This window comes from Rhodococcus sp. WB9 (assembly GCF_007558985.1).
GTDB lineage: Bacteria > Actinomycetota > Actinomycetes > Mycobacteriales > Mycobacteriaceae > Rhodococcus_F > Rhodococcus_F opacus.
Window position 1 is genome coordinate 5,725,687 of record NZ_CP041769.1, and the last position, 55,737, is coordinate 5,781,423.

Annotated in this window: 59 protein-coding genes and 1 pseudogene (2 of these 60 cut by a window edge); 30 read left to right on the top strand and 30 right to left on the bottom strand. The window is 66.6% G+C overall.

Features of this window, described 5'->3' with window-relative positions:
* From FND50_RS26715 to FND50_RS26730, 4 genes are all read right to left on the bottom strand, one after another.
* Positions 1-178, bottom strand: the start of a protein-coding gene (locus tag FND50_RS26715; protein ID WP_144287694.1) for a tubulin-like doman-containing protein. It extends 3,398 nt beyond the left edge of the window; 178 of the gene's 3,576 nt are visible here — the first part of the coding sequence; the start codon lies at positions 176-178; its stop codon lies off the left edge, out of view.
* Between the two features lie 48 nt (positions 179-226).
* Positions 227-2,908: a vWA domain-containing protein gene (locus FND50_RS26720; RefSeq protein ID WP_144287695.1), complete on the bottom strand. Its 2,682-nt coding sequence runs from the start codon at positions 2,906-2,908 to the stop codon at positions 227-229.
* A complete protein-coding gene (locus FND50_RS26725; protein WP_260850729.1) occupies positions 2,905-3,408 on the bottom strand; it encodes a hypothetical protein in 504 nt (167 codons plus the stop codon). Before FND50_RS26725 ends, FND50_RS26720 begins: the two co-directional genes overlap by 4 nt.
* 532 nt (positions 3,409-3,940) lie before the next feature.
* On the bottom strand, positions 3,941-4,144 hold the full coding sequence (locus tag FND50_RS26730) for a calcium-binding protein (protein WP_144287697.1): 204 nt from the start codon (positions 4,142-4,144) through the stop codon (positions 3,941-3,943).
* On the opposite strand from FND50_RS26730, the gene FND50_RS26735 reads away from it, so the two are divergent.
* Positions 4,143-4,466, top strand: coding sequence for a hypothetical protein (locus tag FND50_RS26735; protein ID WP_144287698.1), 324 nt, complete (start codon positions 4,143-4,145; stop codon positions 4,464-4,466). The genes FND50_RS26730 and FND50_RS26735 overlap by 2 nt on opposite strands.
* A gap of 322 nt (positions 4,467-4,788) precedes the next feature.
* On the top strand, positions 4,789-5,607 hold the full coding sequence (locus FND50_RS37145; RefSeq protein WP_260850730.1) for a hypothetical protein: 819 nt from the start codon (positions 4,789-4,791) through the stop codon (positions 5,605-5,607).
* A gap of 10 nt (positions 5,608-5,617) precedes the next feature.
* On the opposite strand, the gene FND50_RS26745 is transcribed toward FND50_RS37145, so the two are convergent.
* A complete protein-coding gene (locus FND50_RS26745) occupies positions 5,618-7,267 on the bottom strand; it encodes an NERD domain-containing protein/DEAD/DEAH box helicase (RefSeq protein ID WP_144287699.1) in 1,650 nt (549 codons plus the stop codon).
* Between the two features lie 79 nt (positions 7,268-7,346).
* On the opposite strand from FND50_RS26745, the gene FND50_RS26750 reads away from it, so the two are divergent.
* From FND50_RS26750 to FND50_RS26780, 7 genes are all read left to right on the top strand, one after another.
* Positions 7,347-7,766: a CoA-binding protein gene (locus FND50_RS26750; protein ID WP_144287700.1), complete on the top strand. Its 420-nt coding sequence runs from the start codon at positions 7,347-7,349 to the stop codon at positions 7,764-7,766.
* 113 nt (positions 7,767-7,879) lie between these two features.
* Complete coding sequence (locus FND50_RS26755) at positions 7,880-8,569, top strand: tellurium resistance protein (protein WP_144287701.1); 690 nt, start codon at positions 7,880-7,882, stop codon at positions 8,567-8,569.
* 190 nt (positions 8,570-8,759) lie between these two features.
* Positions 8,760-9,053 carry a hypothetical protein gene (locus FND50_RS26760; RefSeq protein WP_260850731.1) on the top strand — a complete coding sequence of 98 codons (294 nt, stop codon included), beginning with the start codon at positions 8,760-8,762 and terminating at the stop codon, positions 9,051-9,053.
* A complete protein-coding gene (locus tag FND50_RS26765; protein WP_144287702.1) occupies positions 9,053-10,417 on the top strand; it encodes a hypothetical protein in 1,365 nt (454 codons plus the stop codon). The genes FND50_RS26760 and FND50_RS26765 overlap by 1 nt, the downstream gene beginning before the upstream one ends.
* Before the next feature lie 127 nt (positions 10,418-10,544).
* Positions 10,545-10,784 (top strand): hypothetical protein, encoded by a 240-nt coding sequence (locus FND50_RS26770; protein ID WP_144287703.1) that lies wholly within the window; start codon positions 10,545-10,547, stop codon positions 10,782-10,784.
* Positions 10,781-11,077 (top strand): hypothetical protein, encoded by a 297-nt coding sequence (locus FND50_RS26775; RefSeq protein ID WP_144287704.1) that lies wholly within the window; start codon positions 10,781-10,783, stop codon positions 11,075-11,077. The genes FND50_RS26770 and FND50_RS26775 overlap by 4 nt, the downstream gene beginning before the upstream one ends.
* A 95-nt stretch (positions 11,078-11,172) precedes the next feature.
* Positions 11,173-11,583 carry a secondary thiamine-phosphate synthase enzyme YjbQ gene (locus tag FND50_RS26780; RefSeq protein ID WP_144287705.1) on the top strand — a complete coding sequence of 137 codons (411 nt, stop codon included), beginning with the start codon at positions 11,173-11,175 and terminating at the stop codon, positions 11,581-11,583.
* Between the two features lie 25 nt (positions 11,584-11,608).
* Here FND50_RS26780 and FND50_RS26785 read toward each other — a convergent pair whose 3' ends face one another.
* Entirely contained in the window at positions 11,609-12,244 is a 636-nt protein-coding gene (locus FND50_RS26785; protein WP_144287706.1) for a TetR family transcriptional regulator, read from the bottom strand.
* Positions 12,245-12,353: 109 nt separating this feature from the next.
* Between FND50_RS26785 and FND50_RS26790 the strand changes: the two genes are divergently transcribed.
* Complete coding sequence (locus tag FND50_RS26790; protein WP_144287707.1) at positions 12,354-12,869, top strand: CarD family transcriptional regulator; 516 nt, start codon at positions 12,354-12,356, stop codon at positions 12,867-12,869.
* A gap of 69 nt (positions 12,870-12,938) precedes the next feature.
* On the opposite strand, the gene FND50_RS26795 is transcribed toward FND50_RS26790, so the two are convergent.
* Positions 12,939-13,769: a glycine-rich protein gene (locus FND50_RS26795; RefSeq protein WP_313905328.1), complete on the bottom strand. Its 831-nt coding sequence runs from the start codon at positions 13,767-13,769 to the stop codon at positions 12,939-12,941.
* Between the two features lie 278 nt (positions 13,770-14,047).
* Between FND50_RS26795 and FND50_RS26800 the strand changes: the two genes are divergently transcribed.
* On the top strand, positions 14,048-15,046 hold the full coding sequence (locus FND50_RS26800; protein ID WP_144287708.1) for an MBL fold metallo-hydrolase: 999 nt from the start codon (positions 14,048-14,050) through the stop codon (positions 15,044-15,046).
* A gap of 57 nt (positions 15,047-15,103) precedes the next feature.
* Here the strand turns inward: FND50_RS26800 and FND50_RS37150 are convergent, their stop codons facing one another.
* The gene (locus tag FND50_RS37150) at positions 15,104-15,748 is read right to left on the bottom strand and encodes a hypothetical protein (RefSeq protein WP_260850733.1); all 645 of its coding nucleotides are present in this window, start codon (positions 15,746-15,748) and stop codon (positions 15,104-15,106) included.
* Here FND50_RS37150 and FND50_RS26810 point away from each other — a divergent pair.
* From FND50_RS26810 to FND50_RS26820, 4 genes are all read left to right on the top strand, one after another.
* A complete protein-coding gene (locus FND50_RS26810) occupies positions 15,747-16,064 on the top strand; it encodes a type VII secretion target (RefSeq protein WP_144287709.1) in 318 nt (105 codons plus the stop codon). The genes FND50_RS37150 and FND50_RS26810 overlap by 2 nt on opposite strands.
* Positions 16,064-16,195: a hypothetical protein gene (locus FND50_RS37155; RefSeq protein WP_260850734.1), complete on the top strand. Its 132-nt coding sequence runs from the start codon at positions 16,064-16,066 to the stop codon at positions 16,193-16,195. The genes FND50_RS26810 and FND50_RS37155 overlap by 1 nt, the downstream gene beginning before the upstream one ends.
* On the top strand, positions 16,192-16,785 hold the full coding sequence (locus FND50_RS26815) for a hypothetical protein (protein ID WP_260850735.1): 594 nt from the start codon (positions 16,192-16,194) through the stop codon (positions 16,783-16,785). Before FND50_RS37155 ends, FND50_RS26815 begins: the two co-directional genes overlap by 4 nt.
* Before the next feature lie 70 nt (positions 16,786-16,855).
* A complete protein-coding gene (locus FND50_RS26820; protein ID WP_260850736.1) occupies positions 16,856-17,185 on the top strand; it encodes a hypothetical protein in 330 nt (109 codons plus the stop codon).
* 42 nt (positions 17,186-17,227) lie between these two features.
* On the opposite strand, the gene FND50_RS26825 is transcribed toward FND50_RS26820, so the two are convergent.
* The 3 genes from FND50_RS26825 to FND50_RS26835 all read right to left on the bottom strand — a co-directional run bounded on the left by FND50_RS26825 (position 17,228) and on the right by FND50_RS26835 (position 20,411).
* On the bottom strand, positions 17,228-18,271 hold the full coding sequence (locus FND50_RS26825) for a DNA polymerase IV (RefSeq protein WP_144287710.1): 1,044 nt from the start codon (positions 18,269-18,271) through the stop codon (positions 17,228-17,230).
* Between the two features lie 65 nt (positions 18,272-18,336).
* Entirely contained in the window at positions 18,337-18,789 is a 453-nt protein-coding gene (locus FND50_RS26830; RefSeq protein ID WP_144287711.1) for a hypothetical protein, read from the bottom strand.
* A 224-nt stretch (positions 18,790-19,013) separates the two neighbouring features.
* Positions 19,014-20,411, bottom strand: coding sequence for a plasmid pRiA4b ORF-3 family protein (locus FND50_RS26835; protein WP_144287712.1), 1,398 nt, complete (start codon positions 20,409-20,411; stop codon positions 19,014-19,016).
* A gap of 61 nt (positions 20,412-20,472) precedes the next feature.
* On the opposite strand from FND50_RS26835, the gene FND50_RS26840 reads away from it, so the two are divergent.
* The gene (locus FND50_RS26840) at positions 20,473-21,663 is read left to right on the top strand and encodes a serine/threonine-protein kinase (RefSeq protein ID WP_144287713.1); all 1,191 of its coding nucleotides are present in this window, start codon (positions 20,473-20,475) and stop codon (positions 21,661-21,663) included.
* A gap of 16 nt (positions 21,664-21,679) precedes the next feature.
* Here the strand turns inward: FND50_RS26840 and FND50_RS26845 are convergent, their stop codons facing one another.
* Positions 21,680-22,588 carry an LLM class flavin-dependent oxidoreductase gene (locus tag FND50_RS26845; RefSeq protein WP_144287714.1) on the bottom strand — a complete coding sequence of 303 codons (909 nt, stop codon included), beginning with the start codon at positions 22,586-22,588 and terminating at the stop codon, positions 21,680-21,682.
* A gap of 110 nt (positions 22,589-22,698) precedes the next feature.
* Here FND50_RS26845 and FND50_RS26850 point away from each other — a divergent pair, with 110 nt between their 5' ends.
* Positions 22,699-23,046, top strand: a complete 348-nt coding sequence (locus FND50_RS26850) for a GNAT family N-acetyltransferase (RefSeq protein WP_144287715.1) — start codon at positions 22,699-22,701, stop codon at positions 23,044-23,046.
* On the opposite strand, the gene nhaA is transcribed toward FND50_RS26850, so the two are convergent.
* The 4 genes from nhaA to FND50_RS26875 form a co-directional block, all read right to left on the bottom strand.
* Positions 23,047-24,915: a Na+/H+ antiporter NhaA gene (nhaA, locus tag FND50_RS26855; protein WP_144287716.1), complete on the bottom strand. Its 1,869-nt coding sequence runs from the start codon at positions 24,913-24,915 to the stop codon at positions 23,047-23,049.
* 10 nt (positions 24,916-24,925) lie between these two features.
* Positions 24,926-25,366, bottom strand: a complete 441-nt coding sequence (locus FND50_RS26860; RefSeq protein WP_005254055.1) for an SRPBCC family protein — start codon at positions 25,364-25,366, stop codon at positions 24,926-24,928.
* Between the two features lie 33 nt (positions 25,367-25,399).
* Positions 25,400-26,101 (bottom strand): alpha/beta fold hydrolase, encoded by a 702-nt coding sequence (locus FND50_RS26865; protein WP_144287717.1) that lies wholly within the window; start codon positions 26,099-26,101, stop codon positions 25,400-25,402.
* 466 nt (positions 26,102-26,567) lie between these two features.
* A complete protein-coding gene (locus tag FND50_RS26875) occupies positions 26,568-27,536 on the bottom strand; it encodes an arabinofuranosidase (protein ID WP_260851065.1) in 969 nt (322 codons plus the stop codon).
* 224 nt (positions 27,537-27,760) lie between these two features.
* On the opposite strand from FND50_RS26875, the gene FND50_RS26880 reads away from it, so the two are divergent.
* Positions 27,761-28,123: a VOC family protein gene (locus FND50_RS26880; protein ID WP_144287719.1), complete on the top strand. Its 363-nt coding sequence runs from the start codon at positions 27,761-27,763 to the stop codon at positions 28,121-28,123.
* Positions 28,124-28,178: 55 nt separating this feature from the next.
* On the opposite strand, the gene FND50_RS26885 is transcribed toward FND50_RS26880, so the two are convergent.
* The 6 genes from FND50_RS26885 to FND50_RS26910 form a co-directional block, all read right to left on the bottom strand.
* Positions 28,179-28,511, bottom strand: a complete 333-nt coding sequence (locus tag FND50_RS26885) for a hypothetical protein (RefSeq protein ID WP_144287720.1) — start codon at positions 28,509-28,511, stop codon at positions 28,179-28,181.
* A 167-nt stretch (positions 28,512-28,678) separates the two neighbouring features.
* Positions 28,679-29,002 (bottom strand): hypothetical protein, encoded by a 324-nt coding sequence (locus tag FND50_RS26890; protein WP_037203105.1) that lies wholly within the window; start codon positions 29,000-29,002, stop codon positions 28,679-28,681.
* Between the two features lie 96 nt (positions 29,003-29,098).
* Positions 29,099-29,578, bottom strand: coding sequence for a MaoC/PaaZ C-terminal domain-containing protein (locus tag FND50_RS26895; protein WP_144287721.1), 480 nt, complete (start codon positions 29,576-29,578; stop codon positions 29,099-29,101).
* 99 nt (positions 29,579-29,677) lie between these two features.
* Positions 29,678-30,424, bottom strand: coding sequence for a hypothetical protein (locus FND50_RS26900; protein ID WP_313905289.1), 747 nt, complete (start codon positions 30,422-30,424; stop codon positions 29,678-29,680).
* A gap of 8 nt (positions 30,425-30,432) precedes the next feature.
* A complete protein-coding gene (locus FND50_RS26905) occupies positions 30,433-32,781 on the bottom strand; it encodes a WXG100 family type VII secretion target (protein ID WP_144287723.1) in 2,349 nt (782 codons plus the stop codon).
* Complete coding sequence (locus FND50_RS26910; RefSeq protein WP_144289171.1) at positions 32,778-33,182, bottom strand: hypothetical protein; 405 nt, start codon at positions 33,180-33,182, stop codon at positions 32,778-32,780. Before FND50_RS26910 ends, FND50_RS26905 begins: the two co-directional genes overlap by 4 nt.
* Before the next feature lie 195 nt (positions 33,183-33,377).
* On the opposite strand from FND50_RS26910, the gene FND50_RS26915 reads away from it, so the two are divergent.
* The gene (locus FND50_RS26915; RefSeq protein ID WP_005252532.1) at positions 33,378-34,598 is read left to right on the top strand and encodes a fatty acid desaturase; all 1,221 of its coding nucleotides are present in this window, start codon (positions 33,378-33,380) and stop codon (positions 34,596-34,598) included.
* Here FND50_RS26915 and FND50_RS26920 read toward each other — a convergent pair whose 3' ends face one another.
* From FND50_RS26920 to FND50_RS26930, 3 genes are all read right to left on the bottom strand, one after another.
* Positions 34,599-35,900, bottom strand: a complete 1,302-nt coding sequence (locus tag FND50_RS26920) for a glutamine synthetase family protein (protein ID WP_144287724.1) — start codon at positions 35,898-35,900, stop codon at positions 34,599-34,601.
* On the bottom strand, positions 35,900-37,843 hold the full coding sequence (locus FND50_RS26925) for an acyl-CoA thioesterase/bile acid-CoA:amino acid N-acyltransferase family protein (protein WP_144287725.1): 1,944 nt from the start codon (positions 37,841-37,843) through the stop codon (positions 35,900-35,902). Before FND50_RS26925 ends, FND50_RS26920 begins: the two co-directional genes overlap by 1 nt.
* A 115-nt stretch (positions 37,844-37,958) precedes the next feature.
* Entirely contained in the window at positions 37,959-39,140 is a 1,182-nt protein-coding gene (locus tag FND50_RS26930; RefSeq protein WP_144287726.1) for a CdaR family transcriptional regulator, read from the bottom strand.
* Between the two features lie 196 nt (positions 39,141-39,336).
* Between FND50_RS26930 and FND50_RS26935 the strand changes: the two genes are divergently transcribed.
* The 3 genes from FND50_RS26935 (at position 39,337) to FND50_RS26945 (ending at position 43,983) form a co-directional block, all read left to right on the top strand.
* On the top strand, positions 39,337-41,082 hold the full coding sequence (locus FND50_RS26935; RefSeq protein WP_144287727.1) for an aldehyde dehydrogenase family protein: 1,746 nt from the start codon (positions 39,337-39,339) through the stop codon (positions 41,080-41,082).
* Positions 41,083-41,130: 48 nt separating this feature from the next.
* The gene (locus tag FND50_RS26940) at positions 41,131-42,720 is read left to right on the top strand and encodes a GMC family oxidoreductase (protein ID WP_144287728.1); all 1,590 of its coding nucleotides are present in this window, start codon (positions 41,131-41,133) and stop codon (positions 42,718-42,720) included.
* Between the two features lie 93 nt (positions 42,721-42,813).
* The gene (locus tag FND50_RS26945; RefSeq protein ID WP_222105586.1) at positions 42,814-43,983 is read left to right on the top strand and encodes an IS30 family transposase; all 1,170 of its coding nucleotides are present in this window, start codon (positions 42,814-42,816) and stop codon (positions 43,981-43,983) included.
* 38 nt (positions 43,984-44,021) lie between these two features.
* Here the strand turns inward: FND50_RS26945 and FND50_RS26950 are convergent, their stop codons facing one another.
* Entirely contained in the window at positions 44,022-44,606 is a 585-nt protein-coding gene (locus tag FND50_RS26950; protein WP_144287729.1) for a C40 family peptidase, read from the bottom strand.
* Positions 44,607-44,851: 245 nt separating this feature from the next.
* Between FND50_RS26950 and FND50_RS26955 the strand changes: the two genes are divergently transcribed.
* Both FND50_RS26955 and FND50_RS26960 read left to right on the top strand, forming a co-directional pair.
* Positions 44,852-45,679: an alpha/beta fold hydrolase gene (locus tag FND50_RS26955; protein ID WP_186301159.1), complete on the top strand. Its 828-nt coding sequence runs from the start codon at positions 44,852-44,854 to the stop codon at positions 45,677-45,679.
* A 160-nt stretch (positions 45,680-45,839) separates the two neighbouring features.
* Complete coding sequence (locus FND50_RS26960) at positions 45,840-46,400, top strand: AAA family ATPase (protein ID WP_144287731.1); 561 nt, start codon at positions 45,840-45,842, stop codon at positions 46,398-46,400.
* 10 nt (positions 46,401-46,410) lie between these two features.
* On the opposite strand, the gene FND50_RS26965 is transcribed toward FND50_RS26960, so the two are convergent.
* Both FND50_RS26965 and FND50_RS26970 read right to left on the bottom strand, forming a co-directional pair.
* Complete coding sequence (locus FND50_RS26965) at positions 46,411-46,911, bottom strand: flavin reductase family protein (protein WP_144287732.1); 501 nt, start codon at positions 46,909-46,911, stop codon at positions 46,411-46,413.
* A complete protein-coding gene (locus FND50_RS26970; protein WP_144287733.1) occupies positions 46,908-47,417 on the bottom strand; it encodes an NADPH-dependent FMN reductase in 510 nt (169 codons plus the stop codon). The genes FND50_RS26965 and FND50_RS26970 overlap by 4 nt, the downstream gene beginning before the upstream one ends.
* A gap of 198 nt (positions 47,418-47,615) precedes the next feature.
* Between FND50_RS26970 and FND50_RS26975 the strand changes: the two genes are divergently transcribed.
* The 4 genes from FND50_RS26975 to FND50_RS26990 all read left to right on the top strand — a co-directional run bounded on the left by FND50_RS26975 (position 47,616) and on the right by FND50_RS26990 (position 51,764).
* Entirely contained in the window at positions 47,616-48,488 is an 873-nt protein-coding gene (locus FND50_RS26975) for a MetQ/NlpA family ABC transporter substrate-binding protein (RefSeq protein ID WP_144287734.1), read from the top strand.
* Entirely contained in the window at positions 48,489-49,511 is a 1,023-nt protein-coding gene (locus FND50_RS26980; RefSeq protein ID WP_144287735.1) for a methionine ABC transporter ATP-binding protein, read from the top strand.
* Positions 49,508-50,170: a methionine ABC transporter permease gene (locus FND50_RS26985; protein ID WP_144287736.1), complete on the top strand. Its 663-nt coding sequence runs from the start codon at positions 49,508-49,510 to the stop codon at positions 50,168-50,170. Before FND50_RS26980 ends, FND50_RS26985 begins: the two co-directional genes overlap by 4 nt.
* 211 nt (positions 50,171-50,381) lie before the next feature.
* The gene (locus FND50_RS26990; RefSeq protein WP_144287737.1) at positions 50,382-51,764 is read left to right on the top strand and encodes an FAD-dependent oxidoreductase; all 1,383 of its coding nucleotides are present in this window, start codon (positions 50,382-50,384) and stop codon (positions 51,762-51,764) included.
* On the opposite strand, the gene FND50_RS26995 is transcribed toward FND50_RS26990, so the two are convergent.
* Together FND50_RS26995 and FND50_RS27000 are read right to left on the bottom strand one after the other, a co-directional pair.
* Entirely contained in the window at positions 51,758-52,555 is a 798-nt protein-coding gene (locus tag FND50_RS26995; protein ID WP_144287738.1) for an SDR family NAD(P)-dependent oxidoreductase, read from the bottom strand. The genes FND50_RS26990 and FND50_RS26995 overlap by 7 nt on opposite strands.
* A 105-nt stretch (positions 52,556-52,660) precedes the next feature.
* Positions 52,661-53,790: pseudogene (locus FND50_RS27000) on the bottom strand (aldehyde dehydrogenase family protein); the annotation flags it as partial.
* A gap of 128 nt (positions 53,791-53,918) precedes the next feature.
* On the opposite strand from FND50_RS27000, the gene FND50_RS27005 reads away from it, so the two are divergent.
* Together FND50_RS27005 and FND50_RS27010 are read left to right on the top strand one after the other, a co-directional pair.
* Positions 53,919-54,497, top strand: coding sequence for a DUF4232 domain-containing protein (locus tag FND50_RS27005; RefSeq protein ID WP_144287739.1), 579 nt, complete (start codon positions 53,919-53,921; stop codon positions 54,495-54,497).
* Positions 54,498-54,818: 321 nt separating this feature from the next.
* Positions 54,819-55,737, top strand: partial view of an arabinosyltransferase domain-containing protein gene (locus tag FND50_RS27010; RefSeq protein ID WP_144289173.1) — the start only. The gene runs 2,354 nt beyond the window's last position; only the first 919 of its 3,273 coding nucleotides appear in the window; its start codon is at positions 54,819-54,821; the stop codon falls past the right edge of the window.

The window sequence follows — 55,737 nt, forward strand, 5'->3', positions numbered from 1 at the left end:
TGTCGAGGCCGTCCGGTCCCGCCTCGGGCGCCGTCGGCACGTCGATACTGATGAACTGCCACCCACCGGGGATCCGGTCGATGCCCGCCGCAGCGAGATCCGAGCGAAGCTGATCCATCATGTACGCGAGGGTGACAGCGCCGGAACCACCGCAACCGACTACGAGAAACCGCCTCATTACGGTCCTTTCACAGAAGAAGAAGCTTGAAGTCGAGGACGATCCATGTCAGGAGCCGGGTGGCCGGAACGGATCGAAGGGGTCGCCGGCGGACGAGCGGGCCGGGGTCGCATCCCAGGAAGGTGCGGCACCGAACGTCGGGGCCGGCGGGGCACCGAAGGGATCGGACGACTGTGGCGTGCTCGGCGTCGTCGCGGTCGGAGTCGGGGTCGAGCCGGGGTGATCGGCCCTCAGCTCGGCAATCCGGCCCGGCACCTTGCGCACCAGGTCGGCGACCAGACGGCGGTTGCTCTCCTCGGTGGCGTCCCCGCCGACGAGCAGCAGCACGGTCGCCAGGTTCGCCGGACCATCCGGATCGTGCAGCACCACCCAGTTGTTGTGGATGGCGAGGGGAAGCCGCGCGCCGCCCGTGCGCCGGTCGACGCACGGTTCGGCTCCGGACGCCGCGACGAGGCCGGGCTGTTGCGCGACCACGTGCCCCGGCCCGAACGGCGACAGACCGATTCGCGTCCGCAACTCCACACCCTCGACATCCAGGCCGCGAGCGGGTTTGTTGAGCCCCCGCACGAGCTGACTCAGGTCGCTCTCCCGGATCCCGAATTCGACACCGTCCCGCAGAACCTGCCCGCCCTCGATGGTGACGCCGACGCGCATTGCCTTGAGCGTCTTCGCCGGAATTCGGGCGGTCCACCACTTGATGCCGTAGAGCACGAGCGGCGGCACTGCGATGCTGACCAGGAGCACCAGCACGAACACGAGCCAGAACCGCCCGCTGTTGAGCGGCTTCTGCAGCTCGGCGGTGAACGCGACGGTGATCGGCAGCGCGCGGTCGGGCTCACCGGGAGGCGACATCATCAGCGAAATCGAACCGTTGAGCGAGCCGTTGCCCGCTGCCGGAACAGACAGGTCGACGGGGAGGTTCGCCTGCTGGCCCTCACCGATCTCGAGGCAGTCTGCGGCGGACGGCGCGGTGCCGGCGGAGACACCGACGTCACCGACTCCGTCGGGTACGGCGTCGAGCGCGACCGATGCAGCCTGGTCGAACCACACGCAACCGGGCCCGGCGATCGGGATGCTTGCGGCGAACTGGCCGGCGCCTTCGACGGTGCCGAAATCGACCTTCGACGGCACGGTGGGGTAGCCGATCGGCGGAGACACCGTGAGCGGGACATCGACGAACTGCGGTGTCAACGCCGTGCCCGGGGCGATGACGTCACCGGACGCGGATCGGGCGTCGGCCGTCGTCACATCGAGCGTGAGCCGAAGCGTCGCCCCACCCGGCGGGACCTCGGTGAAATCGAGTTCGACGGGATCGCCGATGCGTTCCTTGGCAATCCGATCGACCAACGGGTGATCGACGTTCCCCGCATCGGTCAGCGACACCGACAGGGCGGCGCTACCCAGCAGATCCGAGGGGTCGATCTCGTTCCGGTCAGAGTCGACGATTCCCAGGCGGATGGCGGACGTCTTCTCGCCGCTGTGCACGGCCGTCGTATCCATGCCGAGCCATGCCGGGAACAGATTGCCCGAGATGTGGATGTTCGTCTTGGAGCGGGCCAGCGGGCTGGAGCCGTCGGGATCGACGAACACGAGTGCCCACATGCCCTGCCACTGGGCGGAATCGGTGGACTTGGTCATCGTGAAGCTGACCGAGCGAGGCGACATCCACCGGTACGCAACCTGGGCGCCGTCCAGGGTCGCGGTCCTGGGTGCGCCTTCGCGGTCGAGTGCGAGTTGCGCCCCGCTCGGAGCGACGAGGGTCGGGATCAGCCCCTCCGCGTCGGCCGAGCCGAGCACAGTGACCGAGCTGATCGAGTCGTCGAGCACGAAGCGGTGCTGCGCCTCCTCGCACACACTCACGACGCAGACACCCGTCTCACCCTCGATCGGGGCCTGACCGGGTGTGCTGAACGCGTCGAACGCGAACAAGAGGTCGTCGATGTTCTGCGCGAGGTAGAAGTCACCGGGTGACGGTGACGTGGTCTTTCCGCACGCCCCGTCGCCGCCGGTGGCGATCGACCGCATCAGGTCGAAGTCGCTGGGCTGCGCGGCCCCCGCGGCCAGGCCCACCGCGAACGTGACGATCCCCGACGAGCGCAGCTGATCGGCGATGCCGGCGGGACGACAGATCGATTCCCGGGCGGCCGCCACCACCTGTTGGACGCCCTGATCGCTACCCAGGGAAACTCCCTGCGCGTAGGGCTTCTCGGCGTCACGGACGGTGAAGTCGAGCTTTCCGTCGGAGAACCACGCCACCGCCTGGCAGCGGTTGGTCTCCGATTGGCCGTCGCGCTCCGCAAGCGTGCGGCGGGCACCGTCGAGCGCGTTCCAGTAGTCGGTGTCGATGCCGTCCGTGCGAGTACGGAACCTCTCGACCTCATCCTGCAGGGCGGGCAGCGAACCGTTGTCGAGTCGGGTCCACGGTGCGTGGACAATGAAATTTTCGGAGAATCCCGCGATCGCGACGTTGAGCTCCACACCCGCGGACCCGCCGAACGTGTTGAGCTGCTCGAGCAGGTAGTTGGCTGCAGACACGCGTGCCGCGTCGGGGTCGGAACCCTGGAGGCTGCCGGATTGATCGACCATGAGCAGCAAGTCGCCCTGTTGCTGCGCGGCGAGGCAACCACCGAAATCTCCGACCGCTGCGGTCGTCGGGGCTGCCGACGCGGACGGGATCGCCAGCATCAGGGGCACGAGCATCATTGCCGCGAGCGCGGCTACCTTCTTCACAGTCGACCCGCCCATTCCGCAATGTGCCACGCGCTCGCCACGATTCCCGCTCCCGCGAGGGCGACGACGACCCAATAGCCCCGCTGGGCGACCTTCGATCGCGCGTACACGGGCTTCGCCCGCTGCGCCGTGTCGAGCACGGTATAGCGGGCCAGGAGCACGAATGCGACCCAGCCCGCCAGCACCCATGCGAGGAAGGCGAAGGCCGTGAACGAACCAGCGGTGATCGCAAGGATCAGCCCCGCCGTGGCCGCCATTGCGGCCACGGCGAGCCAGAGGACAGGGGGTTCACCCTGCGCGATCGTGCCGCCGGGTCGCGGGCTCTGTGCTGCAGCGAAGGGCTCCGCGACGGCAGGCGACGCGAACGTGGAGGGCTGAGATGCGAAGGGGTCGGCGGGCGCCGAGCCGGAGTGGCCTGCGGCCGGCCACGACGAGGTCGAGTCGGTGGACCCGCGATCACGCGAGGTGTCGTAATCGCTGAAGTCGAAGGGATTGGTCATCGAGGCACGGATTTCTCTCGCGGTAGGGCGCAGACGCACAGGGAACCAGGTGTGGTGATCGAACATTCCATCGCGACATTGCGACGAGCGTTACACGAGTGATGATGAAACAATAAGCGGCACAGCGAGTTGCAGATACCACTACCGAACGCGTCGCCCAGCAGGCGGCACGTCGGCCACATCCGAATCGGCGGCGTCGATCACGCGCGCCCGTCCCCCTCATTTCCTTGAACGTCGAACTATGCTGCTGAAATTACACCCCGCCCCCGACACGTTTCTCGACCAACGCGGGTTAGGCGACGAGATTCATTCAGACGAATGACAACACCACGCGCTTTTCGGCTGACCGTCCACCCCGAGCGCGTTAGTTGAAACTAATACCAGACAAACCCGACGTAACACATAACCGTGCCTGCGCTGGTGACCTAGCTAATAAACTGCGCCCCAACGAATCCGGGTCAATACACCGTTCAACCGACACCGCCGGGGACAATTAGGGACTTTCGGCCCTAGCGGTGTCGCCGTCAGCGCTTCAGCAATTGTTGGGCTCACCGATCTTCACAACCGACAGCACCGCGTCGCCCTCGCCGACCAAGGCACCGGGCGACGGCTGCTGACCCACGACGATCCAGTTCGAGTCGAGCACCTGCATCCGTCCTGCACCGGTCGCATCGGCGCTGCGCGAGAAGAAGACCCCCGCCGCCTGGATCATGTTCTGCGCCGTCTGCAGGTTCATGCAAACCACGGCCGGCATCGGCACCAGAACGGGGGCACTCGAGGTCGGCGCCACAGGCGCAGCCTGCACCGGAGCCACGGGCGCAACCGCGACCGGTGTGGTCACGGGCACCGTCGTCGTCGGCCGCGTGGTCGTGGTTGTCGTCGTGGAAGCGACCGCGGTGGTGGTCGCCGGTGCCGTCGACGAGGACTCACCCGAACCGCAGCCGGCAAGACTGGCGGCCGCCAGGACGACGCCCACGCATCCGACGATCGAGGAGAACAACGGCCGTCGCGCGTTACGCGCCCGGCTCACTGATTGCGAGTTGGCAGCGGCGGGCTGAATATCGATCGACACGGCAGTGCCCTTTCAGAAATGCGGGCGACCTGCCCGGAAACTTGCTGATTCTCGCCTGGGTAGTCGCAGACGAAACTGTGTAAGCGCTCGCGCGTCCGATTTCCTATCCACGCAGCGACAGCACGATGGTTGAAACTAATACCAGACTGCCCGGACTTTCACACAATTCAGCAACGGGTCGCCAACCAATGCATGGACGTTACGCAATCACCTGCGCGTCAACGTATCCGAGTCAATACACTGTTCGATCGACATCCCCGAATAGGCACCTCGGCTGATTTGTCGGTCCCCCACGACAAGATGTCGCCGTGACCGAGCACACCGTCGTTCAGCGAACCTTCATCGTCGAAGGACGCCCCTGGAAAGACGCTGTGATCGCGCACCTCGAACCGAGGTCGCCGTACCGGCCCTGGTTTATCCGCGAACCTATTCGCAGCGGCGACGTGCTCATCACCGTGCTCGACACCGAACCGCGCACGGTCCTGTGCATGGAGCTCGCGGGTCCGTCATCGCCCGACACCATCGGCGTCACGCAGTCGTGGACGCTCCCCGAACTTCCGTCCGTTGCTGCCGTCGAAGCCGGCGCGGGCGTCGTCCTTCCCACCATCGCCGGTCGGGTCGACAACGAGGTCGGCGGCCGACTACTGACTCCGCTCCTCGAACATCCTGCGAACTTCGACGACCCGTTCGCCCGACGAGACGAGGCGTCGCACACCACGGCGGCCGCGGCGCGTGTGCTGCTGAAGTCCGCCGGCAAGTGCACAGCCTGCGGAGAGACGATCGACTTGCGTGGCAGTGCCGCGCGGGAGCGCGTACACATCCACACGGCCGAGAACGGCGTCGACCACTGGAACTATTACGGGCCGGCGCATGACTGGCCGGCTGCCTTGTGCGGCAGGTGCCAGACTGCGATGACCGAGGGCGGATTCTCCACCTTCCTCGACTACCGCTTCTCCTTCCACCCGAGCTGCCCGCGATGCGCCGCATCGCAAACCCGGTCCGCAGTGATCGGCATGCCGATCCCGCGCGAGCCGGTGCCGCCGTGGACTGTTCCGTTGGGCTGCATCGTCACTGACCCACGGCCGGACTGGATCTGCGGCGCATGCGGGCACCGCTGGGCTAACTAACGGGGCGACATCAGATCCCCATGCGTTTGGCCAACTCCGCTCCTCCGACCTCGCGGATGAAGTCCGGATCGCCGCACACCACCAGCTGATCCCGGGCACGCGACAAGCCGACATACAGCCGCTCCCGCGAACGCTCCTGCACCACTTTCTCATTGAGCGCCAGCACGACGGCCCGGCGTTCCAGACCCTTGAAGCCCAGGACGTGCCCGTAGAACACCTGCTCGGTGTCCCAGAAGCTGTCCCAGTAGGCCACGTTGCCCTCCGCCTGCCGGCCGACCTGCTCGGGATGACGGCTGCCCGTGGCAAGCAACGCCAGATCCTCGGGACGCCACCCCTCGTCCATCAACGAGTCGATCTGATCGTCGGCCACTGTCAGCGCATCCTCCGCCGCGCAGGGCACGAAGAGTACCTCCGGGCCTTCCCCACCGAGCAGACGCATCCGCTGGCCGACCAACGGCGTGAACGAGTCCGCGATCTGACGGGTATTGCGCAGATTGTGGTCGAGCACCAACGGGACCAATTGAATCGGCGGAACACCCTGCCGGTCGAACACCCGCTGCCCCTCGTCGCTGAACACATAGATGCCGCCGGCTTCTTCGTCACGCAGCGCCGCCAGCAACGGCCCCCACCAGTCATCGGCGAAGTCCTGCGCCTCGTCCACGACCACCGCGTCGAACCGCTCCCGCAAGGGCAACTCCGACGCCAATTCCGCCATGTGCCGCGGAAGGTCGTGTTCCCAGAACTGCACGGTGTCGGTGGTGCGGATGCTTTCGTCCGGCCCCTCCGGCGCTCCCCACCGCTGACCGAGCGCATGAAACTCCCCCACATATGCGGGCCGCTCCTTGTAGGACCAGGTGGCGGTCAAGCGCTCGAGATACGACGCCAGCCCGTGCGAGTAGCAGATGAGTGCCACCCGCTGCCCCTGCTTCGCCAGCCGCCGCGCCTTCTCGACGGCGAGGAAAGTCTTGCCACTTCCGGCGCCGCCCCGCACCTCGACACGGTGCAACAACCGGATCGCGTCGAGAATCACCGACTGCTGGGCGGTGAGTGCGTCGGCAGCGCCTTCGTTCGCGATCGCCCTCGCGACCACGTCGCGTTGCGGTAGCCCCCGTCCGGAGAGGACCGTCGTGAGCTGATCGACCCCATCAGCGGGCAGCGCGGGGCGGTCCAGCTGTTGACCGGACAGCACCTTCTGCAATCGCGACACCACCTCGTCGAGGTTGCTGCGATCAATCACTTTCCAACGCGGGCATTCCGGCAGGGCGAAGTCGTCGGCGATCTCCACATTGGGGAAGACCACCACGTGGTCCCATCGCAGCCGCCCGTGGCTCCAGCGAGGGTCGGCCTCCACGTAGCTCCGCAGGGCATACAGCGCGTCGCGTGCTTGCCGGACCGGGTTGATGACCGTCGGTCCTTTTCGCTGCTGTTGGTACCAATCGGTGCCGTCGTGCCAGATCTGCCCACCCTTCACCTCCAGGCAGACGATCCCGTACCCTTCGAGCGCGACCACGAAGTCGATCTCGTGGTCCTTGAGCCTGTCGGTGACCCGTTGGTTTGCCACCACGAGGTCTCCGTCACCGAGCTGACCGAGCAGTGCATTCCACACCGATTCCTCGGAAGCATTCACCAGGCGCGGATTCTCGGGAATTCGGGTCACCATGCGGATACTTTCGCACGTCGGCCTCGATCGAGCGCGGCAATCCCCGGCTGACCTCCTCCTTCAGTAGTAGTTTGGCGATGTGGATACCAAGTGGCAGGACTCCAAGGCCGTGTCGTCGATGCTCGACGACTGGGACACGTGGGCAGTTGTCGGGCTCTCCGGCAATCCCGACCGGACCGCGTTCCGGATCGCGGAGCTGTTGCAGCGCCGAGGAAAACGTATCGTCCCGATCCATCCTGACGCACCCACGGTGCTCGGCGAGCAGGGCTACGCCACCCTCGCGGACGTCCCGTTCGCAATTGACGTCGTCGATGTCTTCCGCAAATCCGAGGCCGCCGGCGAGTTCGCCGACCAGGCCGTCGAGGTAGGTGCGAAAGGAGTCTGGTTCCAACTGGGCGTCATCGACGAGGCCGCCTTCCAGCGAACCACCGTGAAGGGCGTCGCGATGGTGATGGACACCTGCCCAGCGATCGAGTGGAGTGCGCGGGATTCAGCGTGACCATGGTCGGGCTGTAGTCCGCCGCGCGCGACGGCCGCTACTCTGGACCGAAATCGTGCAAATCGGACAACGGTCTGACGCGCGCCGCTCAGTCAATCGGAAGGTTCCCACCTGTGGCCATCGACTACACCCGACGCCCCTCCACTCCTGCCGCACCGCAGGGCGGAGTCAATCTGAGCAAAGTGACCTTGTCGAAGGCCGCGCCTTCCGTGAGCCTCACGAAGTCGGGTGAGCGGCAGGGTGCGATGCGGGTCAACCTCAACTGGTCGACGGGCGCGACGCCGCAACCGAAGAAGACCGGCTTCTTCGCGAAGCTCGCGGCCGCCGCGGGCGGCAACAACGGCATCGACCTGGACCTCGGCTGCCTCTACGAACTGGCCGACGGGTCGAAGGGTGTGGTCCAGGCACTCGGCAACACTTTCGGATCGCTGCAGGCCCCGCCGTTCATCAAACTCGACGCCGACGACCGCACCGGCACCGTGACCGGGGGCGAGAACATGCATATCAACCTCGACCGACCGGAGATGTTCAAGCGGATCCTCATCTTCGCGATGATCTACGACGGCGCACCCAACTGGGCAGCCGTGGACGGCGTCGTCACCCTCTACCCCACCATTGGACCCGAGGTGGAGGTGCGATTGGACTCCTCGAACAGTTCCGCTCGCATCTGCGCAATCGCGATGCTGCAGAACACCGGACAAGGCATCACCGTGACCCGCGAGGTGAGGTACATCGAAGGCAGCCAGGCCGATCTCGACAAGACCTACAGCTGGGGCATGAAGTGGGCGGCCGGCCGCAAGTGACGGCGCCTGCGGCGCGGGGACCTGGACGCCTCAGAGTGGCGGCCCGCACGCGTACTCGTAACCAGGTGCCGCGTCCACCCGCAGTCGGCGCCGGAGGTGGGCGTCGAATATACTCTTCGCGGCCTTGCGGAGTCGGATCGAGGGGATCCAGATAGCGTGAGGTGAGGGGACACTTCGGGGGGGACACATCGTGAAGGTCGATCCAACAGAACTGCGCGTGCTCGCTTCATCTATGTATGACGTAGGCGAAACGATCGATGACATCGAGGTCCGTGGCTCGATCAGCACGGTAGGCGACTTCATGCCTGGCTGCGATGTCCCTGCTGCACTCGACGAGGCAGGCGAGTTCATCGAAGGCGCATATCTGCGAATGGCGCAGCAAGCGAGGCGAATCGCGGCTGTCGCGACAGGGAACGCGCACGAGTTCGAAGTTTCGGAGGACGACTTCCGATCGCAACTGAACGCAATCGGAGCTCGGCCCTGATGCCGACGCGCAGCGAGATCGAACGATGGAAGCCGGCCGCACTCCTCGATGTCGCCGCGCGCCTGCGCGTCGGAGACGCCGACTACACAAGTCAGCTCGATCGAATGCGCTCGGGGCTCCAGAATGCGGGAAGTCACTGGCACGGCGAATCGTACGATGCGGCATACGACCGGATCGGAACCGACTGCGATATCGGTGCACGGACATCACGAGCGATCTTGGAGCTCATTGATGTGCTCGATCAAGGTGCGAACAATCTTGTTTCTCATCTGACTGTCGTCAACACCAGAACGGCTGAGGCCGAGGCCGACCATTGCGCTGTGGCCGATGACTGGTCCGTTGTCGGCGATACCGCTCAGGCTGAGCAACATTCATCCGCTATCGCTGCCGCGTTGCGGGAGCTCATGGTGGTCGCGGATGACACCGCGAGGAAGATTCGCGACGCCGCCGTCGAGATCCGGACGTGCGGAAATCAACTACCTGAGGGACTCGATCCCTCGGGCGCAGAACATGTTGTCGGCACGCAGGAAGCCCGCGATCAAGTTTCAGCTGAAGCGTTCAATGACATGTTCGGGCGATACCCGCTCTCGCCAAGTGACTGGCAAACCGCCACCGTGCTGAATCCGAACAGCTACACAGAGATGTACCAAGGAGTGCAGCCGGAAATCAAGGTCGTGCACATCGATCCGGTACCGGGCCAGGGGGTCATTCGGACGAGTAGCTTCATCGAGCAATACTCGGTGTTCAACCGGCCGTATTACGACCTGGGAGACAATCGCCCGAACAGTCCCGACTTCGATCCCGAAAACAGCAGAGTAACCACCTATGTCGACTACGAGAACGGCATCGTCGTCATGCGGCAGAACCCGTCGGTCGATACCAACGGTGAAGTGAAGGTCGGGTCTCCGGACGTCGAGGTGTGGCAGGCGGACGACGGGTCAGTGCGCCTGAAGTACGAAGCAGCGAACCCCTTCCATCCGAAAGTCGGACCATTCGAAGCACCCGGCTATGCAATGCCCACCGTGCACGGCGATGTGGTGATCACGCCAGGTCAGGGGCAGCCCGGCATGCCCGGTTCCACTGGTGTGACGGTCAATGGAACGCGCGCCGACTATCCGTCTTTCGAGGTGTACCAAGACGATCCCACCGGCGCGACGCACACGGTAGCGGTTGATCCCGCTGCCTCGGGTCAACCATGGGGTCCGGCGCTCAACCTCTGGACCGACCATGACATCGGCAGCGGCGAACGTGCGCTGGAACAGTTTCAGCACGTTCAGGAATGGGCTGGGCGCATCCCTCCCACCGTGTCCGATCTTCCCAGCACGTGCCTGGGCAGCACCGACAATCCGCCACGCGTGAAGTGACCAGGAGACGGGTCGAAGGTTGATGAATGTGTTGAGAAGGGCCACGACAACCGGCCCCGGCTATTGGAGAGCTGCGACTCTAGGCACTCCGTCGTGGCTCGCACTCGTCGTCGCAGGGTTCTTTGCTGTGGCTCCCATCGTGGGTGCCCTCTTCCCGGGCGATCCGGCCGACGTTGCCGTCGAGTTCGCCACCATTGGCACCGAAGCCGTCATCAGCATTCTGGTAGCGGTCGCGCTGTTCGCGAGCGGATCGGCGGCCCGGCGTGGATTCGCACTGGGCATCGTCACCGCGGCGATAGTCGGCGTGGAGTTCGCGGCGATTCACTTCGCGATCAACATCGATGCACAGTATGCGGTGGCTCCGTGACCCAGAAGACTGACACCTGGTTCGGTGCGGCCACCTATCTGTCAATGGCGATTACGCTCGTGCTCCTTGTCGTCGGAATCGTAAATCCGTCGACCGATTCGGGCACACCGGCCTGGGCATGGGCCGCTCTTGTTGTCGGGCTCGTCATCATGATTGCGTTCTTCGTTGCCGGCCAGATCTATCGGCGCATCGCGTTTGGAGTACTCATCGGGCTGCTGACGCCGCTCTGTGCGTTGCTGGCGATTCCGATCGTGGCAGGAATAGGTCACATAGTGGGTGCAGACGTCGGGTAGCCACCAGTGCAGACCAGCGACTGACACAGCCGCGTCTGGGAAGGCCGCACACGTTCCGATCGACTGTCACGGGGCATGGCACTAACGTCAGAACTATGTTCAGTACCGAGATCGAGGTGCGCACCGGCGCCGAGCCGGTGGTGCACGACCTGACCCGTGAGATCGAGAAGTTCCTCGCCTCAGCAGGCGCCGGTGACGGCCTGTTGCATGTATGGGTGCCGCACGCCACTGCTGGACTCGTCGTCATCGAGACCGGCGCGGGAAGCGACGACGACCTCCTGCGGGCGATCGACGAAGTGCTTCCGCGCGACGACAGGTGGATCCATCGCCACGGCAGCCATGGGCACGGCCGCGACCACGTGCTGCCGGCGTTCCTTCCGCCCTACGCGTCCGTGCCCGTCTTCGACGGGGCACTCGCGACGGGCACCTGGCAATCCGTGTGCCTGGTAGACACAAACATCGACAACCCGGTGCGGCACGTCCGGTTCAGCTTCCTGGAGGGCTGACCCGGCGCCTGCGGACCCTCTCCGATCACGCTTGCGCGAGTCCCCTTGCCAAGGAATAGATTTCGGGAAGGCTCGCCGCCTCGTCGGTGGACGATTGGTCCACCCACGTTTCCAACGCCGCTCGGAGCACGGCGATCGACACATCGACCGCCAGTCGAATCTGCAAGTCGGCGCAGTCGAACCTCGTCGACACCACATCGACAAGAGCCGCGGTCCGACGCACACTCTCGCGCGCCAGCTCGGCACGCAGCGCCGGCTCCTTCTTGATGAGTCGGTTCACCCGCAGCAATCGCCGGCAGGCGATCGACGAACTGTCCGAGTACATCGTCAGAGCAGCGGCGAAGGCCCTCTCCAGCGCGAGCCTCGGTGAGACCCCCGAGTCGAGCTGGTCGAGCCCTCCGGCCAAGACCGCCTCAAAGGCCCAGTGGTCCCGGAGCGCGGCCTCTTCCTTGGTAGCGAAATATCGGAAGAAGGTTCGCTGGGACACTCCCGCAGCCTGCGCGATCTCGCCGACGGTCGTGCCCTCGACACCCTTGTGTTCGAACAGCGTGAGTGCGGTCTCGCTGATCTCGACATTCGTCTGCTCGCGTCGTCGCTCCCGCAGCCCCAGCGGGCCGACGGGCAGGTCAGGCGACACGGAGAACACTTCGGGTCTGGTCATCAACGGCCTTCGTTATCGGTAGGAGCACACCCCCGCGATGGTCCTCACGTGGTCACCGGTTGTCAATATGGCAGCGTGTGCCATAATGTTGGGGAAGGGTAGGTAATCTATGAATCTCAATATCGGTGATATTTTCCTGTACCCGCACCATGGGTCGGTGACTGTCACAAAGCTCACGACTCGGATGTTCAACGATTTGCCCACCGAATACGTACAGTTCGAAGTCGCCCAGAACGGGCTGTCCATCGAGATTCCGGTAGCGAAAGCCGAATCCATCGGCGTGCGGAACGCGATCAACAACGACGAAGTCGGACGAGTTTTCGACATCTTGCGTGGTCCGACGGTCGACGACCCGTCGAACTGGTCTCGGCGATTCAAGGCCAACCAGGAAAAGCTGACCGTGGGCGGGATCTTCACGGTGAGTGAAGTCATCCGCGATCTGATGACGCGTTCGCAGGTCAAGCCACTCTCGGCCGGCGAGAAGCGGCAGCTCGAGCACGCAATGCAGCTCGTCATTTCCGAACTCGTCCTCGCGATGAAGTCCGACCCCGACGAGACTCGTCGCCGTATCGAAGCGATTTACGAATCCGCCACCGCCTCTCCGCCGGTGGCTGTCGCAGTCTGAAAACACAAACGGCAGCAGCCCCGAACGAAAGTTCGGGGCTGCTGCCGATTTCGTGCGCGGGAGTCGAGATCAGCTGCTGCCGAAAAGGTTTCCGAGTGACCCTGTTCCCGATCCGGCCCCGTACGTGATGACTACCGACGAAACGGCATCCGCCCCAGCTGCGCTGAAGGTTCCGCCGGGCCCGTAGGACGATCCGCCACCGCCTCCGCCACCGCCGTAGTTCTCGGCGCCACCTCCGCCACCGAACCAGCCGCCGCCACCGCCACCGCTCTTGCCTGCAGCGGCACCACCGACGCCGGCCTCACCCGGCGAACCATGCGGGTCAGTGCCACCGTTGCCTCCGACACCACCAGCGACGTCCGTGCCGCCTCCGCCACCGCCGCTCCCGCCGCCGGGTCCGCCGGCAGGTCCCATCAGGTTGTTGCCCGCGCCGCCGATATAGGTGTCACCCGCGCCGCCTCCGCCCGCGGCGACGATCTGACGATCCGCCAGCTCACCCGTCCCGGTGCGAACGTCGGAGGCGCCGCCTCCGCCACTCGCGCCGGTGCCGCCCGCTCCGCCGCCGTTGTATCCGGCTTCGCCGTCGCCGTCGCCACCGTTTCCGCCGACCTGGATGTACAGCGCGTCACCCGCGGCAACCGTCAGCTGTCCGGTTGCGACGGCCGCGGGGCCGCCGAGGATGTCTTCACTGTTTCCACCACGACCGCCCGTTGCCATCACCGACAGGCTGGTGATGCCCTCGGGAACCGTGAACGATTGCGCACTGCCGGTAAACGTGAACGTGCAGGTCACCTGCGTGCCGGCGCCCTGCACACAGCCGGCAGGCAACGCCGCCGGCGCGGCGGTTGCCACACTAAGGGCAAGGAGTCCCGAGGCACCCACTACGGCAAGGCCACACATCCCGGTCGTGTACCACCGGCGGCGTGATCGAACGAGGGTCGTGGTCAAAGCAGTCTCCTGTCGCAATGCGAGCACGTGAAAGCTGGTCCGAGTGGAGCATTCCACAGCATGGGGCTTCCAGTGGGTAGTCCGGCCTCCCGGTCGGATTTCGCACGAAAGCACCAGGTCACGGGCTTGCCGTTCCGCTAATCGGGACCCGCGGTATCGCGAACCGCGGCGAAAGGTCAGTATGAAGGTAAGTAGAACTAATTTGTTCATCTAGGCAACGAGGTATGCACATGAGCGACGCAGCGCCCATCGGTGACGGGATCTTCCAGATTCCGGTGCCGATCACCGACAATCCCCTCGGTCACACACTCGTGTACGCGATGGAATCCCCCGGCGGCCTGATCCTCGTCGACGCCGGCTGGGACGACGACAACGCCTGGAACGGCCTCACCTCCGGACTCGAAGCCATCGGGCACTCGGTCAAGGATGTGGAAGGCGTCGTACTCACACACTTCCACCCCGACCACACCGGTCTGTGCGGTCGCGTCCGGGAGGCCTCCGGGGCGTGGATTGCGATGCACGAATCCGATCACGGGATGTTCGAGCACATGTCGACCGGTCACGGACCCGAGTGGTTGGACTTCCAGAAGGAGAACATGACGCGGGCCGGCGCCGCCCCGGCGGACCTGGTTGCATTCGAGAAGGCAACAAGCGGGAAGCCGCCGGCGGGTCCCGAGTCGGCGCCCGATCGTGTTCTCGTCGACGACGAACTCATTGCCCTCGCCGGCCGTAACCTGCGCGCCGTCTACACCCCCGGCCACACCCCGGGCCACGTCTGCTTCTACCTGGAAGACGCCGACGTGATGTTCACCGGCGACCACGTCCTGCAGAAGACGACGCCGCACGTCGGCAATTTCGTGTACCCGCTCGAGGAGCGCGACGGCCTGGCAGAGTTCATGGACTCGCTGCGCCGCGTCCAGACCATGAACATCACCCGCGGACTCGGCGCCCACGGCATCCCGATCGACGACGTCGCAGGCCGCGCCGGCGAACTCATCGAGCACCACGAAGAGCGACTCGACCACCTGTACAAGGCTTTCGGCGACGATCAGATCACGGTGTGGCAGGTCGCCGAGCGCATGAAGTGGTACAAGCCGTGGGCCGACATCTCCCCCATGGGCAAGGGCATGGCGCTGTCCGAGGCGGCGGCACACCTTCGGCACCTCGTCGCCCGCGACCTCGTCGCCCAGGTTCCTGACAGCGAACCCGCGGTTTTCGCCCGCCGCTGACACGTGAGTGGCGAAGCGTGCCCGAGCACACTTTGCCACTCACGTCGGTTAGCCCGGCTATAACTGACGTGCGAACTCTGGATGCGCCTGTGCCACAACGACCGCAGTCCCGTCAGCGTTCAGCGTGGCACCGGTGAACAGAGTCGCACGCTGGTTGAGTTTGGCTGCACCGAACAGCAGTCCGAACGCGGCGAAGAAGGCGAGTGACAGCACCGCTTCGTTCGTCTCGGCAAATTGCGCCGCAATGAAGAGGACGACGACCGCAACGAGAAACGCCCCGAGCGCTGCCAGTGCCGTCCTGCGCCATCGCCTCTGGCGCTCGATGCATTGCGCGCAGACAGGCCAGTCCATGGAGACTGTGTATCTTCCCGGCGAGGCGACATCCCCGCCCGTCAGCGACCTCGCCTTCTTGCCGGACAATAGAGTCGTCTCCCTGCGATCCACCTCCGGCTCACCGTGCACGGCACACACATGCGGAACAGGTCGCTCCAACTGAAGCAGGTGATCTGCCCAGTTCGCGGTCGATGGACCGGCGCTGTCGATATCGATTTCGCCCGCCCGCACGCCGAGCAGCACGTCAACCCTCCCCGAATTGTTCATGCGCGAATTATCGCAGTCGCCCGATTCACCCGACGGGCCGGTGCGGACGGATCGTGTGTTGTAGTTCTGGCGAAAATCGAAGAATCGTTCGGGGGTTACCATGTCAGAGGAATTGCAGGTCGATCCGGCCACACTGGACGGGCTTGCGCGCAACCTGAGGGAACTGTCGGCCCAGACTGAACCGGCCAGGACCTACCTCAACAGGTGGTTAGATCTATCGACAGCAAGTGGTCGGGCGTTCTTCGAGGTCACGAAGTCCATTGCAGAGGTTCGTGATCGACTCGATGCGAACTATGCGGCGCTGGGGAGCCTCTCCGATCGCTCCGCGACGGAGCTGGAGTCGACCGCGAATATGTACAGGACCACCGATCACGCATACGCGGCTGAGCTCGATCGCACTCTTGTCGGGGAGAAGTGATGAGCAGCAATCCAGTCGATGCACTGACCGAACCCGATGGCTCCGACCCTGTTCCCGACATGCTCGAGAACGCCGTTGGGCTGTCGTTCCTGAGTCCCTCGTTCTACATCCACAGTTCTGCACCTCAATGATCAAGTCCAATCCGTGGGACTGGGCGGCGGAACAGCCCTCGGGCGACTGGAATGGCGTGAAGCGCGCAGGGAACAGCGTCCAGAATCTGGACGACTACAACGACAACTTCTCCGCAGCAATCCACGAGAGTCTTCGTGGCGTCGAGCCGTGGAGAGGCATCGCGGCCGACAACGCGCGCGGCTACTTTCAGAAGTTTGGTGACGCGGTCGGTAGCCAGGCGTCACCGCTTCGTTCCATTGCAGAACAGATCGACCAGATTTCCCTTGCCATGTATGAGCTGTCGAAGGCCGTAGGGGATGCCCTCTCCGCCATTACCGACATGGCAATCATCGCCCTCATCGAGATTGCCGCCGCAGAGGCGCTGGCACTGACTGGTGTCGGCGTTATCGGTTCAGGCGCAGCGGTGGGCGCGGCCACACTGCAGGTTCTGATGATCCTCGAAAAGTGGGGTGAGGTCCTCCAGTACTGGACAACAACATGGTCCGTCGTCCAGGCCCTTATGAGTGGTATCACCGGATCACTTGCCGGCAGCGAGTTCATCGATCTGCCCAGTCTTCCCGAAACTTCCTACGACCATCCGGGGGCGTGATGGATCAGCCTGAACGCACATTCGACGTGGCACGGGGCGACCTCGGGGTCTCCCTCACCTGAAGCAGTCGTTGACCGTCCTCGCGGCGAAGTCGCCGGATCCGGAGTTTCGCCGCCTCGCTGCAGACGTCTTGTCGGGTGCCTTGGGCGTGCGCGACCTCGTAGCATCAGAGGCCTTCAACGCCACTCTCGACAGGGTGATCCCATTGGCCCTGGCCGACCTCGAATCACTGTCTGACGAGCAGCGCGAGCAACTTGCCGCAGAAACTCGCGAGCGGATGGACTCTCTCGCCGGCTCCATGGGCGCTCGCGACGACGCAGTGGCGCAGGGGGCGAACCCAGACGAACCGGCCGACGAGGACTGGAATCAGCAGGGCGGGATTCTGAGTTCCGACTGGTGACCCCACGTGAGTGGCCAAGTGTGCCCGACCACACTTCGCCACTCACGTGGGCGGGGTCATTTCCAGCCGCACGCCGAGGAGTCGCACTTCCCGCTCGTGGTCGAGCCTGTCGACCAATGCTGCTGCCGCATCAGCGATCACGTCCGGATCGAACGTCGGTTCCGGCAGCGGTTTGCTCGTCGTGTGGGTGTCGAACGGGGCGTAGCGCACCTTCAACGCCACTCGCACCGCCTGGCGGTTCTCCGCGAGGATATCCTCCCTGACCCGGGCAGCGAGACGACGGATCTCCTCGGTGACGGCCTCCTTGCCGGCGAGGTTCTGCTGGAACGTCGTCTCCCGGCTGTGCGACCGCGCCACCCAGGGTTCCGCCGAGACCGGGGAGTTATCGATGCCGCGGCCGATCCTGGCGTACCACGGTCCCATGTTCGGACCGAGCGTCGCGGCCAATTCCTGATCCGAGGCGTCGGCGAGTTCCTGGACGGTGCTGATGCCCAGCGCGGCAAGCTTCTTCGCTGTCTTCTTGCCGATCCCCCACAGCGAGTCGGTGGGGCGCTCCCCCATGACGGCGAACCAGTTCTCCTCCGTCAGCCGGTAGATGCCCTGCGGTTTGCCGAAGTCCGTCGCGATCTTGGCTCGTAACTTGTTGTCGCCGACACCTACTGAGCAGTGCAGCCCGGTCGCGTCGAGGACGGCATCGTGCACGGTTCGCGCGAAGGCCTCGGGGTCGTCGGTCTCGACACCCAGAAACGCCTCGTCCCAGCCCATCACCTCGACGACGACGTCCAGTTTTCGCAACGTGTCCATCACGACGCCCGACACCTCGGTGTAGACCTCGGCGTCGACGGGCAGGAACACTGCGTCAGGGATCTTCCGCGCCGCAATCCGCATCGGCATTCCGGAACCGACACCGAACTCACGCGCCTCATACGACGCCGTCGACACCACCGCGCGCTCGGTGGGATCCCCGCGACCGCCCACGACGACGGGACGTCCCCGCAGCTCAGGATGCCGCAGCACCTCGACGGCGGCGATGAACTGGTCGAGATCGACGTGCAACACCCACCGACGACGCGGCGGAGTGCTCATGGAACCAGTGTGCCGGAATCGTCGAACCGGGACCCTCGAATCCTCGAGTTCGGCCGCGGCGAAGGTCAGACCACGTCGTCGGCGTCGACAGACGGAATCAACTCGTCGGGGAACCGATACGAGCATCCGAGTTCACTGGTGGACCGGGTGCCCCAATTGTCCCGGAACCAGGCCACGCAGGTGTTCGCGATCAGGTTCACGTCACGGCTGAAGAGATAGCCGTCCGTACAGTCTTCGAAGTGGCCGTCGAAATGCCACCTGTCGAGGGTCAGGTGCTCGGCCGAATAGTCGGCGAGCAGCAGGTGCCCGAGTTCGACGCGTGATCGCCTGAGCATCAACACACCGTCGGCCAGTACCTGAATCTGCGCGCAGACGACCTCTTCGTCGTCGTCCTCACTGACGTAGCTGTTCGGGCCGATCTCGACGATGAGCGCGACTGGTTGATCGACCAGCGAACCCGTCAACCACTCGACCATTCCCGCCCACGAAACCTCGGGCACCTCGGTGGAATCGACCATCGTCGTCAACCTCCCTCGCTCGCGACCGACTATTGCATGGACGTATCAAAGCAGAAGATTCCGACACATGTGGCCCGAAATCGTTCTGCGTCGAAGAGTGTCGTTTGCGTGATCGTCCGGCGACTGCCTGGAGCCATCGCCACCGCGTGAGTGCCATGTGGGCCGAAAGCAACTGCGCCCAAAAAGGTTCGGGCGTAGTCCGGTGCTGTCACGACGTTGCCGACCTACATCGACAGCACCATCTGCGCGAGGAGCCGACCCCATTCGGGGTCCATGGGCTGGTCGCGTTGGACCCAGCCCTCGACCATTGCGCCGATCAGTTCGAGGAACGAGATCGTGGGACGTCCCATCCAGAACACTTCTTCCCGGCCGACGATCGTCCCGTCACTCGTCTGCCAGCCGAGGGCGGCGAGTCCCTCGGCGATCACGTCCCTGCGTTCGTCCGACGACGTGCCCGCGGCGAGGGTGAGAAGCACGAGATATCCGGCCTCCCGCTCGATCTGCTCGGTGCCCAGCGGCAGGCGATCGAGCAGATGACGCCACATCTGTGTCGCGTTGTCCGCCATCGCCGTTCCGAGATTGGTTCGAACGAGTTTTCCCCTGTACTTGCGCACCAGTCCGAGTGTCTTGGCGTACTCGCGGAGCAGGTGGACGGGCCGTTGATCCGTCTCGCGGTTGCTGGTGGCGGGCCAGTCGTCGAAGCCTGGCAACGCCTGCCGCATCTCCGCCACCACCGCCGGGGGCAGGTAACCCGCCTGAGTCAGCGTGATGCCGTCGGATCCGATGCGCTGCAGCAACCACCGCAGATGAAACGTCGCCGCTTCCTGGGCCGCAGGAAAGTCACCCTTTCGCGTGGTGAGCTGGGCGTGCTCGAGCAGCGAAAAGACGTGCGGGGCAGCTTGATGGGGGATCCGGCGCAGCAGTTCCGCGAACTTGGAATCGGTCACCGGACCGTGGTCACGAATCACGACTTCGATCCGCAGATTACGGTTCACGGCGTCGACGCCGAACGATTCGGGCGCGAAGCCCGGCCCGACCCACGCCCCGGCGTCGTGATGACCGGGGTGCGACGGGGTTGCCAGGACCGTCAGCAGGTCGGCGTATCCGCCCGGTCCGCCGCAATCCTCTGGTGGGCAGGCGCGGGCGCCGGCGAGGCAGGTCACCGTCGGCGCGGGCCCGCCGGCCTCGATCCGTTCGAGGACGATCGTATGGTCCCAGCCGTCGCCGAAGTCGTATTGATAGGACAGGAGCTCGCCGGGTTCGGCCAGCACCTGATCGAGCCGGACCGCGTCCTCGCACAGCTCGTCGTCCTCGTCGGCGAAGCCCTCGTCGATGCTCTCGCGCATCTCGTACCGCTCGGAGGCGGGCGGCTCACCGCCGACCCACGAATGCAGGTGGCTGTCCTGCCAGCCCATGACCGTCTGCACGATCGGATGCAGCTCGTTCAGCCGCAGGTTCGAGGGCACGACGAACTGCCGCCAGATGGCCGGCGACACGTCGTCGAGCTCGATCCGCAGGTGGAAACTCGCCACGTCTCGGCGACCCGGCCGCTCGGACGGCCGGACGATCACCGGCACGTCGGGAACGACGGACAGGTGTCGGCGTTTACCTGAAGCGGTCATGGCGTCATGTTAGACAGGAGGCAGCGGTGTCCGGCACAAGTGCTGACGATAGCGTGAGCACATGTCGGTGTCCGCAGTTCTCGCAGGTCGGTACGAGTTGCGGGGAGTGCTGGGGCGCGGCGGAATGGCCGACGTCCACGACGGATGGGACCTGCGCCTGCAGCGACCCGTCGCGATCAAAGTGCTGCGCCCGGAGCTCACCTCCGTCCCCGACACCCGCCGCCGGTTCGAGGCCGAGGCCCGGCTGGCCGCCACGCTGAATCACCCGAACGTCGTCGCGGTGCACGACTGCGGCGAGGACGCCGGAGTGGCGTTCATCGTGATGGAGCGCCTGCCCGGGCGGACCCTCGCCGACGAGATCGCCGACGGGCCCGTGCCGGACGCGCGGGTGCGGTCGATCCTCGCCGACGTGCTCGCCGCCCTCGGCGCCGCCCACGGAGCCGGCATCCTGCACCGCGACATCAAACCGGGAAACGTGCTGTTCACCGCCGCGGGCACGGTGAAGGTCGCCGACTTCGGCATCGCGAAGAGCGCCGCGTCCGACCACACCGCGACGGGACAGGTGCTGGGCACCGTGGCCTACCTCAGCCCGGACCGCATCATGGGCACACCCGCCACGACCTCCGACGACCTCTACGCGGTCGGCGTCGTCGGCTACGAAGCCGTCACCGGGCACCGGCCGTTCGCCGACGACAACATCCTGTCCCTCGCCCGGGCGATCATCGACGGCGCGACCCGACCGCTGCGCGAAGCCCGTCCGGACGCCGATCCGAACCTTGCCGACACGATCGAGCGGGCGATGGCCCGCGACCCTCAGCAGCGGTACGCCGACGCCCAAGCCATGCGGGAAGCCGTCCTCGGAGCGTCCGGCCCGCATCCGCCGCCGACGAGAGCATTCACACCTACCGCCTCCGTCCCTCAGCTGCCGCCCGAGCCCCGGCGACCACGGCGGACCGGCCTGATCGTCGCCGCGATCGCCGCGGTGCTGGTGGCCGTGGTCGTGGCGGCGCTGGCCATCGCGTCTCAGAATCGGGACGGCACGGTCGGTCCGGGACCGAGCACCACCGCGGTCGTCCCCGCCCCGCCACCCGTATCCGTCCCGAGCAGTGCCGTCGAGGTCAACCCGGTTGCGCCTCCCCCACCGACCGGCGCTCCGGAACCGAGGACCGGACCTGGAAACAACAACGGCAACGGGGACGACAAGCCCAAGGACAAGGAGAAGGAGAAGGAGAAGGAGAAGGGCGGCAACTGAGCGAGTAGCGGTTGGGTCAAGCGCGGGCACCCGTTCCACGGCGCTCATCCACGGCGGCCCGAACTGCGGGCGCGACGTCGGTCGCGAACGTGCGGACCTGGGCGAGGTCGTCGCCGTCGGTGCCGAAGACGAACGTGTCCATGCCGGTCTCCAGCGCGAGTTCCGTCAGTTGGCTCACCCACTGCTCGGCGGTTCCGTGGAACATCTTGTCCGACGGTGTATCGCTCACCTGGCCGAACACGTTGTAGGCGCGAATGATCGAACTGGGGTCCCGGCCCGCATCCGCCGCACCCGCGTCGATCCGCGCGTGCATGCCGGGCAGGACCTCGGGCGGAAAGTACGAACTCGACGGGACCCACCCGTCCGCCGAGCGTCCCAGCGCACGCAGCAGCCGGGGGCCGCCGACGCCCAGCCAGATCCCGATCCTGTGCGCCGGGACCGGTCCGGGATGCACGCCCGCGAGGCGATAGTGCTCACCCTCGGAATACACGGCACGCTCACCGGACCACATCAGGCGGATCACCTCGACCGCCTCCTCCAACGCCGTCGCGGCCTGCCCGGGCGTGCGCACGTCACCGCCCATCGCGCCGATCGCCTCCCAGAACGCGCCGGCACCCAACGACAGTTCGAATCGGCCTCCCGCCATCAGGTCGAGGCTGGCCGCGGCTTTCGCCATCGTCGCCGGCGGGCGAAGCGGCAGGCATGCGACATCGGGAAACACGCGCACCCGCTCGGTCCGGGCCAGCAACATACCCATCAGCGACCAGCAGTCGAGGAATTTCGCCTGGTACGGGTGATCTTGCACGCCGATCAGGTCGAGTCCGGTCTCGTCGGCGAGGGCGGCGAGTTCGAACGTGTTGGCCAGCAACTCCACCGACGGGGTCACGAATGCCCCGAACTGCACGGCCCTGCCGTAATCGGTCATGGCGGTCGCGTCCCCTCTCGGATCGCTGAACTCCTTCGATCATCCACCTCCGCGACGTCCGGGAACACCCGCCGCGCAGTCGGAACCCCGCCGGGCGGCATAGTGGGTTCATGACAGACGACACGAAAGACGGCCCCGCACCCGACGTCCGGAACGCCCCCGAACTACACCGATTCGAGGTCCGCGTCGAGGGTGAACTGGCCGGGTTCACGGAGTACCTCGACGAAGAGAATCAACGGATCTTCTTCCACACCGAGATCGGTGACCAGTTCGCGGGGCGCGGCCTCGCCAGCGCCCTGATCCGCAGCGCGCTCACCGAGACCGTCGGGGACGGCAAACGGATCGTGCCGATCTGCCCGTTCGTCGCCGGCTACCTGAAGAAGCACGACGACTTCGCCGACGACGTCGACCCGGTCACCCCGGCCGCGATCCAGGCTGTGAAGGATTCGCGCGGCTGATCAGGGTGCGCCGTCGGCCCCGCGAGCCTCTTCGAGCTGCCGGATGAGGGTGGCGGCGTCGTAGGGGCCGCTGTGCCGGGCGAGGTCGGTGCCGGTGGCGCCGAGGTAGAACGTGGGGGTCCCCCGGAAATCGCTCGACTCGGCGTCGAGTTCGTCGTCGTCGATGCGGTGAACGTAGGTGCCCCTGCGGATGTCTTCCTCGAACCGGTCCATGTCGAGCCCCAGCTCGGCGGCGTAACCGAAGATCTCGTCCTCGGCGAGGGCGTCGCTGTTGGCGAACAGGTGGTCGTGCATCTCCCAGAACCGGCCCTGCGCGGCCGCCGCTTCGCTCGCCTGGGCGGCGAAGCGCGCGTGCGGATGCACCGCGTCGAGTGGCAGATGCCGGAAGACGTAGCGGAGCTCGTCCCCGAAATGGGCTCGCACGTCCCGGATGCTGCCGGTGGCCTTGCTGCAGAACGGGCACTCGAAGTCGCCGTACTCGACGAGGGTGAGCGGCGCATCCACCGGCCCGCGCAGATGATCGCGGCCGGGGTCGACGGGCCGGAGCAGGGTGCGCCCGACGGCCTCCGTCGGCGGGTGCAGCCAGTCCGACAGCCGGAACAGAGCCCAACCGAGGACGGTGGCGATGACCGCCGCCGTCAGGACTCCCACCCGAGCGTCGTTGGCGAGCTCGGGTGAGTCGATGGCCAGGTCGACGATGAACAGCGAGATCGTGAAGCCGATGCCGGCCAGCGCGCTGCCACCGGCGATCTGTGACAGCGTCAGCCCGCGCGGCAGGCTGCCGGGCCGCAGCTTCGAGAACAGGGCCGTGGCCGAGGTGATGCCGACGAGCTTGCCGACCACCAGGCCGAGCACGATGCCCCACGCCAGCGGAGACCGGGCCGCGTCCGCGAGGGTCCGCCCGGTGATGACCACACCGGCATTGGCGAGCGCGAAGATCGGGACGACGAGGAACGCCGTGTAGGGCTGGTAGAAGCGCAGAAGCCGCTCGTTGACGGACACCGCGCGCAGCACACCGAGCTGGGCGGCGCGGGCGTAGTCGGAGTTAGGTGACTGCCGGAACGCGCGCGTGAGTTCACCCGCCCGCTCCACCTCGCTGCGCCGCGGCGGATACACGGGCAGGATCAGCGCGATCAGCACGCCGACGAGGGTGGGGTGGACGCCGGACTCGTAGAACGCGACCCACGTGCCCGCCGCGACGATGAAGTAGGCGACGCCACGCCACACCTCGAGCTTGCGCAACTGGATGATCAGCAGCAGCCCGACGCACCCGAGGAGCAACGGTCCGAGCCGGAGGTTGTCGGTGTAGAAGAAGGCGATGATGGCCAGGGCACCGATGTCGTCGGCGACGGCCAGGGTCAGGAGGAACACGCGCAACCGGGCGGGGCATCGGGGTCCGACGAGTGCCAGTGCGCCCAGCACGAACGCCGTGTCGGTGGAGACGACGACGCCCCACGCACTGGCCTCGGCGCCGCTGGGGTTGAGGATCAGGAACAGGACGGCGGGCAGCGCCAGACCCGCGATCGCGGCGAGAAGTGGGACGGCGGCACGGGCGCGATCGGTGAGTTCGCCGATCGTCAGCTCACGTTTCACCTCGAGCCCCACGACGAAGAAGAACAGCGTCATCAACCCGTCGTTGACCCAGTGCTTCAGGTCGAGGCTGATGCCGTAGTCGCTGATCTGGATGGTCACCGGGGTGTGCCAGAACGACTCGTACGAATCACCGATGTTGGCCCACACCAACGCCAGGATCGTGGCGACGAGGAGGAAACCGGCCGACAGCTTGTCGTCGTCGGTGTCGTCGCGGATCAGGGCCAACCGCGCCGACAGTCGCCGAAGTGTGGTGGGGCTGCTCTGCTCGACCGTCATCTGGTCCTCGTCAGACGTAGTTCTCGAGAACGAACTTGGTGAATCCCTTGCGGATCAGTCGCACGGCCTGCTTCTGCCCCTGACGCAGCACGGACTTCGGCACCCACACCTTCGGCTCGACCGACATCGTGAGGTGAACCGACGTCCCGCGCGCGGTGGGGGTCAGCCGATACTCCCCCTCCTGGCACTTCTGCTTCTCGCTCTCGAGGAGCGTCCATGACATCTGCTCGTCCCCGAGCCACTTGTGCTCGGCCAGCTGCGTGTCCGCGACACCGAGGACGGCGAGCGTCATCCGCACGGTGCGGGGGCGTCCGTCGTCGAATCGGGACTCGACGACCACCTTCTTGTGCACCACCGACCACTCGGGGATACGTTCGACGTCCGCCAGCGCAGCCATCACCTGCTCCTGGGGCGCCTCGATCTCGAACTCGCCCGATACCGACAACGCCATCGATTGCTCTCCTTCTCGTCGGATGTACATGCCCTACAGTTCGGACGCGTAGCGCTCCAGCATGGCAGCAAGTTCGCCGGGGCGCGCGAGTGCCGCCAGATGGCCGGTGTCGATGACCTCCGGTGCGATGCCCAGTCGCTCCCGGACGATCCGCTGCATGAAGTCGAGCGGGAAGAGCCGATCGCGCCTCCCGGCGACGACCCGCGTCTTCACGTGCGGCCACGCGTCCGCCTGCCACACCGTCTCGAACGGGGTGTTCGACATGACGGGCTCCTCCTGGCTGAACGCCTCCTCGGTGACGTCGTCGGGCACGTCGTGGAAGAACAGCACCCGCAGGTCGTCGGGCGCATCCGGGTCGCGACCCTCCAGCACGTCGAACGCCCGTTTCGCCTCGGCCTGACCGGTGGTCTCCCACCACTGCCCGGGTGCCTCCCCCGGCGCGGGCAGCATCGGTGCCAGGAGAACCAGCAGGTCGACGTCGACCTCGCCGCGCTGACAGACGATCGCGGCGGTGAACGCGGACATGGACTGCGCGACCAGCACGATCGAACCCTCGACGTCCTCGACCGCATCGACGACGACGTCGGCGAACTCGTACTGGCCCGCGTCGTCGTCGCCGTACGGAAGGTCGACGGCGATCACCGAGTGCCCGCTTCCCTCCAGGATCGGTGCGACGCGGTGCCAGTACCACGAGTCCGAGCCGGCGCCGGGCAGCAGAACGAAGGTTGCGGGCATCTCGACTCATCTCCTGTTTCCGGGACACGAACGAACGGTCGAGTCGAGCCTAAGCGCTACGTGCGCGCGAATGCGCGCCCGAACAAACTTTGCCACTCACCTGCGGTGACCTGAAACGGAAGCGCCGCCGAGGGCGATACACCCAGTAGGTCGGACGAGAAAGTCCGACCGTGCCGGGATCCACCACACGTTACGAGAACTGAGCTGACATGTTCACCAACCATCTCTTCGGCGGAATGACCGAACAGGAAATCGACATCGAGATCGCCGACGAGCTGGCGGCCTGAGGTAGCTCCTTCGCACGCGAGTGGCGATGTGCACCCCGGCACGCTGCGCCACTCACCTACGAGTTACGTTCACGCTCAACACCGGTCGGCCGGTGAACCCTTCCGCACAGCGGTATCGGTGGCGTTGCGCTTCGAGGTTGCCGCCATCGACGACGGCGGCGGCGTCGCGGGAGTTGTCGTTATGCCGGCTCTCTCATCACGCCGACGTGGCGCACCGTCCCGGAAAGGCCTGGAAGCTCTTGCACAGGCGACCAGGTGCGCAGCCCATCCGCGCTGTCGGAATAGAGATACTTTCCCTCGGTATAGGCGTCGAGATATATCCGCCAGGCGCCACTCGGCAACTGAACCAGGGCTGGGCCCTCCACCAGCGAGCCCCAATCTCCAGGCGGGACGAATGAATAGGGTCCCGTCACCGACGACGCGACCGCATGCTCGACGACCTTCTTCGTCTCGTTCTTGGTAAACGCATGATAGGTCGATCCCACCTTGACCACGGTGGTGTCGATATGGTCCGCGCCGATCCCGGCGAGCGGAACAGGCGGGCTCCACAACCTGAGCGATGGTTCCAGCGCCGTCATCAGATACGGCACGAATCCTCCACCGGTCGACAGCGACAGGATGACGTTGACCCGGTCGCCGTCCACGAACCATTCGGGTGCCCAGGCCTTCGTGGTGAACGGCGACAGCGACGGTCCGTCGCTGAATCCGGCCGACCCCGAGGAACCCGGCGGGCTCGCTGAGCCCGTTCCGTCTCCCGTGCCCGGCAGGAAGGCGCAGCAGAACGGGACCGGCCAGGCCCCAAGGAACTTCCAGTCCATGCGGTCACTGCTGCGTGCGAAGCCGATGTTCGCCCCGTCGACCGTCGTGTAGGTGAGGTAGTAGAACCCGTCCGTGTGCCGGAAGATGCTCGGGTCACGCACCACCCCTGACGGAGGACGATACGCAGACAGTCGGAGGGGCTGGAACCCCGTGCCGTCCTCCGACTCGTATACATCCAGGTCGCGGTCGCTGACGTTGCTGAACGCCACCATCGTGGTTCGCCAGGAAAGCGGTGCGGCGCCGCTGCTCCCCGGCGCGGCGACCAGCAAGCCTGCGACAGCGAGCATCACCATCGATATGGCGGAAAAGCAGGTTCGTTTGGGCAGCATCACCGGTGCAGTATCTATCACGGCAGGCGCACCATGCGTAACTTTGGCCGCAGGCAGCGGATCGTTACCGACGGCCGTACCGTGACGCCGTATACGAACCCGAGGGCGCCACCCGCAGCAGCGGCGATCAATACTCCTGCGGCGCGGTCGGTCTACGCGCGAGCCTTATGCGTGACGGCATCTCGGCGTAGCGTCTCGGGGACACTGTCGACGGAGGAGTGCTCATGTCGGGCGAACTGTCATTCTTCGAATTGGGTGTGGCCAACACCGAGCAGGGCCGAAAGTTCTACTCGGCGTTGTTCGGCTGGGAATTCGAATCCGGGCCCGGCGGGTCGGGCTACTCCATCAACACACCGAACGTCCCAGGCGGGATCCACGGCGGCGACGAGGGCGCCGGCCCGTATGTCTTCTTCCGGGTGCCGGACCTCGACGCCGCGGTCGAGCAGGTACTGGCGCTGGGCGGCACCGTCGACGCCGTCGAGCTGGGCGAAGACCCCGAGTCGGTGGCGAAGTTCGGGCGGTTCAAGCTGTGCCACGACGACCAGGGCTCCGCGTTCGGACTGCACGAACCGCCCTCCGGCAACTGAATCAGCGCGCCCCGGAACGGAGACTCCCGGGGCGCGCTGATTCGGATCGGTCGGTTTACGGCTCGTTCGGCGAGTCGCCTCCGCCCTCGTCACCGCTGAAGGTGGCCGGTTGCGGCAGACCGTCCTCCGGTCCGTCGCACCAATTGTCGTACTGGTTGTACGGGTCTGTGCCCCACGCCGGGACGTTGTTCTCGTACGGTTCCGCCCAGTCGTCGCAGCCGGCCGGACCGGTCGGCGGAACACCAGGAGGCAGTGGTGCAACCGTGTCCGGTGCGCGCACCGGTACGACTGCCGAGTCGAGCGCGTCACCCCAGGCGACACCGGATGTTCCCAAACCGATCGAGGCCGCGAACACAGCGACCGCAGCCAATCTCGAGCCGACCTTCATCGTTGCCTCCCATAGGTGAATAACGCTGCCTAAGGGCTGTACCCAAAGACAACGTAAACAATCCTCGAAGAGCGAATTTCGTGAATGAAATTTGACGGACGGTCGGTTTCAGTTCACGACCGGGCTACACGACGGCCAAATGCCTCGTGCGAACAATCACCGTCGAATCAGGGATTGACGATCCGGCCCTGCTCGTCATTGACCGGCGGCTGCTGCGCGGAAAGGCCGTCCTCGGGGCCGTCGCACCAGTTGTCGAATTGGTTGTACGGATCGGTGCCCCACTGCGGCACGTTGTTCTCGTAGGGTTCCGCCCAGTCGTCGCATCCGATCGGACCGTTCTGCGGGAATCCGGGTGGCATCGGCTGAATGACATCCGGCCGGCGCACCGGCACGGCCGAGTCGAGACTGCCGCCCCAGGCGACACCGGATGCTCCCAATCCGATCGAAGCCGCGAATACCGCCACCGCGGCCACTCTCCTGCCCATTCTCATGACTGCCCTCCGTTGGTTACCTGGCCTTTCGGGGCGGTACCCAGAAACGCGAAAAACAATCCTCGAAGAGAGTGTTTCGTCTAGAAAATTCGGCGCTCAGTCGGTTTCCGGTCGGCAGCGCATGTACATCTCGGTCACCGAGGTCAAGACCTGCTTGCCGGATCCGTTGAAAATCTCCGCCGCGACGGTCACCAAGGCCCGTCCGCGATCGTCGGGCACCACATCCTCCACGACCAGCTTTCCGGTGAGCACATCACCCGGCTTCACCGGCCGGAGAAAGTTGACGTCGCGCATCCGCACCCCCGCAATAACGCTCCAGCCTGCATAAAGAGTGGTCGCAGACAGTCGCTGGCACACCGCGATCGTGTGCACACCACTCGCGATGAGCCCACCGAAATAGCCGCCATCTGCAGACTCGCGGTCGATGTGGAAGGACTGCGGATCCCACTGCCCCGCGAACTCGACCAGTTCCTCCTCCGTCACCGTGTACGAGCCCAGCTCGAACTTCTCGCCCACCCGGAGGTCGTCCGCATATACGACGTCACATTTGCTGTCCACTACCAACCGTCCGATCATTCGCCCACGCCTCCACCGAACACGGAGGCTGACGTCGAGGATATGACCGGACGACGGCGGCGGTGACAGTGCCCCTTCCGCCGACGGTGGCGGTGGCCGTCAGTTCTCGTCGTAACGCGGCCAGCCCGGATACGGAGCAAGCGTCGGGTAGGGGGTGTCGTGCGGGAGGTTCGCCTTCTGCGGTCGCGCATCCCTGGCATCGGGCATGCGCGCGTCACACTGCGCGTATGCGTTCTGATCGCGCGCAGCCGGATCATGCTCACTGATCGTCCATCCAGCGAATACATCTGCAGATGGCGCACGCTCTGCACCCTCCGCAACAATCCGTTCAGAAGCGACAGACTGCGCTTGCTCGGGCGCCACCATTCTTACCGTTTCCGCCGAAGGGGACGGACCTGTCAGATTGAAGAATCGACCGCCCTTCTCCGCCATTACGGTGTAGTTACCCGAACAGACCGTGGCGACCCACCCGTCCTCTGTCGGCGTCATCGCCAGGAGATGCTCGAACTGGGTTCCGACGAGTTGTTCCAGTTCCGGATCGTTGGAATGGTCGAAGTCGACCCGGTCGCGCTGCTGTGACGTCGCATCAGCGAAACCTGGATAGCCCGCCGACAACGCGTGACCATGTATCGCGAGGTAGTACGACTCCATGTACGCCCGAACCGCTACCGCAGGCCTGCTGAGCAGATCGATACCTGATTCCGCCGACCACCGAACGTTGTAGTCGACGTTCTCGGGGACGCTGTAGCCGGCGACAACGCCTTCCGAAGTATCGATCGGCGTTTTCGCTTCATCAGTGCCGCAGGCACTTACCGACACGACAACTGCAGCAAGGACGGTCGACATCAGAGCCCTCATTGACCGAACCCCATGTTCTGCACCTGCTCACGACCAGCGTTCATGGCATCGACAAACTCACCAACTCCGGTAAAGCCTGCTTCGGTGATGTATCCGGCCAAGCTCGATGAAAGCAGCGGCGTTGTAAAACTGGGACGATCAGAGACGATCTCGTCATACGGCAGCATGGGGCCATTCACACCATCTCTAAAATCCTCGAGACCGATATATGGGTCGAGCGAGCCGCCATTCGCCGCCTGAAGACCGAGAGCAATCTGGTAGTACTGCTTTGCAAGAAGAGAATCCTCCGCGAACTGAGTATTCGGCTGGACGGTGCCGTCGGGTACCGCGCCCATGACCGCGCTCTTGAATGCCGGATCCGCGAGATCAATTCCGCTAGAGATGATCGGTCCAGCGCCGGGGATGAACTCGACGCCCTTGCTGAGCACCGTTCTGATCGTGTCGTACGCGACACCCTTGCTCTCGAAACCTGCTGAATTGTTAGATAATTCGTCGCCGACACGATCCGCGAACTCGAGGTCGAGCCCCTTGTCGACCACACCCTGGATACTCCCCGCCCACGAACCGTACTCGTAGTGCGGCATCTGCGGAGTGAGACCTTCCAACGCCCACGCCTGCTCCAGCTGAGCCGACATTCCGAACGCCTGCGCGTTGAAGTAGCTCGCCGCATCGGCATTGGAGTCGATCACCGAGAACAGGCGGGGCGCGTTCTCGAGACCGAATTCGCCGCCTGTCGAGCTGGTGAAACCCGAGGTGCCGGCGAGGTCGCCGGGCACCCCGACCATATTGCCGATGTACGGGGCGAGCGTTGTGCCCAACGCCTGCGTGATGTCGGGGTTCACCTCACCGATTGCCTGCCCGTTCGTCCCCGGGATGTCGAGTAGCTCGGAGTCTTTCGCGGCGAGGATCTGTGCGAGCCCGAATGCCGATTCGCCGGCTTGTCGCGACCGGAACATTTCTCCGGGATCGGACGGATCGGAGGGCCGGGCGTCGTCGGCGATCCAGTCGAACATCGCGGCGACGTTCTGTTCGCCGCCGTCGGCCCAATCGCGTTGGAGCAGGGGCATGATGACGTCGTCGCGGTTGTAGTCGGCCGGCATGCCGTCGCCGGACAGGATGTTGTGGACGGCGACGTGGTCGCGGCCACCGACGCCGACCATGTCCTGCAGGAGGGTGTCGACGCCGTCGCGGCCCAGAGCATTGTGGTCGAAGGAGTCCCCGATCAAAAGGCTCTTGTCGTTGGTGGCCGAGGCGATCTCGCCGGCACGGGAGAGGAGGCTCTCGCTCAGCTCACTGCCCTGCTGCACGGCCGGGTCCGCGAGACCGAAGGCTTTGGTGAAGCGTGCCAGGTCGTCGCCGTTGTTGACGACCACCGACGGTTGCGGGGCGTCGTGCGCGCCCTTCGTCAGGTTGCCGGTCGACGTCACCGGGCCCTCGAACAGTCCTCGAAGGCCTTCCGGAATGTGGCTCTGACCGCCGACGTCGCCGCTGGCACTGCCGACGTTGTAGTTCGACACCATGGCGAGGCCGTTGGACAGAGCGCTCGCGGCCTCGGTGCGGCCGTTCTCGCTGTACTGCTCGGACAGGGCGAGGAAGCCGTCCTTGCCGGCCGCGGTATAGAACTGCTGCAGGAAGTCGATCGATCCCTGTGGAAGATCGGTGACCTTGCCGCCGTCGGCCAGCGTCTGCACTTGTGCGGGAGTGAGTCCCGCGGCCGCGGTCTCCCGGGCAACACGGTCACGCACGTCCTGTGGAATGTCGGATCCGCCTCGCGCGACCTGCTCGCCCAGCGCGGTGCCCTCGTGCCCCGACAGGCCGGTGGTCGCCGGGGCACTCGCCGCCACGGCGCGCAGCGCGTCCCGGATCGCCGTCGCCATGTCCCGATCGGCATTGTCGAGTTCCGTCAGCGCTCCACCGAGTTGGCTGCGCCAGTACTCCATCAACTCGGCATGCTCGGCGGCCTCGGCCTCGCTCATCGTCGTCGGCGGGCTGACGATCTGCCAGTCGTCGGAGACGGTGAATCCGTCGGTTGCCGCCTTGTCGATCACGGTGGCGACGTAGTCCCGCGCATGGCCGAGGCGATCGACCCCACCGACGAGCGCGTGCGACAGATCCTCCAGATCGTCTGCGAGCCGGCGGATTTCCGTGCGCTCACTGTTCGCCCGCTGCTCGGCGGCCGCCTGCGCCGGCCCGCGCCAGTCGTCGTGCCGGCCCAGATCCGCGACAGCACGCTGGACGTCGTCCGCCCGGCCCCGTGTGTCCTCGGCGGTCCGTCCGATCTCCTCGCCCGCCAGTGTCAGATCCCGCGGGTTCCAGACGTGCAGTTGCGACCGACGCGGAATCACATTTCCCCCATCGCCGACAGCTGCGACGCGAACGACGTGTCGGCGACCTCGTAGTTCTCGGCCCCGTCACCCGCGATGAACGCCATCTCGTCGATGCGACCGGCCGCGACGCCGAGCGCGGACGCGAGGATGTCGCCGGCTTCCTGGCAGGCCGCCGCGGTGTCGGACCCCTCGACGGCCCGGACCGCGTGCTCGAAGCTCCGCCGGCCACCCAACGCCTCGATCTCGCGGGCGATGACGCCCAGCGCGGTGGACATCGCACGCAGCATGTCGGGGTTCACCTTGACGACCGCGACGTCCGGTCCACCGAGCACCGGCGCCAGCCCGGGGACGGCGGCCAGCGGAGGCTGCGTCGCACCGGTCCCGTCCAGCGACGCAATGACACTTTCCGGCCACGTCATATCGCCCTCTGACATCGAATTCTCCCCCTGATAGCCGCATCGAGATCCACCCCCGGATCCGGGTCACCGACACGCTCGGCGACCGTGGAGAGAATAGCGGACGCCCGTCACACGGACGTGTGACCACAACACGGTTGTGCAACGGTTGGGCGGATTCGCGGATTGAGAATCGGGTGAACCGGGTATCGAGACCAGATGGCCATCACCGATATCAAGGAGTACAGCCACCTCACCGATGCGGATGTGGAGGCGCTGGGCGCGGAACTCGATGCGATCCGGGCAGACATCGAGGAGTCCCGCGGCGCCCGCGACGCGCGGTACATCGACCGGACGATCAAACTGCAGCGGTCGCTGGCGATCGCGGGCAGGGTCGTCCTGTTCGGCAGCCGGAAGAGACCGGCGTGGATCCTGGGTACCGCCTTGATGGGTGCGGCGAAGATCATCGAGAACATGGAACTCGGCCACAATGTCATTCACGGCCAGTGGGATTGGATGAACGATCCCGAGATCCACTCGTCGAACTGGGAGTGGGACAACACGTGCCCGTCGTCGGGGTGGAAGCACTCGCACAACTACGTCCATCACAAGTTCACCAACATCGTCGGTCTCGACAGCGACGTCGGTTACGGGATCCTGCGCATGACCCGCGACCAGAAGTGGTCGCCGGTGTACCTGGCGCAGCCGTTCTACAACGTGCTGCTGGCGTTGCTGTTCGAGTGGGGTGTCGCGCTGCACCACCTGGACGTGGAAAGCATCCGGCGCGGCGACTACGACCGCGCCGAAACCCTCCGCAACGCGAAGGAGGTGGGACGCAAGATCGCGCGGCAGGTCGGCAAGGACTATGTGGTGTTCCCGGCGCTCACCGGCCCGGCTTGGAAGAGCACGCTGACGGCGAACATCACCGCCAACGTGATCCGCAACCTGTGGGCCTACGGTGTCATCTTCTGCGGTCACTTCCCGGACGGCGCGGAGAAGTTCACCAAGGAGGAATTCGAGAAGGAGACCAAGGCCGAGTGGTATCTGCGGCAGATGTTGGGCTCCGCCAACTTCAACGCCGGCCCGGTGCTGGCGTTCATGAGCGGCAACCTCTGCTACCAGATCGAACACCACGCGTTTCCCGACCTGCCCAGCAACCGTTACGCCGAGATCGGTGTGAAGATGCGGGAACTGTGCGACAAGTACGACCTCCCGTATACGACGGGTTCGCTCCCGCACCAGTACGGACTCACCCTGCGCACCATCTTCAAACTCGCCTTGCCCAACCGCTTCCTGTCGGCGTCCGCGGACGACGCACCGGAGACGGCGTCGGAACTGCGATTCCGCATCCGCGGTGGGATGAAGGAAGTGTTCGGGGTCGACCCCGCGACCGGGAAGCGGCGCGGGCTGCGCACGGCGCTGGCGATGATCCGTAACTGACTAGGACGTCCATGCGTACCGGAAGCGTTGCGCGACCTCGTCGACCGGTTTGTCCCGGTATTCGGCGTGCTCGTAGCCCTTGACCGCCGACAGGGCTTCCATGATCAGCGGTCCGAACAGATCGCGCGCGAGCGCCGACGACTCGAACGCTCCGAGCACGTCGGACGGCAGGGTCGGGAGGAGATCCACCGCGTGGGCGCCGGTCAGTTCCGCGGGATCGACCGACACCTCGTCCGGGAGGGGAAGCGCACCGGCGATGCCGTCGTGCGCGGCGCCGAGAATGGCGGCGCTGCTCAGATACGGGTTCGCAGACGGGTCGATGGGTTTGATCTCCAGGTTCGCGCCGTGCGGGTTCCCGGCGGTGTCCGCGCAGAGGCGGACGGCTGCCTCGCGGTTCTCCAGGCCCCAGCAGCGGAACACCCCCGACCACATGCCCGGGCGTAACCGCAGGTGCGACAGCGCCGACCCGGCGAGAACGGCCGTGAACTCGGGTAGCGCCCGCAGAATCCCGGCGACCGCGGCGCCACCGGCAGGAGTCAGTCCGTGCGGGCCCGGGCCTCCCGACAGGATCGGCAGGTCACCCTCGGTGAACGACACGTGCTGGTGGGCACCATTACCCGCCCCGCCCGCGACGGGCATGGGTGAGAACGACGCCCGCAGTCCCTGGGCGCGTGCGATCCGGCTGATCAGGGCGCGGGCCAGCACCGCGTTGTCGGCCGCCTCGACGGGATCCGCGGGGGCGAGCGACACCTCGAATTGGCCGAGCCCGGCCTCGGCGTGGACCTGTTCGATCGGCAGGGCGGCCGTCGACGCCGCCGCGAGCAGGCGCTTGAAGAATTCTTCTTGCGTGAGAACAGCATTGAGGCCGTAGGCGGACCAATCTTCCGTGGTCGCCGCGTCGAACAGCGCGAACTCGATCTCGTGGCCGATTCGTGCGGTCAGCCCGGACTCCGCCAGCCGCGCCGTCACCCGCCGCAGCGCGCCCCGGGTGCAGGCGAGCGACGGCGTCCCGTCCTGCTCGGTCAGGCACGCCGGCGCCCAGTACGTGCCGTTGCCCAGATCTCGCACGTCGTCGCCGTCGATCCGCAGACGAAGGTCGCCCACGACGGAGAAGGACGGTGTGAACGCGAGATGGTCGTCGACGCAGAACACATTCCAGCTCGGCGATGCGCCGGCACCGGAGTCGACGAAGGTGGACAGTCTCGAGATCGGCAGCACCTTCGCCCGGGAGACCCCGGCCATGTCGACGATCGAGCCGACGATGCGGTCCGAGTGGCCGAAGCCGCCTTCTTCGCCGCGCATCAGGCCCTCGCCACCGCGGTGATCCGCGCGAGGAAGCCGAGCACGCTGTGCACCGCTTCGCGCTGCGCCCGGCCCTGACCTGCGCCCCCGCCGCCGAACGCGATGCCGCCGGTCCACTGCGCGTCGGCGGGGAACATTCCGAGGCGGAGGAGGTGGCCGGCGCCGTCGAACGTCCGGTGTTCGTCTCGCGCGTCGGATCGACGCCCGAGAACTGCCGTAGCCATCTCGTCCGACGGCCACAACTGGTCGTCCGCACCGGTCAGACACAGCACCGACGCGGTCGCCTGTTCCGACCGCAGCGTCGCGTCGGCCGGTGCCGCCGCGAGCCCGGCCCGGTAGGCGGCACCCAGGCGCAGCAGGCTCGGGCGGTGCGCGGTGACGTCCTGGTGCGCCCGCCACGCGTTGCGGATCAGCTGGGGCATCAGCGTCCCGCCCTGCAACGGCGCCCACGGCACGGGCCGGCCCTTCCACGTCCACGACGGGGTGTCGGCGATCTCGCCGTCGGGGCCGATCGCCTGCCACGACACCGAACTCGGGCTGATCAGGATCAGCCCGGCGACGGGGAGGTCGCCGACGCACGCAGACGCCAACAGGCCCTCCGCACCCCGCGAAATGGCCATCGCGGTCACGCGATTCGCGTCCACCGACGGCTGCGCACCGAGAGCCTCGACCGCGGACGTGAACCGCTCGAGCGGAACGTTCACCAGCGTCGCGTCGGTATTCGATTCGTCCACCCACGAATAGGCCAGTGCGGCATACCCGTTGGCGGCCAACATTCCGACGGTGGAACGTTGGGAGTCGACGCCGCCCTCCGAGCCGCCGAAGCAGGCGACGCCCGGCCAACCGCCGCTCGGAGCGTCGCCGCCGGGCAGTGCGAGCAGCGCCGGTCGGTCGCCGACATCGAGGGAACGGACGGACACTCCCGGGGCGCTCACGTGACGCGTCACCGTCCGCCGCGACGTTCCGTCCGGAGTGCTCGCCTCGACGGTGACCAGCCAGGCGTCGGGCGGCGGCACGAAGAGGTCGGGAACCCGGCCCTCGGACACGAAACGCATGGCCCACAGCGGCGCGTCGGCGTCCGCCACGTCCCAGTCACCGTGGTCCGGAACCTGTCCGGCGACGTCGACGATTCCGTCGGCCGGGACGGTGAACGTGGCCTCCGCCCGCCACTGTCCACCGAACAGGTCGGTTCCGGTGGTGCGGACGGTCACCGACGATCCGGGCCGGGCGCCGCGGACGATCAGCGAGAACGCCTCGTCGTGACGCGACGACGCCGGAACGTCGAGTTCGAGCGACCCTGCCGACAGGTCCGCGGCCGGCGCGGGCTGCGCGGTTACCGCGGGCTCCGCCGAAGTGTGGGTCTCCAGCAGCTGCGACCGCTTCTCGAACCATCCGGGGAACACCGCGGACACGAGGCCCGCGACGCCCATGAGGGTGAACGGCAGCACCCAGTAGCAGACGACGGACAGCGTGTCGCCGGCGTCGCGCATGGTGGCGTCGCCGTCGACGATGGGCGGGATCAGCGAGAACACGGTCATCAGTCCGAACGCGGCCACCCACATCCACGTCATGGCCGTGGTGATGTACCGGAAGCCGCCGCTCGCCGCCGTCCGGGCGTCCACGGTTGCCGCCGCGTACTCGCGCACGAACGGCCGCCCGATCAAAGCGCCCACCGCCGCGATCGCGAACAACCCGAAGTTGCTCAGCGGCTGAAGCCAGCGTTCGAGGACGGCGTCGTCCAGGGTGAGTGCCGCGATCAGCAACAGTGCGAAGACGGCGACGGTGCCGACCTCGAGGGTCCGCCACGGCTGGCCCCGTAACCGTTGCAGCACCTGGCCTACCGCCGCGATACCGAAGGCGATCGCTATGGCAGCGACGAATCCGGTGTTGCCCACCAGGATCCAGTAGACGATCCACGGTGCGAATCCGATGATGAATCCCATTGCACTGCCCCACTGCTCGGCACACCCGAGCGGACGACGGCCGACCCACACATATTGTCGGCCCTCGGGCGGGCGCGGGGGCCGGATTCACCGAGCCGAGCGTGTGCCGCTCGGGTCACGCACCGAGCAGCTGATGCGCCCGCAGTCCGACGTACAGTTCGGCGGCGTCGATGGGATCGGAGAAGTCGCGTCCCGTGAGGGTGTGGATTCTGCGCAGCCGGTACAGGACGGTGTTGCGGTGGTAGTGCAGCTGGGTGGCCGCCGCGGTGGTGGAGCCGCGACAGGAGAACCACGCGTCGAGGGTGGCGAGCAGACTCTCCTGTTCCTCGGCGGGTAGGGCCAGCACCGGTCCGAGGATCTGGTTCGATGCGAGCTTGCCGGCGTCGGGAACGCTGACCAGCAGCAGCGACACCGGCACCGACTCGTAGCGGGTGACGGTGCATCCGCCGTGTCCGGCACAGCGACGGGCGATCCGTGCCTGCTCGACGGCGCGGCTCGTCCCGCCGGGACGTCCGAACACCGAGCTGACCCCGGTCCGCCCGTGACCGGTGCGGCCGAGGAGGTCCAGCGCGGAATCGAGCACTTCGGCGGTGGCGGCCCACAGCAGTCCGATCCGGCCGTCGACCTCCGTGTCCCACACCGAGTCGACACCCACACCGCGAAGGTCCGACTGGACGACGTCCGCGGCGGACGGGGACGCCGCCGCTTCCACGGACACGACGAGGAAGGTGCTGTTCTCCGGAATCCGGAACGTGCGGAGCGCGTCGGCGGCGCCGGCCGGGTTGGCGGCGTGGTCACCGAACAGCGTTCTGATCAGCCGGCCGCGCGACTCGGCGTCCTCACGGGCCCGCAGGTCGGCGGTCTCCCGGTATGCCTCCGCGGCGCTGTCCGAGTAGACGTCCACGAGCGCCCACACCTGGGCGGCCATGTCGAGCAGCGCGTTGGTGGCCCGGCCCTCCGAGCGGTCCATCAGTTCGTCCCAGATCAGGCGGCCGCCGAGCCGGAATGCGTGGAGCAATGCCGCGAGCGGCACACCCTGTTCGGCCTTCAACTGTCCGGCCGCACGCGCCGCCTCGAGCCGGATCGGCGCACCGCCCGCCAGGTTGCCCAGCATCGCCGTCAGATTGTCGACGCACGCCGCGTACAACTGCTCGGGGGTGAGGAGGGTCGCCTCCACGTAGCCGTGCTCGGCCGACAGGATGCGCGAGACGAGTTGCTCGGACAACTGGTCCACGGACTCCAGCATCGATCCGAGAAGATCGGTGGGCGATGGCGCGACATCCGAGCTGACAGTCATCCGGCAAGACTATCCACCAGGCATGGTCCGCGCCATACCCTTTTGTGCGACGGCATAGCCCGGATGTTCACATTGACAGCCGCTGCCTATGGCGCGGCGCCCGGAACTGGGACGAGAATCAGTAATCTACGCCACAGTAGTTTGTCCTTCTGCGGCGCGGTCCTTCATGCACTCGACCCGAGCGGAGCTGTCCACAGTGAGCACTTCAGAACCCGAGGCCACCTCCAACACCCCCGGCGCGACCTCCCCACACCCGGACGTCGACGCGGCCCTCGCCGACCTCGCCGAGGGCGAGAAGATCTGGGCCGACCTCTCCCTCGCCGATCGCAGGAAACTTCTCGACAAGGTGCACGACCTCACCGTGCAGCACGCCGCCGACTGGGTGGACGCCGCGGTCGCGATCAAGGGGCTGGACCCGAAGTCGCCGCTGGTCGGCGAGGAATGGATGTCCGGACCGTACCCGCTGGCCACCGGCACCGCGGCGCTGTCCGCGAGCCTGGCGAAACTCGAGGCCGGATCGAGCCCGCTGGACGGCGCCACATTCGGCACGGCACCCGGCGGCCGCACCACGGTCAAGGCGCTGCCCCTGAACATCTTCGACAAGCTGTTGCTCAGCGGATTCAGCGCGGACGTGTGGTTGCAGCCGGGAATCGATCGTGCGACGGCACAGCGCGACGCGGGCCTCGCCCAGCGTGACCCGTCGCGGACGCAGGGCATCGGCGTGGTCCTGGGCGCAGGCAACATCACCTCGATCGCCCCGCTCGACACCCTGTACGAACTGATCGCGCACAATCGCGTCGTCGCGCTCAAGCTCAACCCCATCACCGACCGCCTGCTGCCCGTGCTGACACGTGTCCTGGAACCGCTCATCTCGATCGGCGCGGTCCGGTTGCTGACCGGCGGCGCGGAGGTCGGGACGTATCTGGTGCACCACGACCTCGTCGACCACGTGCACATGACGGGCAGCGCGCTCACCCACGACGCGATCGTGTTCGGGACCGGCGAGGAGGGCGCGCGGCGCAAGGCTGCGAACGAGCCGATCCTCGGCAAGGCCATCTCCAGTGAACTCGGCGGTGTGTCCCCCACCATCGTGCTGCCCGGTGAATGGAGCCGCGCCGACATCAAGTTCCAGGCCGAACACATTGCGACGCAACGACTCCACAACGGCGGCTACAACTGCGTCGCGGCGCAGGCCGTGGTCGTGTCGTCCGAGTGGAAGCAGCGCGACGAGTTCGTGGCCGCCCTGAAGGAGGCCCTCGACACGGCACCGGACCGCGCCGCGTACTACCCCGGCAGCGACTCCCGGGTCGCCGGCGCCAAAGCGTCGTTCCCCACCGCCGCACGCCTGGGCGAGAACGGCGGACGCGTCCTGGTCACCGATCTCGAGCCCGGCGCCTACTCACCGCTCCTGCAGACCGAGTACTTCGCCCCGGTGCTCGGCGTGATCGACCTACCCCACGGGGGCGCCGAGTTCGCGGCACACGCCGCCGACCTCGTGAACGAGGACTTCATCGGCACCCTCGGGATCAACATCGTCGCCGCGCCGCAGACCATCCGCGAACTGGGCGCGGAGTTCGACTCACTGCTCGAGAGCCTCCGCTACGGAACCATCGCAGTGAACGCGTGGACCGGCGTCGGGTACCTCACCGCCACCGCGACCTGGGGAGCCTTCCCCGGCCACACCCTCAACGACGTCCAGAGCGGCATCGGCGTGGTGCACAACGCCCTGCTCATCGACCGGCCGGAGCGCACCGTCGTCCGCGGCCCGTTCCGTCCGTCGCCGCGGTCGATCCTGAACCGTGAGATGTCCATCTCGCCCAAACCCCCGTGGTTCGTCACCAACCGAACCGCCGCCACGACGGGCCGATTGCTGACAGGATTTGCCGGTGCACCCTCATGGACCCGGCTGCCGGCGATCTTCGCGTCCGCGCTGCGTGGATGAGGGCTGCGTGTCCTCGATCCCCCACCCCCGTCGAAGTGGAGATGAACGATGAATCAGGAACTGTCTGTGGCCGACTACGTGATCGTGGGGTCGGGTTCGGCAGGTGCCGTGCTGGCCGACCGGCTCAGCGCCGACTCCGGCAGCGACGTCGTGGTCCTCGAGGCCGGCGGTGAGGACAAGGACAAGTTCGCGCACATCCCCGCCGCGTTCTCGAAACTGTTTCGCAGTGAGATGGATTGGGACTACCTGACCGAGCCGCAACCCGGGCTCGGCGGGCGGACGATCTACTGGCCGCGCGGCAAGATGCTCGGCGGCTCCTCGTCGATGAACGCGATGATGTGGGTGCGCGGATTCGCCGCCGACTACGACGAGTGGGCCGAACTCAGCGACGACTCCTGGTCGTTCAAGGAAGTGGTCAAGTACTTCCGCCGCATCGAGAACGTGCAGGACGCGTCGGACGCCGACAGCGGAACCGGCGGACCGATCGTCGTCTCGCAGCAGCGGAGCCCCCGGGCCCTCACGGCGTCGTTCCTGGCGGCGGCCGAGGAGACCGGCTATCCCGTCGAGCGGGCGAACACCACTCGCCCCGAGGGTTTCTCACAAACCATGGTGACGCAGAAGCGGGGCGCGCGGTGGAGTACCGCCGACGCCTACCTCCGACCGGCGCTGAAACGAAAGAATCTGACCGTCCTCACCGGCGCGCAGGCCACCCGGGTTCTGTTCGAGGGCTCCGCGGCCGTCGGCGTCGAGTACGAGAAGGACGGGGTGCGACGCACCGTCCGCGCCGCGAAGGAAGTGATCCTCGCCGGCGGGGCGATCAACTCCCCGCAACTCCTCATGCTGTCGGGCATCGGCGACGAGGCACAGTTACGCGAGCACGGTATCGCGGTGCAGCAGCACCTGCCGGAGGTCGGGAAGAATCTGCTCGACCATCTGGTGTCATTCCTCGGCTACAGCGTCGACTCGGACTCGCTGTTCGCCGCCGAGAAGATCCCCGAGCTGCTCAACTACTTGACCCGTCGCCGCGGCATGCTCACGTCGAACGTGGCCGAGGCGTACGGGTTCACGCGCAGTCGGGACGATCTGGCACTGCCCGACCTCGAGATGATCTTCGGGCCGGCGCCGTTCTTCGACGAGGGCCTCATCCCGGCGACCGGTCACGCCGCGGTGATCGGTACCATCCTCGTGAAACCCGAGAGTCGAGGCGAGATCTCGCTGCGGTCGTCGGATCCCCTCGCCAAGCCGATCATCGATCCCCGCTACCTCAGCGACAGCGGCGGAGTCGACCGGCGGGCGATGCTCGAAGGACTGCGCCTGTGCGACGCCCTCGCATCGACTCCGGCGCTGAAGTCGAGGCTCGGCAAAATGATTCGCCCGGCCATCACGCCGAGCACGCCACTCGACGAGATTCTCGCCCGGGCACTGCAGGAGAATGCCCACACACTGTACCACCCGGTCGGGACGTGTCGCATGGGTAGCGACGATGCGAGTGTCGTCACGCCCGACCTGCGGGTGCGAGGGGTCGACAAACTGCGCGTCGCCGACGCGTCGATCATGCCCGCCATCATCCGCGGGCACACCCACGCACCCTCCGTCCTCATCGGTGAGCGGGCGTCGGATCTGATCCGCAACTCGTAGGGCGCTTCGCGCCCCGTGCGCCTTTTTGGTAGCGCTGGCAACGGCGTTTTCAGTGGGTCGACGCAACATCCCTGATGAGGAAGGGTGTTGTGGATGGTGTTCAAGGGTCGGCCGCCGATCGGCCGGGATGTGTGGGATCGGTTCTGGGAATGTCTGCGGGCGGGGCAGGACACGATCGGCGCGGCGTGTGAGGTGCAGGTCTCGCTGACCCAGATGCGGCGGTGGCTGGTGCAGGTCGGTGGGATTCGTCCCCGCCGGCCTGCACCGGCGTCGGGGCGATACCTGTCGCTGTCCGAGCGGGAGCAGATCGACGAGTACCGCAGGGAAGGGTGGACGATCAGGGCGATCGCCCTGGAACTCGGTCGCAGCCCGTCCACGATCAGCCGGGAATTGCGGCGGGCGTTGTCTTACCGCGGGCAGTATCTGGCCTCCCGGGCCCAGCGTGACGCCGAAGCCCGCGCCCGACGGCCCAAGACCGCCAAGCTCGCCGTTCACGCGGAGTTGCGGGAGCAGGTGCAGGTGTGGCTGCGTGACGACTTGTCACCGCAGCAGATCTCGCACAAGCTCAGACGCGAGTATCCGAGCCGGCCGGAGATGTGGGTGTCACACGAAACGATCTATCAGTCGTTGTTCGTCCAGTCGCGGGGTGCGTTGGCCCGGGAGCTGACCGCTCATTTGCGGACCGGCCGCTACCTGCGTAAACCCCGCAGCGCGGTCGGTGAGCGGCGGGGGAAGTTCCCCGACATGGTGATGATTTCCGAGCGTCCGGCCGAGGTGGAGGACCGGGCGGTGCCCGGGCATTGGGAGGGTGATCTGATCATCGGGGCGAACAACAAGTCGGCGATCGGGACGTTGGTGGAGCGGTCGACGCGGTTCGTGATGCTGTTGCATCTGCCCGATGGGCATTCCGCCGAGCAGGTGCGGGCGGCGATGACCCGTAAGATCACCGCACTTCCCGCGCATCTGGCCAGGTCGATCACCTGGGATCAGGGTGCGGAGATGAGTCAGCACGCCCGGTTCACCGTGGAGACGGGGGTGCCGGTGTATTTCTGTGATCCGCGTTCGCCGTGGCAGCGCGGGACGAACGAGAACACCAACGGTCTGCTGCGCCAGTATTTCCCGAAAGGGATCGCGTTGGACGGGTTCGACGAGGTCTACCTCGACGTGGTGGCCGATAAACTCAATCGTCGTCCCCGGATGACGCTCGACTGGGACAGCCCAGCCGAGCGTCTCGGGAAACTCGTTGTTGCGACGGCCGCTTGAGAACGCCAACCAGAAAGGCGCACGGGCGGCGGAGCCGCCTAGTACCGGCGCGCCGCGTAGAACGGCATCGAATCGAGAGGCGCCTGCTTCACGGGCTGCCCGGCGGTGGGCGCGTGGACGACCGTGCCGTTCCCGGCGTAGAGCCCGACGTGGTTCGCCCCGTTGAACAGGACGAGATCACCCGGCTGCAGGCTGCCCTTGTCGACGGGCGAGCCACCGTTCACCTGGTCGTAGGTGGTGCGAGGCACCGAGATGCCTGCCTGCTTGTACGCCCACTGCACCAGACCCGAGCAATCGAAGGCGTTCGGCCCGGTGGCGCCCCAGACGTACGGCGATCCAATCTTCGATTCGGCGGCCGCGAGAGCCTGCGCGCCGTGGGTGGACGGCAACGCCGGCGGGGCAGGCAGGGGTCCCGGGAGGGGCCCTGGGTTCGGAGCCGGAGCCGGAGGCACTGGCGGCACGCCTGGCACCTCGAACGTCCCAATCCCTGGGATCGTGATCGGCTCCGCTGCAGCGGGAGAAACGGGAAGCAGAAACGCTCCCACTCCCACACCGGCGGCGATCAGAAGACCGCCGGTCGAAAACTGCAGACGATTGCCCCGACGCAATCTATGCTTGGCCATTGAGCTGAGTCCTTCAATTCATGAGGTTCCGGCGACATCAGTGCCGCTCGGACTAGACGTTAGATAACATCCCGGTCACGGACTCAGCGGACAACGGCCGAATGGCCCATACACATACCTGTTTTCGCAATCCAGGTATATAACAATCCGATCTCGAACCGACCGGTCCGTCGTGAAACGTCAAAAACAGGTATGCCCTCAGGCAATTCGGCCCGTTACCGGAGGCATGCGCGTCGTCCACGCTGTTGTGCGTGTCACTGACCCAGAACTCAGAACCCGAGATCTTCGGGGAACCCGCAGGTGCGGACGCCGCGACCCTCACTGTCGTGGGGCGTGGCTCGCCCGTCGTCTTCCTGCACGGCTGGGGGCTCACCCCGCGGGTGTACGGCCGCAGCCTGTCGATGCTCGCCCAGCAGGGGCATCGCGTCGTCACTCCGACGCTCCCCGGATTCGGCGGAACTCCTGACCATCCGCCCGAGGCCCGGACCTTCGCCGGTTACGCGGCCTGGCTGGGACGGTTCCTCGACGACGCGGGAATCAGCGAACCGATCACCCTGATCGGCCACTCCTTCGGCGGGGGCGTCGCCATTCAGACCGCCCACGACCTCCCGGAGCGGGTCACGCGCCTGGTGCTCGTCAACTCGGTCGGCGGTGGCGCCTGGTCGTCCGACGGCTGGGGAATCCGGCCCATCGGCGAGCGGCCACTGTGGGACTGGGGCGCGTCGGCGCTGGGTGAGGCGCTGTCGATCCGGACCATCGCGCACACGACGGCGTCGCTCGTCAACGGTTTCCTGCCCAACACGCTGCGGGATCCGGGAGCGGTCTGGCGCACGGCACACCTGGCCAGACGGGCGGACCTGCGCCACGAACTCGGCGTCCTCGCCGACCGGGGCCTACCGGTGTCCCTCGTCTGGGGTCGCGGGGACCGGACGATTCCTCTCGCCAGTTTCGAGTCGATGCGGAAGGCACTCCGCAATCCGCCCGTCCTCACCGTGTCGGGCGGTCACGGCTGGCTGATTCACGACCCCACCTCGTTCGCCGACACCGTCCGCCGGGCACTCCGCAGCCCGTGAGTGGTTGACGAGTCCAGAGACTCGCACACCACGCACGGGTGGCGCAGCCGCCGGTCGGACCAGCCGGGTCGATGAAGCGCTCGGCCGCCATGGGAACTGCGAGTACGCAGATTTCGACGCGTGGTGCCACAAGCCTCCGCGTCGGCCGTAACCTCGCTCCATGACCCCGCGCGAACCCCGCCGCAGTTCTGCGCGGCGAAGTCCAGTTCTCGTCGTCCTTGCCGGACTGCCGGGATCGGGAAAGTCGACGATCGCACGGGGGCTGGCGCAATCACTCGGTGCAGCACACGTGCGCATCGACAGCATCGAACAAGCCATTCTCGACTCGTCTCTTGCAGCACCGTCGGTCGCAGAGGCCGGCTACCGGGTGGGATACGCCGTGGCCCGCGACATCCTGCGCGGCAACGTCTCCGTTGTCGCCGACTCGGTCAATCCGATCGACGTGACCAGAGATGCGTGGCGGACAGTCGCGCGCGACCTCGATGCGTCACTCGCCGAGATCGAGGTCGTCTGCTCGGACGAGCAGGAACACCGGCGTCGCGTCGAGACCCGCGTCGTCGATGTGGCAGGTCTGCGGGTTCCCACTTGGTCGGACGTCGTCCGACGCGAATACCAGCCCGTCGATTCTTCCGTGCACCTCCTGGACACGGCAGGCCGGGACGCGACCGCGTGCATCGACGAAGCCTTGGCCGTGGTCAGCGCCGTGGGGCGCCCGCAGTAGCGGGACCGGGTCAGGACGCGACGGTGCGCAACGAGCGGAACCGGCTGCGGTGGAACACGATCGGCTCGATCTCCGACTGCACTCTGAGCTCGTTGATGCGCAGGACCACGATCGCGTGATCCCCCGCGGGCACCTGCTGGGTGACGGTGGTGTCCAACCACACCGACGCTCCGTCGATGAACAGCGCACCGCCGTCGGTGGTTTCGGTGTCGAGGCCCGCGAACCGGTCGCCGGTCTTCGCGGCCAGCACGCGGGCGGCCGCGTCGTGCGCCTCACCGAGCACGCTGATCCCGACGTGGGCGAGGTCCGCGAGTTTCGGCCACGTGGTGGACGTGTTCTGCACGCAGAACGCGACCAGCGGCGGCTCCAGCGACACGGGCACGAACGTGCTCGCCGCCATCCCGACGCGCTTTCCGTCGACTTCCGCGCAGACGGCGACGACGCCGCTCGGGAAATGGCCGAACGCCTCCCGGAGCGAAGTCTTGTCCAGTGTGCCGTCTGCCTGCGTCATGAGAGTTCCGTCCGGGTCCGGGCCGCCGCGGTGAGGATCGAACCCCACCGCTCGGCGTAGTCGGCTATACGTGTGTCGGTCGTGTAAGTGGTGTCGATGAGGTAGAGGCCCGGCGCGGGGGCCGTCGCGCCGAGTTCGAGGAGCACCGGCTTGAGCAGCAGGTCCGGCGCCATGGCGTGGGCGGGCCCGGCCCCGAGCATCAGCGGCACCACCACGACGTCCTTCAGGCCGTCGCCGGTCGTGAACTGGTCGAGGAACAGCTTCAGCACGCCCGTGTACGACGCCTTGAACGTCGGGCTGGCGAACACGACGAGATCCGACGACGCCACCGTCTCCACGGCCGCCGCGACCTTCTCGTCACCCCACCCGAGCAGTCCCGCACCGAGCTCGATCACGTCGACCGTGAAATCCGCGGCGGCGCCCGTCACCGCCGTCGCGACCAGGCCGGCTGCGTCCAGCGTCCGTGAACCGGGCTTGGGATTGCCCGCCACTACCGTTACCTTCATTGCTTCATCACCTCTCGCATGCCTTCCCGCCACCCTAGAGCACTCGATGGTTCCGGTCGAATACTGTAGGGCAGGAACGGAAGTCGAGACACGGCCCTTCGAATCAGGGCGATCCAAACCATTCCGCGCGGCGCCCGGAGGCGCTACCTTGCCAGTGGCCACACTCCGTGGCCATTCGATCGATCGTGGGGATTTTCCGTGAAGTTCAGCCGTTCTCTCGCCCTTGCCGCCGTTCCTCTCCTGGCGGCACTGACAGCGTGCTCCGGTGGATCCGGCGGCGCCGACGGCGACACGGTCCGGATCGGAACCACCGAGGCCAGCGACCGCTCGTGGGAGATCTTCGAGGACAAGGCGAAGGACGCGGGTATCACGCTCGACGTCGTGAACTTTTCCGACTACTCGCAGCCGAACATCGCCCTGTCGCAGGGGCAGATCGACGCCAATCTCTTCCAGCACCTGCAGTTCCTCGGCGAGTACAACACCGGCGCCGACGACGACCTCACCCCGATCGGCGCCACCCAGATCGTGCCGCTCGGCCTGTACTCGCAGAAGCACCGGAGCCTGGCCGCCATTCCGCAGGGCGGCGAGATCGCAATCCCCAACGACCCCAGCAACCAGGCTCGTGCCCTGTTCGTGCTGAAGGGCGCCGGCCTGCTCACGCTGACCGGCGACAACCCGTCCCCCACGCCCGCCGACATCGACACGACTGCGTCCAAGGTGAAGGTGACCCCGGTCGACGCCGCGCAGACGGCGCTGTCGCTCGCATCCGTCGACGGCGCGATCGTCAACAACACATTCCTCGAGCGTTCGGGCATCGACCCCGCATCCGCTCTCTACAAGGACGACCCGTCGAGTCCCGCCGCCGAGCCGTACATCAACACCTTCGTCACCCGCGCCGAGGACAAGGACAACGCCACGTACCTCGAACTCGTGAAGATCTGGCACGACCCCGAGATCCAGGCCGCCGTGCGCGAGGAGTCGAAGGGAACGTCGGTCGAGGTCGAACGCGACAGTGCCCAACTGCAGCAGATCCTGTCGCGGGTCGAAGAGGGAATTCGTTCGGCCAAGTAGATGACATCGATCGTCCGATTCGAATCCGTCACGAAAACCTTCCAGTCGGGAAAGAAGACGCTCACCGCTGTCGACGCCGTGGATCTCACCATGGAGAGGGGTGAGATCTTCGGGGTCATCGGCTACTCGGGCGCCGGGAAGAGCACGCTGGTTCGGCTGATCAACGGCCTGGAACGCCCGACGAGTGGGCGCGTCGTCGTCGACGACGTCGACATCACCGCGCTGTCGGAATCGAAACTCCGGCACGTGCGCGCGAAGATCGGGATGATCTTCCAGCAGTTCAACCTGTTCCGCTCGCGGACCGTCGCCGGGAATGTCGCGTACCCCCTCGTCGTGGCGGGGTGGCCGCGGCAGAAGCGCCGCGAACGCGTCGCCGAACTGCTCGCGTTCGTGGGCCTCTCCGACAAGGCACGGGCCTACCCCGACCAGTTGTCCGGCGGGCAGAAGCAGCGGGTCGGGATCGCCCGCGCGCTCGCGACGTCGCCGGACCTGCTGCTCGCCGACGAGTCCACCAGCGCCCTGGACCCGGAGACCACGCAGGACGTACTCCGCCTGCTCCGCAAGGTGAACCGGGAACTCGGGGTCACGATCGTGGTGATCACGCACGAAATGGACGTCGTCCGGGCCGTTGCGGATCGTGTCGCCGTCCTGGCGGAGGGTCGCGTCGTGGAGCTCGGCACGGTGTTCGACGTCTTCTCGGAACCGCAGGCGCCGGCGTCGAAGAGCTTCGTGAGCACGATCCTGCGCAACCGCCCGGAGCCCGCCGACCTGGAACGGCTGCGGTCGCGTTTCGGCGGCCGGATCATCACCGCCGACGTGCGCGACGGCAGCCGGATCGGCGACGTCCTCTCCGACGCGGGCGGGCACGGTGTGCGGTTCGAGATCGTCTACGGCGGCATCACCACCCTGCAGGACCGCTCGTTCGGCAGTCTCACGCTCGAGCTCGTCGGTCCGGACGACGGCGTCGACGACGTGATCCGCCGGTTGCGGACCGTCACCGACGTCGAGGAAGTACAGGCATGACCACGAACTGGGACAAGCTGCGCCCCGTACTGTTCAAATCCATCGGCACGACCATCTACATGGTGGTGATCACACTGGTGGTCGGCGGGCTGATCGGGCTCCTGGTGGGAACGCTGCTGTACGCCACGCGGAAGGGCGGGATTCTCCAGAACACGGCGGCCTACACGGTGCTGAACATCCTGGTGAACATCGTCCGGCCGATTCCGTTCATTATCCTGCTCGCCGCACTGGGTCCCGTAACCCTCGCCGTGGTGGGCCGGACCATCGGAACCGAGGCCGCGATCTTCGTGATGATCATCGCGTCGTCGTTCGCCATCGCACGCATCGTGGAACAGAATCTGGTGACCGTCGACCCCGGCGTGATCGAGGCCGCCCGCGCGATGGGCGCCGGACCCCTGCGGATCATCGTCACCCTGCTGATCCCGGAAGCCCTGGGCCCGTTGATCCTCGGTTACACGTTCGTCCTCATCGGCATCGTCGACATGTCCGCGATGGCGGGGACGATCGGCGGTGGCGGCCTCGGCGACTTCGCCATCGTCTACGGGTATCAGCGCTTCAACTGGCAGGTGACCCTCGTCGCCACCCTCGTCATCATCCTGCTCGTCCAGGCTTCCCAGTTCTTCGGCAACTGGCTGGCACGAAAGGCGCTGCGCCGCTGACCCGTGAGTACTTGTCAACCGCCCGCGGTTAACAAGTACTCACGGGCGGGACGCCCTTGACCGGGATACTCGCCGCGAGTAAGGATGAAGATGTTCTGTGCGCGGCGATGTCATTCCCGGAGAGAGGAATTCACACCCCCAGGACCAATGGCGGCGCACCCATTACATACGGCCGCACGAGGGCCGCGCGCGGAGCGCGAGGGGATTTGCCATGGCAGACATCGAGGTCGACTATTGCGTCGTAGGCGCCGGATTCGCCGGATTGACGGCGGCACTGCGCCTGAAACAGGCCGGACGATCGGTCGCGCTCCTGGAGGCGCGTGACCGGATCGGCGGGCGAACCTTCACCGAAGTCCGCGAGGACGGTTCGTGGATCGATCGGGGCGGTGCGTGGATCGGGCCGGGACAGGACCGGATCTACGCCCTGATGGACGAATTCGGCGTCAAGAGTTACAAGCAGTACACCGACGGCGAGGCGATGATGGTCGTCGACGGCAAGCAGTACCGGTACAAGGGCACGATTCCCCTGACGATGAGCCCCTGGGCCGCCGCCAATCTCGGCGCCGTGTTCGTCGAACTCGGTGAGATGTGCAAGTCGATCCCGCTGGACGCGCCGTGGGCGGCGAAGAAGGCGGCCAAGTGGGACGCGATCAGCCTCGCCAAGTGGCTCGGCGACAATACGCTGTCCAGGCCCGCCCACGACCTTCTCGAGACCGCCATCGCCGGTTGCTACACGTCCGCGGCGTCCGAGGTGTCGATGCTGTTCGTCCTGTACCAGATGGCGTCCGGCGGCGGTCCGAGCTTCGTTCTCGGCGTGAAGGACGCTGCCGAGGATGCGCGGCCGGTCGGCGGGATGGGTGCCGTCTACCGTCCGATGGCAGCGGAGATCGGCGACGCACTCCATCTGTCGCAACCCGTGCGGGACATCGCGCAGGACGGCGACGGCGTGACCGTCCGCTCCGCGGATCTGGCCGTGCGGGCCCGGAGGGCGATCGTCGCGGTCCCCCTCGCGATCGCGAGCCAGATCCTCTACGAGCCGCTGCTTCCGACGGATCGAGCCTTCCTCCATCAGAGAATGCCGAGTGGCGCGGTCATGAAGATCGCCGTCGTCTACGACGAACCCTTCTGGCGCGCCGACGGATTGTCCGGGCAGTCGGCGGCACCCGACTCCCCCGCGACGATCACCATCGACGCGAGCACGGACACGGGACGTCCCGGTGTTCTGTGCGTCATCGTCGAGGGACCGATCGCCCGCAAGCTGGGGACGCTGCCGGAAGCGGAACGCAAGAACCAGGTACTCGGCGAGTTGACCTCGAGGTTCGGAGCCAAGGCGGCCTCCCCCGTCGACTACATCGAGCAGAACTGGAGCGTCGAGCGCTACTCCGGCGGCGGCATGCTCAGCCATGCGCCGACGGGAGTGCTCACCCAGTTCGGCCACGCCCTCCGCAAGCCGTGCGGTCGCATCCACTGGGCAGGCACGGAGAGTTCGTCCGTGATGTGCGGCTGGGTCGACGGGGCCATCCGGTCCGGGGAGCGCGCCGCCCGGGAAGTCACCGAACACGACGGCGCGCTGTCACCCGCCCGCGCTCAGTAATAGACGGCGCCCGGAGCACCCCCGCCGACGGCAACCGCGTCGCCGGTGATCCCGACGCTGCGCGGTGACGCCAGGAACGTGACGACGTCCGCGACCTCGCTCGCGTCGATCAACCGGTGGATCGAGTTGGTGGCCAGCCGCGACTCCAACTCGGCGACCGGCACACCTTCCGCCTCGGACTGCGCCGCCAGCCGGTCGACGAGCCGTTCCGTCCGCGTCAGCCCAGGATGCACCACCGTCACGTTGATTCCGTGCGGTCCCAGTTCGTCGGCGAGGTTCTTCGTCAGCGCCGACACACCGACGTTCCGCACGGTCTGCGCGATGGAATTGGCCTGGCGTGCACCGAGCCCGCTGATGTTGATGATCCGTCCCCACCCCTGCTCCACGAGGTGCGGTGCCACCGCGCGGGCGGTCCGCAGATAGCCGAGCACCTTGATCTCGAGTTCGCCGCGCACCACGTCGTCGGTGGTGGACGCGAAGTCGCTCGGCTCGCCCGCACTCCACGGTGTGGCCGCGGCGTTCACGAGAATGTCGACGCCGCCGAGTTCGTCCACCGTTCGCTGCACGAGGGCGCGCACCGAATTTTCGTCGCCGGTGTCGGTGGGTACCCCGATCACCCGCCGCCCGGTCTCCTGAGACAGCGTCTTCGCCGCCAGTTCCAGCGCCTCGACGCCCCTGGCCGCGAGCACCACGTCCACCCCCTCCGACGCGAGGCTGCGCGCGATCGCGAAACCGATACCGCGGCTGCCGCCGGTGACGACGGCCCGCTTGCCGCCCAGACCGAGATCCATGCCGTTCTCCTCATCTCCGCCGTCCGCCCCTCGATTCGAGGGTAGGACGGCGACGGTCGGGAGTCACGGATTCGGTTCAGCGTGAGGCCAATTGCGCTCCGCCGCCTACCGTTGGATCGACTTGATCTCGAGGAACTCCTCGAAGCCGAGGACGCCGGCCTCGCGGCCGATGCCCGACTGCTTGTACCCGCCGAACGGGGCGTTGGTGTCGAACCTCCCGCCGATCACCTCGACCTGACCGGCACGTAGCTGCCGTGCGACGCGGTCGGCACGATCCTGGTCACCGGACCAGACGCCGGCGGCGAGTCCGTACTCTGTCGCGTTGGCGATACGCACCGCGTCGTCCTCGTCCCGGTACCCGATGATCTACAGGACGGGGCCGAAGATCTCCTCCTTGGCGATGGCCATGTCCTCGGTGACACCGGCGAACACCGTGGGTCCGACGAAGTTGCCGGATTCCTGGCCGGTCTCCCGGCCGTCGAGGACGGCCTGTGCGCCTTCCGCGGTGCCCTGTTCGATGTAGCCGCGCACCCTCTTCAGCTGGTTCGAGTTCACCAGCGGCCCGAGCACCGACGTGGCGGCCGTCCGATCGCCGACGGAGTAGTTCTGCGCGACCTGCGCCGCGATGGCGGCCGCCTCGTTCACCTTGTCCGCGCGGGTGGAGCCGGTGAACGAGACCATGTCCACCTCGGGATGTCCGGCAATCGCCTCGCCCACGACCGGCCCGAATCCGCTGACGAGGTTGAACACGCCTGCCGGCAGACCGATTTCGTCGAAGACGTCGGCGAGCGCGTAGGTGGCGAGCGGCGCCACCTCGGTCGGCTCGAGCACCACGGTGCATCCCGCGGCCAGAGCACCGCCGACCTCGAGCACCACCTGGTGGAGCGGGAAGTTCCACGGGGTGATCGCACCGACGACACCGATGGGCTCGCGCACGATCAGGGAGTTGCCCACCTCATGGGCGTCGAAGTCGTAGGTGGCGGCGAGTTCGGCGAAGGCGGCGAGGTTCGCGAGCGGCATTCCGATCTGGATGGGCTTCGCGAATCCCAGCGGCATGCCCATGTCCTCGGATACGAGGGCGGTGAAGTCGTCGAGGCGCTCCTGGATCAGGGCAGCAGCCTCCGGAGGTACTCGCCACGTTCCTTGCCGCTGAGCGCGGACCATGCGGGGAAGGCCGCTCGCGCAGCTGTCGCGGCGCGATCGACGTCGTCGGCAGTGCCCTCGGCGACTACCTGCGCCCCGCAGCCTACGACCGGATTCCTCCGGCAAGGGGCGAATGCGTTCTCCCCGAACCACACACCGGGACGGCACCGATCGCGGACCATCGACGTACGGCAGCACATCGGCGAAGAGGAGCGATCAGATGCGCACGCAGTCACCGGCACGCACCCTTCCCGGCGTAGTCGGAATCGCCGCCGTGCTCACCGCCTCGGCGTGCGGCTCGACGGACGAGACCGGGACCGCCGAACCCTCACGCGACATCACCTTCACGAGATCCGCGCCCACCGAGACGACCGCAACGCACCCCGACCGCTGCCTGATCGGCGAACTGCAGGTGACGCTCGGGCAGGCGAGTGGGGCCGCCGGATCTCAGGAGATCCCGCTCGTCTTCATCAACACCGGCACCCGCGGCTGCGTCCTCCACGGTTACCCGGGGGTGTCCTACGTCGCGGCCCCGGACGGTCCGCAGGTGGGTGCCGCGGCCGATCGGGACGGCGGCACCGTGACTCCGGTGAGAGTCGCCCCGGGCTTGCGGGCCACCGCAGCGGTGCGTGCCACGGTGGTGCAGAACTATCCGGCCGAGACGTGTGGACCCACCCCCGTGGCCGGGTTCAGGGTGTACCCACCGAACGACACGGGGTCGGTGTTCCTTCCCTACCCCACCACCGGATGTGCGCAGACCGGGGTGAAACAGCTGTCGGTGCAGCCCGTGACCGGGTGACCTGGTTCACCCGCGTCGGGTGAATCGGCTCACCCCGGCCCCGACCTACCGTCGGGCTACCGACTCGCGTAGCAGGAAGGCGGAGGCATGTTCGAGATCATCCGCGAAGTGCATTCCGAAGTTCAGCACCGCCGTGGTCCGCGGCACCACCACCATCTCCTCACTCGAGCGGAGCGCCGATCGCGGATCCTGAAACACTTTCACATGTGATCGGCCGGGACCGCGGGCCGCCGACCAGGCCCGTTCCTTGCCTTCGCTAACCATTGGCGCGGATGGGTACTATCCGACGTCGTGACTGACAGCAGGCTGGAATCGGCGAATGTGTCCAGAGACGACTCGGACGAGTCGCCGATCGGAACCCCGCCCCAGTCGTCTCGCCTCGGTCAGTCGGTCCGCTCCGCCCGCCTTCTCGCGATCATCGCCTCCGTCGTCGGAGTGCTGCTCACGTTGTCGCTCCCGTTCCTTCCGGTCGAGCAGGACAGCGCGACCCTCACCTGGCCGCAGAACGGCAGCACCGGAAGCGTCGAGGCGCCGCTCGTCTCCTACGCGCCGCTGAGCCTCGACGTGCAGATCCCCTGTTCGGCGGTCGGTGCACTCGCCGACCGCGGCGGGGTCCTGACGTCCACCGCGCCCGCGGGCGCCGCCGACGCCGGGAAGTACGGACTGGTCGCCAGAGTGAATCCCGCGACCCCGGACGGTCCCGCCGGCGTCGAGGTGCAGTTGCGGAACAAGGTGCTGCTGTCGTCGCCGCTGGACCAGCTGCCCGCCGACTGCGCGCTCGTGGTCTCGTCGGATTCCACGCGGACCACCGCGGGATTCGTCGCGGCAGGCCAGGACGCACCGACCGTCGTCGACGGCGACCTCCGCCCGCAGACGGTGGGCATCTTCAGCGACCTCGACGGTGCGGCGCCCGACGGACTGCAGGTGACGGCCCAGATCGACAGCCGCTTTTCGTCGACGCCGTCGACCCTCAAGTTCGTCGCCATGGTGGTGGGCGCGCTCGCGACGATTCTGGCGCTGGTGGCGCTGCACCGTCTCGACAACGTGGACGGGCGCCGGGCACGACGATTCCTTCCCACCCGCTGGTGGTCGTTCGGGGCCGTCGACGCCGTCGTCATCTGCACGCTGGTGCTGTGGCATTTCATCGGCGCCTCCACCTCCGACGACGGCTACCAGTTCAACATGGCCCGCACGTCCGAGGCGGCGGGCTACATGGCCAACTACTTCCGCTGGTACGGCG

Coding starts and splice junctions, on each gene's coding strand:
- FND50_RS26825 (WP_144287710.1), bottom strand. CDS start 18,271: ATGAGCACTCCGCCGCGTCGTCGGTGGGTGTTGCACGTCGATCTCGAC.
- FND50_RS26815 (WP_260850735.1), top strand. CDS start 16,192: ATGATCAAGTCCAATCCGTGGGACTGGGCGGCGGAACAGCCCTCGGGC.
- FND50_RS26850 (WP_144287715.1), top strand. CDS start 22,699: ATGACAGACGACACGAAAGACGGCCCCGCACCCGACGTCCGGAACGCC.
- FND50_RS27005 (WP_144287739.1), top strand. CDS start 53,919: ATGCGCACGCAGTCACCGGCACGCACCCTTCCCGGCGTAGTCGGAATC.
- FND50_RS26840 (WP_144287713.1), top strand. CDS start 20,473: ATGTCGGTGTCCGCAGTTCTCGCAGGTCGGTACGAGTTGCGGGGAGTG.
- FND50_RS26925 (WP_144287725.1), bottom strand. CDS start 37,843: ATGGGATTCATCATCGGATTCGCACCGTGGATCGTCTACTGGATCCTG.
- FND50_RS26880 (WP_144287719.1), top strand. CDS start 27,761: ATGTCGGGCGAACTGTCATTCTTCGAATTGGGTGTGGCCAACACCGAG.
- FND50_RS26920 (WP_144287724.1), bottom strand. CDS start 35,900: ATGCGCGGCGAAGAAGGCGGCTTCGGCCACTCGGACCGCATCGTCGGC.
- FND50_RS26835 (WP_144287712.1), bottom strand. CDS start 20,411: ATGACCGCTTCAGGTAAACGCCGACACCTGTCCGTCGTTCCCGACGTG.
- FND50_RS26900 (WP_313905289.1), bottom strand. CDS start 30,424: ATGTCGACCGTCCTTGCTGCAGTTGTCGTGTCGGTAAGTGCCTGCGGC.
- FND50_RS26830 (WP_144287711.1), bottom strand. CDS start 18,789: ATGGTCGATTCCACCGAGGTGCCCGAGGTTTCGTGGGCGGGAATGGTC.
- FND50_RS26990 (WP_144287737.1), top strand. CDS start 50,382: ATGGCAGACATCGAGGTCGACTATTGCGTCGTAGGCGCCGGATTCGCC.
- FND50_RS37150 (WP_260850733.1), bottom strand. CDS start 15,748: ATGGTAACCCCCGAACGATTCTTCGATTTTCGCCAGAACTACAACACA.
- FND50_RS26980 (WP_144287735.1), top strand. CDS start 48,489: ATGACATCGATCGTCCGATTCGAATCCGTCACGAAAACCTTCCAGTCG.
- FND50_RS26875 (WP_260851065.1), bottom strand. CDS start 27,536: ATGCTGCCCAAACGAACCTGCTTTTCCGCCATATCGATGGTGATGCTC.
- FND50_RS26885 (WP_144287720.1), bottom strand. CDS start 28,511: ATGAAGGTCGGCTCGAGATTGGCTGCGGTCGCTGTGTTCGCGGCCTCG.
- FND50_RS26810 (WP_144287709.1), top strand. CDS start 15,747: ATGTCAGAGGAATTGCAGGTCGATCCGGCCACACTGGACGGGCTTGCG.
- FND50_RS26725 (WP_260850729.1), bottom strand. CDS start 3,408: ATGACCAATCCCTTCGACTTCAGCGATTACGACACCTCGCGTGATCGC.
- FND50_RS26940 (WP_144287728.1), top strand. CDS start 41,131: ATGAATCAGGAACTGTCTGTGGCCGACTACGTGATCGTGGGGTCGGGT.
- FND50_RS26965 (WP_144287732.1), bottom strand. CDS start 46,911: ATGACGCAGGCAGACGGCACACTGGACAAGACTTCGCTCCGGGAGGCG.
- FND50_RS26790 (WP_144287707.1), top strand. CDS start 12,354: ATGAATCTCAATATCGGTGATATTTTCCTGTACCCGCACCATGGGTCG.
- FND50_RS26960 (WP_144287731.1), top strand. CDS start 45,840: ATGACCCCGCGCGAACCCCGCCGCAGTTCTGCGCGGCGAAGTCCAGTT.
- FND50_RS26910 (WP_144289171.1), bottom strand. CDS start 33,182: ATGACGTGGCCGGAAAGTGTCATTGCGTCGCTGGACGGGACCGGTGCG.
- FND50_RS26785 (WP_144287706.1), bottom strand. CDS start 12,244: ATGACCAGACCCGAAGTGTTCTCCGTGTCGCCTGACCTGCCCGTCGGC.
- FND50_RS26930 (WP_144287726.1), bottom strand. CDS start 39,140: ATGACTGTCAGCTCGGATGTCGCGCCATCGCCCACCGATCTTCTCGGA.
- FND50_RS26970 (WP_144287733.1), bottom strand. CDS start 47,417: ATGAAGGTAACGGTAGTGGCGGGCAATCCCAAGCCCGGTTCACGGACG.
- FND50_RS26890 (WP_037203105.1), bottom strand. CDS start 29,002: ATGAGAATGGGCAGGAGAGTGGCCGCGGTGGCGGTATTCGCGGCTTCG.
- FND50_RS26865 (WP_144287717.1), bottom strand. CDS start 26,101: ATGCCCGCAACCTTCGTTCTGCTGCCCGGCGCCGGCTCGGACTCGTGG.
- FND50_RS26765 (WP_144287702.1), top strand. CDS start 9,053: ATGCCGACGCGCAGCGAGATCGAACGATGGAAGCCGGCCGCACTCCTC.
- FND50_RS26795 (WP_313905328.1), bottom strand. CDS start 13,769: ATGTGTGGCCTTGCCGTAGTGGGTGCCTCGGGACTCCTTGCCCTTAGT.
- FND50_RS26845 (WP_144287714.1), bottom strand. CDS start 22,588: ATGACCGATTACGGCAGGGCCGTGCAGTTCGGGGCATTCGTGACCCCG.
- FND50_RS26745 (WP_144287699.1), bottom strand. CDS start 7,267: ATGGTGACCCGAATTCCCGAGAATCCGCGCCTGGTGAATGCTTCCGAG.
- FND50_RS26995 (WP_144287738.1), bottom strand. CDS start 52,555: ATGGATCTCGGTCTGGGCGGCAAGCGGGCCGTCGTCACCGGCGGCAGC.
- FND50_RS26950 (WP_144287729.1), bottom strand. CDS start 44,606: ATGGCCAAGCATAGATTGCGTCGGGGCAATCGTCTGCAGTTTTCGACC.
- FND50_RS37155 (WP_260850734.1), top strand. CDS start 16,064: ATGAGCAGCAATCCAGTCGATGCACTGACCGAACCCGATGGCTCCGAC.
- FND50_RS26860 (WP_005254055.1), bottom strand. CDS start 25,366: ATGGCGTTGTCGGTATCGGGCGAGTTCGAGATCGAGGCGCCCCAGGAG.
- FND50_RS26735 (WP_144287698.1), top strand. CDS start 4,143: ATGCAAACCACGGCCGGCATCGGCACCAGAACGGGGGCACTCGAGGTC.
- FND50_RS26780 (WP_144287705.1), top strand. CDS start 11,173: ATGTTCAGTACCGAGATCGAGGTGCGCACCGGCGCCGAGCCGGTGGTG.
- FND50_RS26800 (WP_144287708.1), top strand. CDS start 14,048: ATGAGCGACGCAGCGCCCATCGGTGACGGGATCTTCCAGATTCCGGTG.
- FND50_RS26915 (WP_005252532.1), top strand. CDS start 33,378: ATGGCCATCACCGATATCAAGGAGTACAGCCACCTCACCGATGCGGAT.
- nhaA (WP_144287716.1), bottom strand. CDS start 24,915: ATGACGGTCGAGCAGAGCAGCCCCACCACACTTCGGCGACTGTCGGCG.
- FND50_RS26895 (WP_144287721.1), bottom strand. CDS start 29,578: ATGATCGGACGGTTGGTAGTGGACAGCAAATGTGACGTCGTATATGCG.
- FND50_RS26730 (WP_144287697.1), bottom strand. CDS start 4,144: ATGAACCTGCAGACGGCGCAGAACATGATCCAGGCGGCGGGGGTCTTC.
- FND50_RS26985 (WP_144287736.1), top strand. CDS start 49,508: ATGACCACGAACTGGGACAAGCTGCGCCCCGTACTGTTCAAATCCATC.
- FND50_RS26945 (WP_222105586.1), top strand. CDS start 42,814: ATGGTGTTCAAGGGTCGGCCGCCGATCGGCCGGGATGTGTGGGATCGG.